A 55,680-nucleotide genomic window follows, 5' to 3' on the forward strand; every position below is an offset into this window, starting at 1 on the left:
GGCAATACGGGCGCCTTTCAATGGCTGGCTTTCACCGTATTCTGCCCGCAAGGCCATCAGCCCCGGCATTTCTGTTTCGGCGATATCCAGTTCTTTGCGGCCATATTCGGCCAACGAAATATCCTTAACGATATAGTCTGCGGGCATCGGTTGCTCCATTCCGACAAAGCTCATCCGCGCAGCGCATAACATCCACCGGCGGGCATGGCAACTTTGTCAACCTGACAACCGATCTATCCCACAGTGTTCTTGTATCCAATTCAGCTTGGTGTGCCCTGAGCCTCGATTTTTGGAATGGCTTCGAAGAAATCCGTGCCTGCGGCGACAACACAGGCGATCCCGTTGGCCTGAGTCAAAAGCACGGTATATGTACCTGTTTCCTTCGAAGACCAGACTTCCATGACGGATTGCGCGCCACTGGTCTTTTGCAATCCGCCAAATGTCAATTCTTCAGCGAATTTTTCTTTCAGGTTCGCGACGATGGTATCCCGCATCGCACAACTGGCGGCAAAGGCGGGTGGCGCGGTTGCTGCCATGCCGAATGCAAGGGTAAGGCCCAACAAGCGCTTGAACATGACGTTCTCCTTTCGATACACGTTTCGATCTGAGGAGGACGCGCCGGGAGGAATGCACGCCCCCCTCTGCACTTGATATCGTGATCCACACGCGCCAGTTCAAAGCACGTCCCTTCAAGAAGGTGTTGGCAGCATGTGATCAGGATGAAATACAGGCTACGCTGCAATTGTGGCATCACCACGGCAAGGCAAAAGGGGCATGGCAGAATGGCAACACAACCCAGAGCGTGGCAAAGAATGCTGTCGGGCCGCCGCCTGGATCTGTTGGATCCGACGCCCGTCGATATCGAGATCGAGGATATCGCCCACGGCCTCGCCTTCGTTGCACGCTGGAATGGTCAGACGGATGGCGATTTCGCCTATTCCGTGGCCGAGCATTCGCTGCTAGTGGAGGAACTTTTTGGCCGCATCGCGCCGAAGGCTCCGGTCAAATGGCGCTTGGCCGCGCTGCTGCACGATGCCCCTGAATACGTGATCGGCGACATGATCTCGCCTGTTAAATCCGCAGTTGGGCCGGATTATGGTGATCTCGACGAACGCCTCGCCGCAGCCATTCACATCCGGTTCGGCTTGCCCGCCGCCATCCCTGCAACGATCAAGAAACAGATCAAACGCGCTGACAAGATCAGTGCATGGATGGAAGCCACTCAGATCGCCGGTTTCTCGGAAGCTGAGGCAACGAGGTTTTTTGGGCGACCGGATAAGTCCGCGATGGACGGGTTGGAAATCAAGTTAAGACCACCGATTGAAGTGCGGGAGGCGTATACCGATCGGCATTCGGAGTTGTTGGGAAAACTCTAGTCGCTTGGTTTCTAAAAAGCATCTGCGGCAAATTCTGCCGCCTGAGTTACTTAGATGGACTTCCAAGCACGTCGATAATAAGCGAACAATCATCACGATTGGAAATGGGATTGCAGGGCAAACTCGAGTAGTCATCTTTTGACAGCTCAACTCCATCTCATATGATAAAAAACTCATCGTCTTCGTCACCGATTTCATTGAACACTATTCGGAAAAGCCATTCGCTTTGGCCTGTTTCAAACTCTTGCGCCAAGTAGCGGACGTTACCGCAATCCCTCGTCAGCAAGGCGGTCTGGCAATCGCCTTCAACGCAATGACCAACTGTTCGCGGATACTGAGCAAGGTTGGATTTCCCGCATCAATACATGCCGCGCTTACTTGGAAAACTGATCCGACCAATACCACAGTAAATAGAAGCGGAAGTTTCAACTCTCACCGAGGGCTACGCTTCGCCAAAATTCTCTGCAACGTCCGGCGGTGCATGTTCAAGCGGCGGGCGGTTTCGCTGACGTTCCGGTCGCACAGTTCGTAAACCCGCTGAATATGCTCCCACCGCACACGGTCCGCGCTCATTGGGTTTTCCGGCGGCGGCGGCAACTCGTCGCCCTTGGCAAGCAGCGCGTTGGTGATGTCGGTCGCATCGGCCGGTTTCGACAGATAATCCGTGGCACCGATCTTGACGGCCGCGACGGCGGTCGCGATGGCGCCGTATCCGGTCAGCACCACGACCCGGCAATCCGGGCGCTTTTCTCTCAGCACTTCAACGACATCCAGACCATTGCCATCCTCCAGCCGCAGGTCAACGACGGCAAATGCGGGCGGCCGAGCAGTTGCGATGGCGCGGCCTGCCGCAACCGACGCCGCGGTTTCAATTTCAAACCCGCGCTTCTCCATTGCTTTGGCCAAACGCCGCAGAAACGGTTCGTCATCATCTACCAGCAAAAGCGACTTGTCGGGTCCGATTTCAAGCTGGGAAGTGTCGGCCATGCTCTTTCTTTCTGCGATTATTCGGTCTTTGCCCTTTCGGCGAGTATTACCAGCCCCTCGGCAAAGGTCAAACGCCCTATCGCACTTACATGTTACCCAGAAAACAGCCGATCTTGTCGGCCATCTGCTCAGGAGTCTCATCGCGCTTGAAGAACTCGACAAAACCGTGCTCGGGTAAAACCAGGTAAGAGAAGGTCGAATGATCGACGAGATAGTATTCGTCGCTTCTGTCATGCGCCTTGTAATAGGTCTTGTAAGCCTTACTGGCTGCCTTGACCTGTTCCGGCGAACCCGTCAGGCCGATCATCCGCTCGTGCAGATTCAGGGCAAAATCGCCGACCACCTCTGGTGTGTCCCGGTCCGGGTCGATCGATATGAAGACCGGCGTCACTATTTGGCCGCGCTCTGAAAGAATGTCGACAGCCTCGGCGTTACGTGAGGTATCAAGCGGGCAGACGTCCGGGCAAAACGTATAGCCGAAATACAAAAGCGACGGTCCGGTTAACACATCCTTATCGGTCACGGTTTCGCCCTTGGCGTTGACCAGTTCGAACGGGCCGCCGATCGAACCTGCACCCCCGGCAATCTGGCTGGAGCGGCACTGAGCAAATTGATCATCCGATCCGCGCCCAAGCGTCAAAACCCAAGTGGCGCCCAGGACGACAAGTAAAATAGCGGCGGCAATGATGGCATAAAAACGGGTCATGGAGCGGTACCTGAGGTATGGGTTGTTGATCGTCTTGCGGCAGACACCTATCAAGGTATTCAGCCGTTGCAACAGGACATAATCAACCGATGCCGAATTCCAATATGAGCCTTTGGCGCGGACAAGAGCGCAGCAGCTGGATTCGCCTGCGAACGCTTATTCTGTTGCGCTGGGTGGCTATCGCCGGTCAGATCATTGCAATCACCGTCGCACAGCGGTTCTATGACCTCCAACTGGAACTGGGGCTTTGTTATTTTGCCATCGGAATCTCGGTCATGGGCAACCTGGTCGCGATTTTTCTGTTTCCCGAGAACAAACGGCTGTCAGAGTTCGAGAACTTTCTGATGGTATTGTTCGACCTGCTGCAACTGGCATTCCTTTTGTATCTCACGGGAGGTCTGCACAACCCGTTTGCATTGTTGTTGCTGGGTCCGGTGACCATTTCGGCCAACGTGATGAGCTTGCGTTCGACCATGATCATTGGCGCGGTGGCGGTCATTCTAGTGACGCTTTTGGCTATTTTTCACCTGCCCCTCAGAACCGACATGGGCTTTATCCTGCGAATTCCCGACATATTCGTGTTCGGCAACTGGGCCGCCATCGTTATCGCGATCGTGTTTCTGGGAGGATACTCCTATCGGATCAGTTCCGAGGTTCAATCCATGTCCGAGGCACTGGCAGCGACCCACATGGCGCTGGCGCGGGAACAAAAGCTGACCGATCTCGGCGGTGTTGTTGCCGCTGCAGCACACGAATTGGGAACACCGCTGGCAACCATCAAACTGGCGAGCTCTGAACTTATCGAAGAACTTGATGACCGGCCAGAGCTGCGCGAAGACGCGGTTCTAATCCGCGAACAGGCGGACAGATGCCGGGATATCCTTCGCAACATGGGGCGAGCGGGAAAGGATGATCTGCATCTGCGTCAGGCGCCTTTGTCGACGGTGATCCACGAATCCGCCGAACCGCATGTGAACCGTGGAAAGATCGTACATTTTCACGAAGGCCCAAGTGCTGGTGGCGATGTGCAGCAACCCTCGATCCTGCGCAAGCCCGAGATCATTCATGGGCTTCGAAACCTGATCCAGAATGCGGTGGATTTTGCACGCAAGAATGTCTGGGTCGAAGCGGAATGGACCGACAATTGGATCATCATCAACATCATGGATGACGGACGCGGTTATCCGCACCACATGATAGGTCGAATCGGTGATCCTTTCGTGCGCAAGCGCCGCGCGGAATCCGACCACAAGGAGCGCCCGGAATATGAAGGCATGGGTCTGGGATTGTTCATCGCGAAAACATTGCTGGAACGCAGTGGTGCCGAACTGAAATTCGCCAACGGCGCCGATCCGTATCAAACTCTCACCGACTTGTCCGACCGCCGCGGCGCCATCGTTAAGGTTATCTGGCCGAGAAACCTGATCGATGCACAAACCGGAGATCACCCGGTTCCGTCCGGGCACAATCAGCAGATCCCGATTTGAGTTAACGAACCATTAACCATTCCTGCCCAAGGATCACTCATGGTCGTACGGAATTTCGCAGCATTCACTCATGGTTGATTGGCTCCTGCTGGCAGGGCTTTGCACTGTGTCTTCGGTCCTTGCCGTCCTGTGGCTGGCACCGCGAAAGCGGTCCCGAAATATGGCCTATGGGCTTTTGTCGCCCGACATGCTGCACAATTCGGTTTTCCTCTTTGCGGGGAATGATCTGGTTACGCATTCCGACATCGCGCTGGCTGGGCACGAAGACGTCACGGACTGGGGTGGTCTGAGGCGATTGTTAAGACGCAATTTTCCCGCGTTTCCGGAAAGTCCCGAAGATGTCTGCGTCGCAGGTACGATCGTGGTTCCCGCAATCAACAGCATCTTGATGCAGGACGTTTTGTGCGAATGGATAGACGGGATCGTGCGCGTGCAAATCCGTGACCTGCCCGAGCAGCACGAAGGGCGCCAAGTGCAAGACAGCTCTAATACGCCTCTGCGGTTGACAATGGACAAGGCTCCCTATCCGGTCTGGCTGACAGATCACAAGAACACGGTAAGCTGGTGCAACACCGCCTATGTGTCGTTGGCCCGCAAGATTCGCGGCAAAGACACCGACCTGACCGCGCCTATGTTTCCAGACGCGGACGAGGATATGCAGCCCGGGAAGAAATACCGGTTCTCGCTGACGGCCGGTGATACCGAGAGAAAGCTGTGGTTCGACCTTTCGATCGTTCCCCATGACGAGGGAACTCTCTGTTATGCCGTCGATGTCAACGCAATCGTGGAGGCCGAGGTCGCCCAGCGCAAGTTCGTACAAACATTGGCAAAAACCTTTGCACAACTTTCGATCGGTTTAGCTATATTTGATCGCAACCGGCAACTGGCCCTGTTTAATCCAGCTTTGGTTGATCTGACCTCGTTGCCTGCGGATTTTTTGAGCTGCCGGCCAAAAATCTCTACTTTCTTCGACCGCTTGAGAAATCAAAACATGATGCCGGAACCCAAGAATTATGGCGGGTGGCGAAAGCAAATGAACGATCTTCTCGAAGCGGCCACTGATGGCAGTTTTCAGGAAACTTGGTCCTTGCCTTCTGGGTCGGTCTATTGCGTCAGCGGCCGGCCACATCCCGACGGCGCTGTTGCGTTCCTGTTCGAAGACATCACCGCCGAGATAACCCTGACGCGACAGTTTCGTGCCGAACTGGAACTGGTCCAGGCGATATTCGACAAGCTTGCTGACGCAATCGCTGTGTTCTCACCGGATGGGTCGTTAGCTTTTTCCAACTGCGCCTATTACCGCCTTTGGGGTACCGAACCGGACGCAGGATTAATCCAACAGAGCGTCCAGGAAATAACCCGAACTTGGCAAGATCAGTGCCTTGCCACACCGGTCTGGGGAGAGATCCGCAACTTCGTCACCGACAGCGACAAGCGTGCCGAGTGGTCGGCGTGCGTCAGTCTGCGGGATGGAACGCCGGTGTCTTGCACGGTCAGCCCCATTCAGAATGGCGCGACCATTGTTCGGTTTGCTGTTATGGCGGAACCGCCTGACATATCTGTACCGGAGCAAGCCTGCACCTGAACCTGCTTGCAGCGGGGTCCCGCCGACGCCATTGTGGCGCCATGACGCCTGCCCCGTACCAAATCACTCTTGCGACCGCGGACGACACTGCCGCGTTTGCCGCCCTGTTGGGGGCCGAACTGACGCGCGGCGACGTTTTGTTGCTGGCCGGCGAGATTGGCAGTGGCAAGACTCATTTCGCCCGCAGCCTCATCCAGTCACTGCTGATCGAAACTGAAGATGTCCCTTCGCCAACTTTCACCCTTGTTCAGACTTATGACACGCAGAAAGGTGAAATCTGGCACTCGGACTTGTATCGATTGACCGATATCGACGAGCTTGAGGAACTGGGATTGACCGACGCATTTGAAACCGCGATCTGCCTTGTCGAATGGCCGGAAAAACTGGGTCCGCTCGAACCTGCCGGCGCATTGAGGCTGCTGTTTGAAACGGACCCGGAAAACGAGGAAACCCGGCACCTGAGGGTCACATGGTCTGATCCGAAATGGAACCTGCTTTTGGAGATACTTGAATGACGAACAGAAAGGTTCTGGCCGAAACCTTCATTGCCCAGACCGATTGGGCAAACGCGACTTCTGCACCGCTGGCCGGGGATGCCTCCAACCGCGGATACAAACGCCTGACCGATCCCGAAACAGGTCGCACCGCGGTTCTTATGGATGCTCCTGCGGACATGGGAGAAGACGTCCGCCCATTCGTCTCAATTGCCAACCACCTGTTGTCCGTGGGGTTGAGCGCGCCCCAGATCTACGCCGAGGATTCCGAAAACGGCTTTCTTTTGCTCGAAGATCTGGGTGACGACCTGTTCGCGCGCGTTCTCGAACGAGAATCGGAGCTTGAACCCGAATTGTACGAGGCCGCGACGGATGTACTTGTACAATTGCATCAGGCGCCGCTGCCGCCGCTCGACAGCTATGACCCGACACTTATGACCGAACTTGCAGCGCTGGCTTTCACAAAATATGCCTTTGGCATCAACCAAGAGGTCAACCAGCATACCCTGGAACGGTTCGAAAACCGGTTTTCGGACATACTGCTGCGCGAGACGCAAGGCCCCAAGGTTCTTATTCAACGAGACTATCACGCCGAAAACCTGATCTGGCTGCCGGATCGTGAAGGTGTGCGTCGCGTTGGCTTGCTGGATTTCCAATGCGCCATGCTGGGCCATCCGGCGTACGATCTCGTGTCCCTGCTTCAGGATGTCCGCCGCAAAGTTTCTGCAGGTGTCGAGATGAAGATGATCAATCACTATGTCGAGGCCACCGGATCGAAAGATCATGATTTCCGAACTGCCTATGCCGTTTTGGGCGCGCAACGGAACCTCCGGATCCTTGGCGTGTTCGCCCGATTGGCAACCGAAAACGGCAAGCCGAGATATGTTGATCTCATTCCTGCGACATGGGCGCTCTTGATGCGCGATCTGGAGAACCCTGCGCTGGCTTCAGTCGCCGGTTTCCTGCGCGAAACGCTCCCGCCACCGACACCGGAAAACCTCGAAAAGTTGCGAAACAAATGACCTACGGCCCGGATGCAGCGATGCTATTTGCGGCAGGGTTCGGCACGCGCATGGGCGCGCTGACCAAGCACACACCCAAGCCGCTCATCAAGGTCGCAGGCCGCCCGCTGATCGATTACACGCTGGATCTGGTTCGGGCCGCGGGTCTGAACCGCATTGTGGCAAACTTGCACTATTTACCGGATCAGCTGGCTGCGCATTTGGTACCCCGTGGCGTTTTGTTGTCGCGAGAAGAGCCCGAGATTCTGGATACCGGTGGTGGTCTTCGGGCTGCGTTGCCATTTCTGGGTGCCAATCCAGTATTCACTCTGAACACCGACGCAATCTGGGCCGGCCCAAACCCGCTGGAAATGCTGCGCACCGCGTGGAACCCTGACATCATGGATGCGCTATTGATGTGTATACCGGTGGCACATGCGCTGGGGCATTCCGGCGCCGGAGATTTCATGGCTGACGCCGAGGGTCGCATTCGGCGCGGCCCTGGCCTTATCTATGGCGGCATACAGATCACCAAGACCGAAGGGTTGGCACAGTTCACGGAGTCTTCCTTTTCATTCAACAGGTTATGGAACGTGATGCAGCAGCAGAACCGCCTGTTTGCGCTCCGATATCCGGGTCGTTGGTGCGACGTCGGCCATCCTGTGGGCATTACCCTGGCCGAAGAGTTGCTCGCCGATGTTTGAAGCCAACGCCAGCCCGCGCGTATTTGCTGTCGCGCCCGGCGTGGATTTCCCAAAGGCGCTTGTGACCGGGCTGATGGCGCGCACCGCACATCTGCCACCCGAAACGCTGGCGCGGGCGCAAGTGGTCGTCAACACCCGCCGCATGGCGCGTCGCGTGCGCAACCTGTTCGACGCGGGTCCAGCCTGTCTGTTGCCACGCATGAGTTTGATCACTGATCTGGGCGAAAGCGCGGATCTGTCCCGATTACCGCCGGCAATCCCGCCGCTGCGACGCCGGTTGGAATTGACGCAACTGATCGGCAAGCTCTTGGACCAACAACCGAATCTAGCGGCCCGCGCCTCGCTTTACGATCTGGCCGACAGCCTTGCGACGCTGATCGACGAAATGCAGGGCGAAGGTGTATTGCCCCAAGCCATCCAACAGTTGGATGTCAGCGACATGTCCGGGCACTGGGCGCGGGCTCAGACTTTTATCTCGATCGCCGACCAGTTCATCACTTCCGGGGACGACGCGCAGGACGTTCAGGCGCGGCAACGGCGGGTTGTTGAAGACCTGATTGACCGTTGGCAGGCAGATCCGCCGCGCCATCCGATAGTACTGGCTGGATCGACCGGCTCGCGCGGGACCACGCTGATGCTGATGCAGGCTGTGGCTCGCTTGCCGCAAGGCGCTTTGGTTCTGCCCGGGTTCGACTTTGACCAACCAGATTACGTCTGGTCTGGTCTGGATGACGCGTTGTTGTCCGAAGATCACCCGCAATTCCGGTTTCGCAAATTGATGCGTGGATTGGGGATCGAACCGCACCAAATCACCCGTTGGACGGATGACGCGCCCCCATCGCCTGCCCGCAACCGTCTGGTTTCCTTGGCTTTGCGCCCTGCCCCGGTCACTGACGCCTGGATGGCCGAAGGCCCAGACTTGGTCGACCTGGTCCCCGCAACCGCCAACGTGACGCTGGTCGAGGCGCAATCTCCCCGTGCCGAAGCGCTGGCCATTGCCCTGCGTCTACGACAGGCGGCGGAAACCGGTCAGACGGCAGCGCTGATCACTCCCGACCGGATGCTGACACGACAGGTCAGCGCCGCGCTGGACCGCTGGGCCATTGTGCCTGACGACAGTGCCGGTTTACCACTTCAGCTTTCGCCTCCGGGACGGTTCTTGCGACATGTTGCCGGGCTGTTTGTCAATCGGCTGGATGGTGAAGCGCTTCTGACGTTGTTGAAGCATCCCCTGTGTCACGCCGGCGGTGAGCGTGGCGCGCACCTGTTGCACACCCGTGATCTTGAACTGGACCTGCGCCGCAATGGCCCGCCTTATCCTGACAGCGCCAGCCTTACCGGTTTCGCGATCCGCAAAGAAATGCCCGAAGGTTGGATGCAATGGCTGACCACGCATTTCTGCGATCAGCAAGTGACCGTTGAGCTGCCGCTGGCCGACTGGGTTCACCGCTTGCGCGGGTTGGCCGAGAAGATTTCGTCAGGAAGCACAGGTGAGGGGGGACCTCTCTGGGACATGAACGCCGGTCAAAAGGCGCTTGCTGTGATCACGTCGCTGGAGGACGAGGCCGCGCATGGTGGTACCATGGTCGCTCGCGATTTTGCCGATCTTCTTGGCGCGCTGCTAGCGGGCGAAGAGGTGCGCGACCGCGACGCGCCTCATTCCAGCATCATGATCTGGGGTACGCTTGAGGCGCGGGTGCAGGGGGCCGACCTGCTCATTCTCGGCGGCCTGAACGAAGGGAGCTGGCCCGAGGCCGCCACCCCTGACCCCTGGTTGAACCGTCAGATGCGCGACAAGGCGGGGTTGCTGCTGCCCGAACGGAGGATCGGCTTGTCGGCCCACGATTTCCAACAGGCCATCGCCGCACCCGAAGTCTGGTTGACCCGTGCCAGTCGCTCGGACGACGCCGAAACGGTGCCTTCGCGCTGGCTTAACCGACTGATCAACCTGTTACAGGGTTTGCCAGACGCGGATGGCCCCGACGCTCTGGACGCTATGCGTGCTCGCGGCCGTCAATGGTTGGATTGGGCGGCAAAGCTGGAAGAGGCACCGCGTCTGGATCCGGCCCCGCGCCCCTCTCCGCGGCCGCCCGTATCGACGCGCCCGACGCAGCTGTCGGTCACCGAAATCAAGAAGCTGATCCGGGATCCGTACGCGATCTATGCCCGTCACGTGCTGTCGCTGAAACCGCTCGATCCGCTGGTTCAGGCGCCGGATGCCTTGCTGCGAGGGATTGTGATCCACGAAATTCTCGAAGCATTCATCCGTGACAGCGTTCTGGATGGCGCGCTTTTGACACGTGATGCGTTTCTGAAACGCGCAGAAACCTTGCTGTTGGAACATGTAGCCTGGCCAACGGCGCGAAAGCTATGGCTGGCGCGTCTGGCGCGGATTGCCGACGCGTTTCTGGCCGCCGAGATCACCCGCCGCAGCGATGCCGGGCCTGTTGCGTTCGAGGCCAAGATGAAAAAACGCCTCGATCCATTGGATTTCACGCTCGTAGGGCGGGCCGATCGGGTTGATCAGACAGCGCGGGGGTCGTTACGGATATACGACTACAAGACCGGTATGCCCCCAACCGAAAACCAGCAATCGAAATTCGACAAACAGTTGCTGATCGAGGCCGCGCTGGCAGAAGAGGGCGGGTTTGAAGGGTTCGATCCGATGCCGGTGGCTCAGGCCGTTTTCATCGGCATGGGCGGGACGTACAAGGAAGTTCCGGCGCCCTTGGAAAAAGAACCGGCCGATAAGGTTCTTTCGGAACTCAAACAACTGATTTCCGCTTACTTAGAGCCTGATCAGGGATATTCCTCGCGCCGAATGCTGCACAAGGATTCCGACACTGGCGACTACGATCACCTGGCCCGTTTCGGTGAATGGGACCGAACCGCAAATCCCGTCCCGGAGGACCTGACATGACCCCTCGGAACGAAGCGACCGAGCGGCAGGTGCAGGCGGCGCGGCCCAATGCCTCGACCTGGTTGGCGGCCAACGCAGGGTCGGGCAAGACGCGGGTACTGACCGATCGTGTTGCGCGACTTTTGCTGAGCGACGTGCAACCCCAGCACATCCTGTGCCTGACCTATACCAAGGCAGCGGCCAGCGAGATGCAGAACCGGTTGTTCAAACGGCTGGGGAAATGGGCAATGCTGGACGACGACAAGCTTTTGTCAGAGCTGACAGAACTGGGTGTCGAGCATGCGATCGACCCTGCCCGTCTGGCACACGCCCGCACGCTGTTCGCCCGCGCCATCGAAACACCGGGTGGCCTGAAGATCCAGACCATCCACTCTTTCTGTGCCTCGCTCTTGCGCCGCTTTCCGCTTGAGGCAAGGGTCAGCCCTCAGTTTACCGAGATGGAAGATCGGGCCGCCGCCTTGCTGCGCGAAGAAATCGTCGAGGATTTTGCCGATGGCCCGCAAGCACCGCTGATCGACGCGGTTGCGCGTTTTGTCACCGATACCGGTTTTGACAAGCTGACACAGGCAATCACGACAAACCGTAACCTGTTTGCCGATCCTTGTACTTGGGACGATCTGCTGCGCTTGTTTGACCTACCCGAAAGCTTCAATGAGCAACGCCTGCTGGATCACGTGTACCTAGGCGGCGAAGTTGAATTAATTCGGTCGCTACTGCCTGCGCTGACCGAAAGTGGCGGCAACAACGCCAAGGCTGCGTCGAAACTTGCCGGATTCACAGACGCAACGCTGGCTGGGCTGCCTATTCTGGAAGACGTGCTGTTGACCGGCGCAGGCGCGAAAGAACCTTTCACGGCAAAGATAGGCGGCTTTCCCACAAAAGCCCTGCGGGAAGGAGCACTGACTGACGCGATGCCGGCGCTTGAGTCGCTGATGCTCCGGGTTGAGAACGCGCGAGAAAGGCGGCTGGCGTTGGTTGCGGCGCAGAAATCATTGGCCCTGCACAAATTCGCCACCGCGTTCCTGCCGGAATACGAGCGGCGCAAGCAGTTGCGTGGCTGGCTGGATTTCGACGACCTGATCCTGAAAGCACGGCAGTTGTTGAACGACCCCGCGGTCGCGGCCTGGGTGCTGTATCGTCTGGATGGCGGTATCGACCACATTCTTGTGGACGAAGCACAGGATACCAGCCCGGAACAATGGGACGTGGTCGAGAAACTGGCGCAGGAGTTTACCAGCGGAGAGGGCGCGCGCTCGGACGTGGAACGCACGATTTTCGTCGTCGGCGACAAGAAACAGTCGATCTATTCCTTTCAGGGCGCCGATCCGCAGGCCTTTGACCGGATGCAGGGTGCGTTTGGCCGAAAACTTTCAGAATCAGGCTCTAACCTGGAGAATCTGACGCTTGAATTCTCCTTCCGCTCATCCACGGCCATCCTGCAACTGGTGGATCTGGTGTTCGACAATCGCGCTGATGCCGGATTTCACAAAGACGCTCTGCATCGCGCGTTCAAGGCCGACTTGCCGGGGCGGGTGGACCTATGGCCGGTGGTCGAAAAGGTCGATGATGAAGAGGATGGCGATTGGACCGATCCGGTCGACCGGCCCAGCGCGCGGCATCATACGGTCGTACTTGCCGAGCAGGTGGCCCAGTCGATCAAGGCGATGATCGAGCGTGGTGAAACCATCCCCGAAGACGGTGACACACCCGGCACATTCGTTCGCCGCAAGGTGCGACCGGGCGATTTCCTGATCCTCGTGCAGCGCCGTTCGGACCTCTTTGCCGAGATCATTCGCGCCTGCAAATCCGCAGGCCTGCCGATTGCGGGCGCCGACCGTTTGAAAGTGGGCGCGGAACTGGCCGTAAAGGATCTGGCAGCGCTTTTGAGCTTTCTTGCCACGCCCGAGGACAGCCTGTCTCTGGCCACTGTGCTCAAATCACCGTTGTTTGGCTGGTCCGAGCAGCAGCTTTTCAATCTGGCGCATGCACGCAAGGAAAAATACCTCTGGGCCACACTGCGCCAACGCGAAAGCGAGTTTCCGGGAACGCTCGCGGTGCTCAATGATCTGCGGGGCCAGACCGATTTTCTCAGGCCCTACGATCTGATCGAGCGCATCCTCACGCGCCACGACGGGCGTCGAAAACTGCTGGGGCGGCTGGGGCCCGAGGCCGAGGACGGAATCAACGCGCTGCTCAGTCAGGCGCTGGCTTATGAACGGACGGATATCCCCAGCCTGACGGGTTTCCTTGTCTGGATGCAAACCGACGACCTGGAAATCAAGCGCCAGATGAGCGGAGTGGGTGACATGATCCGGGTGATGACGGTTCACGGTGCCAAGGGACTGGAGGCGCCGATCGTGATCTTGCCGGATACGGGTGCGCGCAGGGCGCCAACGGATGACGAAGTGATGCGGGCCGAGGGCACACCGCTTTGGAGGGTGTCTCGGGACGCTTCGCCAAGGATCGTCGCGCAGGCACGCGAAGAGGCGCAGGCTAAACAGATGGCCGAACGGTTGCGTCTTTTGTATGTGGCTCTAACACGGGCGGAAAAGTGGTTGATTGTTGCGGCGGCGGGCGATGTCGGCAAGGACGGGACTAGCTGGTACCAGATGGTCGAAGCGGCAATGGATCGGGCTGGCGCCACTATCGTCGAGGGTTCCGGGATCCGGCGGCTGTCACATGGCAATTGGGATGGGTTGCCCTTTGCGGATAATGTCGCTTCACCGGAGGAAGCCAAAATAGAATTGCCAGAGGTTTTCCGGCGTTCCGCGCCTTTGGTCGAAATGGCGTCGGAAACCATTAGCCCTTCGGATCTGGGCGGCGCAAAGGCGCTGCCGGGGGATCTGGGGCTGGATGAAGAGGCGGCCAAATTGCGGGGGACCCGGATCCATTTGCTGCTGGAGCATCTGCCGGGAATCGCCCCTGAAAATCAGGCCCGGCTATGCGCTCGTTTGTTGCCCGATATGCAAGAGGCCGAACGCGAGGAGTTGAGAGCCGAGGCCGCGGCGGTGCTGAACGCACCGCATCTTGCACCGGTATTCGCGCCGGACACACTGGCCGAAGTTCCGGTGACCGCAAAGCTGTTTTCGGGCCGGATGCATGGCGTTATCGACCGGCTGATCGTAACGGAAACCGACGTGCAGGCCATTGATTTCAAAACGAATGCGACAGTTCCGGATGCCCCGGAATCCTGCCCCGAAGGCCTATTGCGACAGATGGGGGCCTATGCCCAGGCGCTGGCGCAGATCTATCCCGGAAAGACGATCCGCACGGCAATCCTGTGGACCCGCACCCCCAGTCTGATGTGGTTGCCCCACGATCTTGTGAGTGATGCACTTGGGCGCACCAAGATATCTTGACCTCCCATAGTGGCGGACCTACTTTCATTTCCCAAGCGCATTCCATTCAGGAGACAGAATATGTCCACCGTAGCCGTCACTGACGATACCTTTGATGCCGAGGTCAAGAACTCGGATGTTCCCGTTGTCGTAGATTTCTGGGCCGAGTGGTGTGGTCCCTGCAAACAGATTGGCCCCGCTCTGGAAGAGCTGGCGGTTGAATATGGCGGCAAGGTGAAAATCGCCAAGGTCGATGTCGACAGCAACCCGAACTCGGCTGCTGCAATGGGTGTTCGCGGCATTCCGGCGCTGTTCATTTTCAAGGATGGTCAGGTCGTGTCGAACCGCGCCGGCGCTGCGCCGAAAGCGGCACTGCAGAGCTGGATCGACGAGTCGATCTGAGCCCGGCCAAAACCCGAATTAGGTGAAGCGCCCAACCGGGCGCTTCTTTTTTGTACGAATTGTACCGGGTTTTCAGGGGGCCTTGTCCATTTTGTACAATTCATTTGCGGGCTTTCACGTTGCAACGGCCGCCCGCATTCTCGTGTTATAGTCGCTTTCATCATGGCAACGCACGACAACAGACGCTGGTGGATACTTGGGGCGATGGGTGCCATCCTTGGGGTGGTGCTGCTGGATGAAACCGTCATCGGCGTCGCGTTGCCGACCATCCGGCGCGACCTTGGCCTGTCTCAATTGCATGCGCATTGGGTGGTCAATGTCTATCTGCTGATGCTTGCGGGTCTGGCCGCTGCTGCCGGGAAAATCGGGGATATCATCGGAGCGCGAGTTCTGCTGAACTCGGGGTTGCTGTTTTTCGGAGCGACGTCGATCCTTGCCGGGTTTGCCGAAAGTGGCAGCGCGTTGATCTTTGCGCGGGCTGCACAGGGCGTTGCGGCGGCAATGATCTTTCCGCTTTCGCTTGTTCTGGTCACGCATTCCTTTCCGAAAAAAGAGCGTGGTATGGCGTTGGGGCTGTATGGCACCATCGGCACCTGCTTCATGGCGCTGGGGCCGATGGTCGGGGGTCTGCTGACCGAATATCTGTCGTGGCGATGGATTTTCTGGATCAATCCTCCGATCGTGCTGGTCGTGTTTGCCATCGTCTGGGCGTTCTGGCACGACACGCCGAACGCGAAGGACACCCGCTTTGACCTGGTCGGGTTCCTGTTGTTGATTGCCGGCCTGGTGTTGTTGATCTTTGGCATCATGGAGGGGCCCGATCGCGGATGGTCACAGCCGGACACGCTGATCCCGCTTTTCCTTGGAGCGGTTTTGCTGGTTCAGTTCGTGCGTCACGAAAGGCGGGCCGAGTCCCCGCTGATTGCGGTCGAACTGTTTGCAAGCCCGAATTTTCTTGCGTCGAATCTGGTTATCTTCACCGCCCAGTTCGTGAAGATCGTGATGCTTGTTTTTGGGGCGATGTATTTCCAAACGGTCATGGGATTCTCGCCGTTCAAGGCGGGGGCCGCCTTGTTGCCCGCCGTGGTGCCGCAGATCATCGTGGCGACGGTTACGGGGAAGTTGGCGGACAAATACGGATCGCGGATGCCATCACTGGTTGGTGCGTCGGGGGCATCCATTTCCATGTCGGTTCTTGCCATCGGCCTTGCCCTGCAGGATTTCTTGCTGATCATGTCCGGGTTGTTTTTCTGGGGCATGGTCGTGACCTTTCTGTTCGTTCCACCCCGGCGGGCGGTCCTGCTTTCGGTGCCGGAACACATGCATGGGCAGGTGAGCGGTGTCACCATGACCTGTCAACTTATGGGCGGGACAATCGGGATCGCGGCATGCAGCACCGTTTATACGTCCACCGGTTCGATAACATCGGTGTTCACGGTGTCCGCCATGCTGGCGGCGGGCGTTTTCCTGTATGGATTGATCGCGCTGGATCGCGCCACACCGGCGACAGACGAACCGGAACCCGGATGAGCGTTTGAAACTGGACCGATCAAGCCGCAAGGTCTGGCCCCTTGAGGATGCCGTGCGGGCATGCATTGTGGCCCGGCAACAGAAGGCAGGAGCAGGCATGGCCAAGACACGGGTGCTGGTGGAATTCGGGATGGGTACATCGCTGAGGCGTGAGGACTATACCGAGGCGGCGAAACGCGCGCTGAAAGACGCGCTGTGGCACAACTCGGTCAACATGGCCGAACTGTTCGGCTTTGCGAAAGAGGCAATGATCATCGATGCCGAGATCGGCGTGCAGCGCCCCGATCTGGTCGATGTTGCGGTGCTGAAGGCGGTGTTTCCCTATGGCCAGCCCAGCATCACCGTGACCGAAGGCGGTCTGGATATCGACAAGCCGCATACTGACGGGCGCACCGTGATCGCAAATGCGGCGATTGTTGTCTCGTTTGACATGGAGCCTGCGGCATGACCGAAAGACGTATCATTCTGGAAATGGGAACCGGCAACGACCTGTATGGTCAGGACTATACCAAGGCCGCGCGCCGGGCGGTGCAGGACGCGCTGCATCATTCCTCGATCACGCTGTTTTCGAAGCTGGGCGTGGATCATGCCGAGATGCGGGTTCAGGTGACCATCGGTGTGCAGGAACCCGACAAGGTGGATTGCGACCTGGTTGCGTCCGACCTGCCACGGGGCCGGGCCGAGGTGCGGGCGGTCAAGGGTGGTCTGAATGTCAGGGATGCCGGGGCCGGAACATGCCACGTGGTTGCCACCGCCGCGGTCGAGGCGTTTCTGCCGGACATGGCGGGGAAGTATCGGCTGAGCTGATCGGGGCCGTGTGGTCGCGGTGCAGCAAATACGATCAGGTTGAGCTAAAATGGGAAAGATTCCCGCTTTTGATCGGCTGGTATCGGGTGACATTTTTGGGGAGGGCCAGTGCATGACAGATCGAGTTTCAAGCCACTACGACGGCGGCGGCGGTCTGGCCGGGAAGATCGCCCAAGGTTTGCGGCGGAACGGATTGGAGCCGCATGAATTGAGGCCGTCGGACCTTGAATCCGTCGATGAGTTTCATTTTCGCGGCCGGGCGGCAACTCTGGAGCTGATTGACCGCATGACTCTGACCGAAGAATCGAAGGTTCTGGATATCGGCTCGGGGCTTGGGGGGGTGTCACGCACGATTGCCGAGGTTGTCGGTTGTCCGGTGATCGGTATCGACCTGACTCCGGAATTTTGCGAGGCGGCAACCGAGCTGTCGCGCTGGGTTGGGCTGTCGGGCAATACCACGTTTCAGCAGGGCGATGCGCTGAACCTTGCGTTTGATGATCACGCGTTTGATGCCGTCGTGACCGTGCATGTCGCGATGAACATTGAAAACAAGATGCGGATGTACAAGGAGGCCCACCGGGTTCTGTCGGCGGGAGGGACATTCGCGGTTTATGACATTCTGCAGGGAGATGGCGGGGACATGCTGTATCCGGCGCCCTGGGCGCGGGACCCCTCGATCAGCCATCTGGCAACCCCGGACGAGATGGAAGCCCTGCTTGCCGGTGCCGGGTTTGAAATCGTGCAGGCGATCGATTCAACCAAAGAAAGCCTTGAGTGGCTGGAGGCCAGAACCGCGCAATCCGACATGGCAAAGCCGCTGCCTGTGACGACGGAGCTGTTGTTCGGGGCGGAGTTTCGGGACATGACGCGCAACCAGCTGCGCGGGCTGAAGGAGCGGCGGATGCTGACCGTCAGCTATATCTGCAAGGCGTGATCCGCGCCGGGCGATTGCAGGTTTGGATCTGGCGGATTGGCAAAAGAAAAAGCCGCCCGGTTGCGAGCGGCCATTCTAGCTGTATCCAATCATGATGCAGATCAGATCTTGGCGATGTCTGCACGGGTCAGACCGATGTCATCCAGCTGGGCGTCGGACAGTTTCGTCAGTTCCCGGCGGGTCTTACGGGTTTCGTTCCATTCGACGATGGTGTTTTTAACGTCGATCAGTGCGTCCACTACGTGGAGAACGGTGACTGCTCCGAGCGGCGCATGGATGTTTGCGGTGGTTGCCATTTGCGCGATCCTTCTAAGTGAAACAGCCGATCCTTCATCGGTTGTGATCCCCATCTAGGATCATGGATCGAGATTCACAAATGCCCGCTCGTCAGCCCCGAATTGCATTTTGTGCATATCTTTGACGCGCGTGCCATGACGGTTGCGCCCGATCGCCGACCGGCCCATATACTGCGGGCAAGAGATACGGAGGCATTCATGGCAGACAGCGACTTTCCCGGCTGGCACGGAACCACGATCATCGGCGTCAAGAAGGGCGGCGAAATCGTCGTTGCGGGGGACGGTCAGGTCAGCCTTGGGCAGACCGTGATCAAGGGCACCGCGCGCAAGGTGCGGCGGCTGAGCCCGGGCGGATTCGAGATTGTCGCTGGCTTTGCCGGGTCGACGGCGGATGCGTTCACGTTGCTGGAACGACTGGAGGCCAAGCTGGAGGCGACGCCGGGCCAGCTGGCGCGCGCCTCGGTCGAGCTGGCCAAGGACTGGCGCACCGACAAGTACCTGCAAAAGCTTGAGGCGATGCTGATCGTCACTGATGGCAAGGATCTGTTCGTGATCACCGGGGCCGGGGATGTTCTGGAGCCCGAGCATGACGTGGCCGCGATCGGGTCGGGCGGCAATTTCGCGCTGGCGGCTGCACGCGCGATGATGGACAGCGACAAGACAGCCGAGCAGGTCGCGCGCGAAGCGATGGCGATCGCCGCCGATATCTGCGTTTACACCAACGGCAATCTGACGGTCGAGACGATCTCGAAATAGGTGCTCAGGCCAGCAGCGCCTTGACGTCCTTGGTTTTCCATTGGCGGTACATGCCGATAAGGCCCAGCCCGGCGGCGACGATCACGATGTAGTAGGGCAGGCGGATATCGATGCTCATCAAACCGCCGCCGATCAGGGACATGACGCCACCGGCCAGACAGAAAACGGCGGTTCCGACGCCCATCACCCAGCCCTGATCGGACTCGCTGACGCTGGAGGACAAAAGCCCCAGGAAGGTCGGATACGACACGCCAAACAGGAAATAGAATCCAAAGACCGGAACATAGACCAGAATGGCGGACGGGATAAAGGCAAAGGCCAGCCCGCAGATCATCATGACCACCAGCGAGGTTCTGACGATGGCGTGCTTGCTGAACCTTTCCTGTGCCGGTTTCACCAGGAAGGTCGAGGAGAAGGCCAGCGCAAAGCCGATGACGACCATCGCCATGCTGCCGCCAAGCACGCCGTATCCGAAGGCGCTGGTCAGGAAATTGTCGACGAAGACGTAAAAGGTCACGTTCGCGATCATGAACAGCGAATAGACCGGCATGAGCTTCAGCAATAACGGGTGTTTTCCGATCGCCAGCAGGCTGTCGGTGATGTCGCGCGGGCGAAACACGAAGGGCGCGCGTTCGGCGCGGGTGTCCTTGAAGAAGGCAAGAACCAGAAAAATGGCGATCAGCACCAGAACGAAAGCGCCGTAAAACGGTGTCTTGAAAGTTGCAGCGCCGCCCAGAAGCGCCTTGTCGGACAGGATCGCACCGATGATCGGACCACCGACGAGGCCAAAGCTGACACCGGTCACGATATAGCCCATGTTGCGGTCACGGTCGGCGGCATCGGTGCTGCCGTCGATCATCGCGGCCTGCGCGATGGGCTGGTTTCCGGCGGTGAAGCCGGTGACACTGCGGCCGATGATCAGCAACAGCAGGCTGTTGAGATAAAGCGACAGGATGGTCAGGGCATAACCCAGCAATGCGCCGCCAAGACAGATGAGCAGCGCATTCTTGCGCCCGATGGAATCGGACACCTTGGAGACGTAGACAACACCAAGAAACCACGCGAGAAAGAAGCACCCGATGACGAGGCCGTAATAGAAATGGCGGCTGCCGGTGGGGGTGTCATGAGGCAGGAAGCTTGATGTCGGTTCCATGATCATCGAGTTGATGATCGGGAAGACAAGGCCCTGACCGATGAGATCGACAAACACAACAAACAACAAGGTAATCTTGGCAATGGTTGACATGCTGCCCCTCCGGTCTGAAGCCCTGATGGGCAGTGTAGCAGCACCGGTTGGTTTCACCTAGCGGTCAGGCCTGGCCGTTGCATGTGGCGGTGAATGGCCCGCAAAGATGCCGCCCGGCAAAGGGTCAACCATCCAGTTCGGAAAGCAGGCGCCTAAGCGCTGCCAAAGCTTGTTGTCGGGAATCCAGGCCCATCCGGCTGCGATCAACGGTAAAGTCGTAACCCTTGCCTTCGTGATGGAGGACATTCGAATTCGGTTCGTCAAGTTCGTGGAGCCCCCGCACTGCGTATATGCGTATGGGATGGCGAAAGCCCTTGACCGTGATCGGCTCGCGCTCTTCGACAGGCAGCCAATCTTTCACAAGGGAATAGGTTTCCGCGGCCAGCAGTATCCCGCCCGGATCGGCCTCGGCTTCCAGCCTTGCGGCCAGATTCACCTCGTATCCGATGATCGTGTGGTCCATTCGGTCGTCAGAGCCGAAATTGCCCACGGTGCAATATCCGGTATTGATGCCCATGCGGGCCTGAAATGGCCGGTCGATCAGGCCCCGTCGATGCCAGCCGGCCTGCAATTCAGCCAATCGGCGCTGCATGGCAATGGCCATTCTGACACAGGCCGATGCGTCCTCTTTGGCCCCGCGGCTTTCCGGATCGCCAAAATAGAACATCATTGCGTCGCCGATAAACTTGTCAAAATAGGCCCCGTGATCCTGCGCAACCAAGGACATCTCGGACAGGTATTCATTCAACAGGGCGGTCAGCTCTTCGGCTTCCAGCTGGTCGGTGATTTCGGAAAAATCGGCAATGTCGGAAAAGAAGATTGTCAGTTTCTTGCGGCGGGATTCGAGCACGACCTGTTGCCCTCCGTCCAGTATCGACTGGTAGAGCTGCGGCGGCATGTATTTGGAAAGCTGGCTCGACAGGTGTTGCAGCGCGGCGTTGGCCTGCTGCATCCGGTTCACCAGATGGGTGTTTTCGACGGCGATATTTGCCTGTGCGACAAAGGTTTGCAGTATGTCGAACTGCTGGGTCGTGAGCCCGCCTGTCGTCAGCCGAAGAACGGCCAGAGCACCGACTGTCGTGTCGCCCTGGGCAATCGGCATCATCGTGACGGCGCGATAGCCGGAGGCCAGAAAGTTGCCCGCACCCATCGGAAACATGTCCTGCGCATCGGCGACGTCGGCAATGTCGATGGCCTTGCCGTTCAGGATCACGTGGCCGTGGATTGTTTCGGGATGAAGCGGCGCCGGAAAGCGGCCGCGCCATGCCTCGACCCCCGCCTGATCGGGGCCGGCGATTGCAGCCGCTTTGACTTCGTTGCCGTCGCGAAGTGCGATGCTGATGGTGGCATCGGGAAAAAGTTTCAGACCGGCGCGGACTATGGCGTTGAAAACGGGCTGCGTATCGGTCGGCGAGCGGCTGATCACGTCAAGGATTTCCGACGTGGCGGCCTGACGATCAAGAGCGTCCTTCAGCTTTTTGTTCAGCGTGTCGTCTGCGAGGTCTGGCTTGATCAGGTTCTGCCTGTCGCCTTTGGAGTTGTCTGATGTCTCATGCCGCGGCATCGCGCCCCCCAGAATGAACACGGATCGAGTTTCAACCAGTGTATACGAGCATCGGGGGATTTCCCAATTTTCGGGAATGCGCGGCGACATCGCGGGCCGCATCAACCGGTATTCGTTGCCCGCCAAACGTTGAAGCAGCCAGGTATTCTGGTGCTGTCGGGCCGAATATTGTCCATTTCAGAACCGAAACCGGGCTTGGGCAAACTGACCGTTCCTGATTGACACCCATCATTCACGGAACAAGGCCGCGAGACGGGCAGAGCGCCGGGCCAGGACACTGTCGCACGCGGTGACGAGGACCAGCCTGCGCTGAAGCGTTGCTGGTGCCTTGAGCGTTTTCACTTCGGGGATGCGGTAGCGTTCCACGTCCGGAACGGGAAGCAGGGTAAAGCCAAGCCCGGCCGAAACACATTCCATGATGGCTTCGAGGTTATCCAGAACGATTGTCCTTGCATCGGTGGGACGCTTTTGTTCCAGCATGGCTTTGGCAATCAGCTTTCCGATCCCGGTATCGGGCATGAAGTGGAAGAAAGCGCTGTCGGACAAGAGACCGGGAAGCCCGTCTGCAAGCAGTGAGCCGTGGGCGGCAAAGACAAAGGGCTCTTGCCGCAGGACGTGTGATGACAACTGGTCGGGAAGCCCGTCGGCATCGGTTATGACGGCGGCATCCAACTGGCCCGAGACAACCTTGCCCTGCAATGTGGCAGACAACCCGGTTTCGAAATCGAACGCGGCGCGCGGTACGTCCCGATTGGCCATCCGCAGAAACCCCGGCAGCAATCGGACGGCTGCCGTGGTGACAAACCCGAGCCGGAACCGACCAACCAGATCGTCGCTGGGACGGCAGATTTCGATCAGCTTCTCTTCGTGCCGCAGGAGGGGCGTTGCTTCTTCGACGATGGCGCGGCCGATCGGGGTCAGGCGCGGCGGTCTTACCGAACGGTCGAACAGATCCACGCCCAGCGCCTCTTCCAGAGCTTTCATCTGCATGGAAAGGGCGGACAGCGTCATGCCGAGTTGTTCCGCTGCTTCGCTGAAGGAGCGAACCTGCGAGATCCTGGTTAGGCTTCTGAGGGATCGTGTGTGCATTATTTCAATATTCTTGTATTACTAGTCCACTTTTATACGATAGGAATGAAATAAAAGGTCTGTTAGATTGAGGCAATCACATTTCCGTGAACTTGATGCTCGTAGGAGCCGTTTCGATGACCCACCCGCTTGTTGCAACCGCCAGAGAACTGGCTTCGGAATTTGAACGCCGCGCGTCCCATTGGGACAGGACGCGCAGCTATTGCTGGAGCAACGTCTCGGCCCTGTCGGATGCCGGAATCATGGGCATGACGATCCCGACGGAACTGGGCGGCCAGGGCGCGAGTTTCCTTGACGTGGTCGAGGTGGTCGAGGAAATCGCGAAGGCCTGCACGCTGACGGCGCGCGTGGTGGTCGAGGCCAACATGGGCGGCATAAGCGCCGTCATGGCCTATGGTTCCGAAGAGCAGAAAGCGTTCTGCGCCCGGCATGTTCTGGCGGGCGACAAGCCGGCGATCTGCATCACGGAACCCGAAGCCGGCAGTGCGGCAACCGAGATGCGGACAACCGCGCAAAAACGTGGAGACACCTATGTTCTGAACGGGCGAAAGCACTGGATCACGGGCGGCGGCGTGTCGAAGCTTCACCTGATCTTTGCGCGCGTTCTGGATGAAGGCGGCGAGTATCTGGGTATTGGCGGGTTCATCGTGTTTGCCGATCCGATCAAAGCGGACCTGCCGAGGGGATTCCAGATCGTCGGTCGCGAACACACGCTTGGACTTTGCGGGATGCCCGAGGCAGAGTTGCGGTTTGACGATCTTGAGGTGCACGAAAAGTGGCTGTTGAAACCGCCCTCTGGTCTAAGGCGCGGGTTTTCGGATCTCATGAATGCCTATAATTCGCAAAGGGTCGGCGCCGGGACCATCGCGATGGGCGTTGCTGCTGGCGCCTTGGGTCGCGCAAAGCAATACCTTTTGCAGCGGGAGCAGTTCGGCCGCCCATTGGCCGAGTTCCAGGGGTTGCAATGGATGGTGGCCGACATGGATACGCAGATCCATGCCGCACGTCTTTTGCTGCATGACGCCGCGCGTTCCTGCGGCCCGGACGGGAACGGGTTTCCCGATATGGCAAAAGCGGCGCGGGCAAAACTTTTTGCCACGGAAATGGCAATCAAGGTGGTCAACGACGCGCTTCAGATGTTTGGCGCGCGGGGGTACAGCGACAGGGAGCCGTTGGAACGGATGTACCGGGATGTTCGCATGTTCACGATCGGTGGCGGAACCGCACAAATCCTGCGCAACCAGATCGCCAGCTCGGCCTTGGGCATCAAGTGCCCGCAAACCCGCGACGGATATCAAAGCGCAGGCATCACAGCTCAGGGTTTTGCCGCAGAATAGGTCGGCGGATTTTGACGCGTGGTTCACCCGGTATTCGTTGCCTGAAAGAAGTTAAGGCGGGCCGGTATGTTGACGCTGTCTGGGCCCTCGAAGGCGCGAAAATTCTCAAGCACCTGTGCCTGAATGACCTGAATGTCCTTTGGGCCGCCGTTGTATTTCTTCAGTATCCGGGCAGCGGGACCAATGTTGGAGGCCAGCGCGGCCACCTGCGCCACCGATCCCGGATAAGCCAATGTGATCTCGGCAACCTCGCCCGTTGCGTCCTCGAAACCCGCGCGTTTCAGGATGTCGAGCACGTGACCGATGTCCTGAAATCCAAGCGGCCCCGGTGCGTTCGGAACGGATGGATCGGGCGGGCCAAGCTGGCTGATCGCGGCCTGGCACGGGGCCTGAAACCAGGGGTTGTCTTTCATCGGTGCCCAGGCCGCGACCACCATCCGGCCACCTTTGCGCAGATGGGCGCGGATATTGGCGAAGGCCGATACCGGGTCGGAAAAGAACATGACCCCGAACCGGGACGTCACGATATCGAATGGCGCGCCGGGGATCGTATCGGATTGCGCATCCAGCAGGCTGTATTGCGATTTTACAGCTGTTCCACCCGCCTTGGATTTTGCGTGGGCCAGCAGCGGTTCGGAGATGTCCAGCGCCGTGATGGCGCCGCCGGGGGCGAGATGTCGCGAAAATGCTCTGGCGGTTGCGCCGGTTCCACAACCGATGTCGAGCGCACGTTCACCCGGTTTCGGACGCAGGCGGTGGATGAGTTCCCGGTTCACGTTGTCAAACACGGCGTCCAGTTCTTCTTCGAACCTTATCCATTTCAGGCCCGAAGCCGAGCTCCAGTAAACTGCCTGTTCCTTGTTGTCAGCCATCACGCACCTCAAACCCTGCACCTGAGCCAACATAACACAGGTTCGTTTTGCGTGAGCCGCCAATGAAAAGGGGCCGGGCCAAGGCCCGACCCCCCCAGGGCGTCATGATGTGAGTGGCGGCGCCCTTAGTGGATCGCGGCAACGCCCAGAGGAACACCGGCGACTTCGCACCAGATGTAGACCTCGTTGAACTTGGAGACATCCAAGGTCGGCGGCACGGCATAGCGCTGTTTGCCCGTGAGCTTGAGCAGCGCGCCCAGCTTGGTGTCGGGGTCGTAGTGACCGTCCTTGCCGAAGGCCACGCGCGGATCGGGGCCGCCATCAAGCGAGAAATCGCGACCCAGTTCGACGATATAGCGGTCGTCCTGCTTGATCAGTTTCACCGAACCGGATGTTTCGTGGTTGGAGCGGCCTTCGAACTTGCCCTTTGCTTCGGCGGCCAGGGCGGAGGTCGGGGCGGCAACGGTCAGTGCCACGCCGGATGCGGCGGCGGCCATAAGCAGTGAGCGGCGATTCATCATTGGATATTGTCTCCCTTGGTTTCTAGCAGGCTGATATTGCCTTGAGCGCAAATTGGATATTTCGTCGGCGGATGTAAGGGGCGGTCACCATTCGGTGAAAACCGGTGTTTTTCCGTGATCTGTTCGTGATCGGCTTGCGTTTCCGCGCCTCATGCTTAGGTTCCGGGGCGCAACAACCGGATTGAGAGCAGATGACCGACCTGACCCCGCGCGAGATTGTTTCGGAGCTTGACCGTTTCATCATCGGACAGAAGGACGCCAAGCGCGCCGTGGCGGTGGCGCTGCGCAGCCGCTGGCGGCGCAAGCAGTTGCCCGATGACCTGCGGGAAGAAGTGTATCCAAAGAACATCCTGATGATCGGACCCACCGGTGTTGGCAAGACCGAGATCAGCCGCCGACTGGCCAAGCTGGCGCGCGCGCCCTTCATCAAGGTCGAGGCGACCAAGTTCACCGAAGTGGGATATGTCGGCCGCGACGTGGAACAGATCGTGCGCGATCTGGCCGATGCCGCCATCCTGCAGACCCGCGAGCACATGCGCGAGGACGTCAAGGCCAGCGCCCACAAGGCCGCCGAAGAGCGGGTGATCTCGGCGATTACGGGCGAGGATGCGCGCGAGGGCACCCGCGAGATGTTCCGCAAGAAGCTGAAGGCCGGAGAGCTGGACGACACGGTGATCGAGCTTGAAGTCGCGGATCATTCAAACCCGATGCCGATGTTCGACATTCCCGGCCAGCCGGGCAGCCAGATGGGCATGATGAACCTGGGCGACATTTTCGGCAAAGCCTTTGGCGGCCGCACCACCAAGCGGCGCATGACCGTGGCCGAAAGTTACGAGGTGCTGATCGGGGAAGAGGCCGACAAGCTGCTGGATGACGAGGCGGTGACCCGCGCCGCGCTGGAGGCGGTCGAGCAGAACGGGATCGTGTTTCTGGATGAGATCGACAAGGTCTGCGCCCGCACGGATGTGCGCGGCGGCGATGTCAGCCGCGAGGGCGTGCAGCGCGATCTGCTGCCGTTGATCGAGGGTACCACGGTGTCGACCAAGCACGGCCCGGTCAAGACCGACCATATCCTGTTCATCGCCAGCGGTGCGTTTCACATCGCCAAGCCGTCGGACCTGTTGCCGGAACTGCAGGGCCGCCTGCCGATCCGGGTGGAGTTGCGGGCGCTGACCGAGGAGGATTTCGTGCGAATCCTGACCGAAACCGACAATGCACTGACCCGCCAGTACACCGCGCTGATGGGCACCGAGGAGGTCGATGTGTCTTTCACAGAGGATGGTATCGCGGCACTTGCCCGGATTGCGGCGGAGGTCAACCAGAGCGTCGAGAACATCGGCGCGCGGCGGCTTTACACGGTGATGGAGCGGGTGTTCGAGGAGCTGTCCTTTGCTGCGCCGGATCAGGCGGGAACGCAGGTCACCGTGGATGCGGAATTTGTTCAGAAGAATCTTGGCGAGTTGACCAAGTCGACCGATCTGAGCCGTTACGTCCTTTGATGCCGCAATGGGGGGCGCTGCCCCTCTTGCCCTGCGGGCAATTCACCCCGGGGTATTGAAGACCAGAAAGAAGCGCGACCCGGGGCGGGGGATGGACGTCGGTCATTTTTCGGCTAGCGTGGCGCGCAAGATTCGGGAAAGTGAGTCCTGTGCGGCGGCTGGCGATTTATCTGATAGTTCTGACCCTGTCGGCCTGTTCGGACCGAACCGTTTCGGTCATTGCGCCGGATGCGGTGGAGATCGGGGCGCCGCGCACCGTTTTCGCGACCTCGACACGGGCGCGGGAAAGAAACGGAACCTATGGGTTTCGCAGGGCCGAGCGGTTGCAATATCTGGAAATGACGGTGACGGTGCCCCCGTCACACAAGCCGGGGCAATTGGTTTATTCCTATGACGAGCCTGACGCGAGCACGCAATTCGTGCTGGCTGGCCTTGAAGAACTGGGCTCGCCCGCCGAGTTGGGCAGGCGCATCCTTGAAAAGCGGAATGGACCCGGCAGGGATGTGACCATTTTCGTGCACGGCTATAACGCCACCCAGACCGAAACGGCGTTTCGGGCGGCGCAGCTGGCGGAAGATATCGGGATGCCCGGATCGCTGCTGATCTATTCCTGGCCCAGCCGGGCAAGCGCGTTCGGATACGCCTATGACATCGACAGCATGCTGTTTGCGCGCGACGGTCTGGAAGAGACCATTCGCCAGCTCGACGCGCAAGGCGTCGGCAAGATCGGTATCGTCGCGCATTCGATGGGATCGGCATTGACGATGGAGATGATGCGACAGGCGGAGCTGAAGGAGCCGGGATGGGCGGCGCGCACGCTTGACGGTGTTGTCCTGATCTCTCCGGATCTGGATGTGGATGTGTTCAAATCGCAGATGGACCGGATACCCAACCCACCCAAACCGTTTGTGGTGATGGTGTCCAAGAAGGACAAGGCGCTGAACATCTCGGCGCGTCTGCGCGGCACCAACGACAGCAAGCGATTGGGCAATCTGGCGTCGGTCGATCAGCTGGCAGATTATCCGGTCGACATCATCGACACGACGGCCTTTAGCGACGATGCGGAGTCGTCTCATTTCGTGGCGGCGACCTCTCCGGCGCTGATATCCATCCTGAGTTCCGCGCGCCGGTTGAGCGATACGTTCGGTCCCGAGGAGGCAACGATCGGGTTCCTGACCCCGGCGGGAAAACGGCGGCGGGGGCAAGCGACAGAGACTGTCCTGGCCCCGGTGGATGACGGCGGATGAAACTTTCGTCGCTGTCAGGCTATCTTGCCGAGAATGCGCGGTGGCTGGCAGCCGGGGTTTTGCTGACCTTTCTGTCGAGTTTCGGGCAGACCTTTTTCATTTCGATCTTTGCCGGCGAGATCCGGGCCGAATTCGGCTTGAGCCACGGGCAATGGGGCGGGATCTATTCGCTGGGGACCATGGTGTCGGCGGCGGTCATGGTCTGGGCGGGGTCGCTGACGGATGTCTTTCGGGTGCGCGTATTGGGACCGGCGGTTCTGGCCGGGCTGGCCATGGCGGCGGTGGCAATGGCGCTGAATCCGGTGGCTGCGCTGTTGCCGGTGGTGATCTTTCTGCTGCGCCTTTTCGGGCAGGGGATGAGCAGCCATATCGCCATGGTCGCCATGGCGCGCTGGTTCACCACGACGCGAGGCCGGGCGATGGCCATTGCCACCACCGGGTTCGCGGTTGGCGAGGCGCTGTTGCCGCTGCTTTTTGTGGCGCTTATGGCGGTGATCGACTGGCGGTTCCTGTGGCTGGGCGCCGCGCTGGTTGCGCTGATGGGGGCGCCGATCCTGATCCGGCTGCTGGCGCAGGAGCGCACGCCGCAGAGCATGTCGGACAGCTATTCCGCCGCCGGGATGGAGGATCGTCACTGGACCCGGCGCGAGGCGCTGACGCATCCGCTGTTCTGGTTCATGGTTCCGGCGCTTTTGGGGCCGGGAGCGTTTGTTACGGCGTTCTTTTTCCACCAGGTGTACCTGGCCGAGATCAAGGGGTGGCTGCATATCGAGCTGGTGGCGCTGTTTCCCTTTTACACCGGGCTGTCACTGTTTTCGATGTTCGGGGCGGGTTGGGCGCTGGACAAATGGGGCACGGCGCGAATGATGCCCTTTTATCAGCTGCCAATGGCGCTGGCCTTTCTGATCCTTGCATCTGCCCAGAGCATTGGCGGGGCGTTGGTGGGCTTGTTCTTTCTGGCGCTGACGACGGGCGCGAATACCACGCTGCCGGGCGCGTTCTGGGCCGAGTTTTACGGCACCCGCCACATTGGTTCGATCAAGGCGGTGGCGGCGGCGGTGATGGTGCTGGGGTCGGCCATCGGACCGGGCGTGACCGGGGCGCTGATCGACCTTGGCATCGGGCTTGAGACGCAGTTTGTCGGGATCGCCGCCTATTTCGTCTTTGTCTGCGTCATCACCTGGGTCGGCATTCACCGCGCGGTGCGTTCGTTTTAGCGGCTACGGCGCAAATACACGTAGTAGGCGCCATCACCACCGTGGCTGATATGGGCCGGTGTTACCTGCATGACGGCCTGCGCCAGCGGCGGCAGTCGCAGCCATTGCGGCACCTGGTTGCGCAACACGCCGCGCGGCGTGGGAATGGGGCCGGGCTCATCCCGGTCCTTGCCTTTGCCGGTAATCACCAGCACCAGCCGCTTGCCCGACGCCTGAGCGCCGAGAATGAACCGGACCAGTGCCGGATGGGCGGCGTCGACGCGCATGCCATGCAGATCAAGGCGGCCCTCGGGCTTGAGCTTGCCACGCTTCATTCGGGCGAATGCCTTACGGTCCATCTGCAGCGGCGCGGCAGCCAGATCCTCGGTGATCGTAGGTTTCAGCGCGTGCCGCTGTGGTTTTGGCGTGGCGAACTGGCCCAGGTCGAAGGGTTCGACCCGCGCCGGGAGCGGTTTTGCGGGTTTCGGTTTGGGCAGGGTCCGGGGGTGGACCGAGTGCGGTATTTCGGGGTGCAGACGCTCTGTCTTTTTTGCGACCCTGCGCCAGAGCTCAATCTCTTCTGCCGTCAGTTTGCGCCGGGTCATCAGAAATCGTCCGGTAGCAGGGCATAGGCGCGCTGGATTGGCAGCAGAACCACCATCCGGCCCGGATCCTTGAGAGTACCGGCAGCCTTGCCAGCCTCGTCACCGGTGCCAAAGAAGATGTCCGCCCGCTGCGCGCCCTTGATGGCCGAGCCGGTATCCTGCGCAATCATGAGGCGGCGGATCGGGTCCTTGCCGTCCTTTTCCAGCCAGACGGGCGAACCCAGCGGTGTAAAGGCGGGATCGGCGGCAATGGTGCGCATCGCGGTGACCGACCGGTTCATCGCGCCGAGCGGGCCAAGGTGCGGCGCGACACGGTTCAGCTTGCGGAAAAACACATAAGACGGGTTGTGATACAGTAACTCGATGCCTTCAGCCGGGTTCTTTCTGACCCAGCTCTTGATCATCTGCGCGCTGACCTGATGAGCAGCAAAGATGCCGCGCTTTACCAGTTCCATTCCGATGGAGCGGTACGGGTGCCCGTTTGCGCCGCCATAGCCAATCCGCAGCGAGTTGCCATCGGGCAGGCGGATGCGGCCGGACCCCTGAATTTGCAGAAAGAACAGCTCGACCGGGTCATCGACCCATGCGATTTCCAGCCCGCGCCCTTCGAGGGCGCCGCTGGTCAAAAGCTCTCGGCGGCTGAGCCACGGAGAGGTTTCGCGCGCCTCGGGGGGCATCCGGTAGATCGGATAGCGGAACCTGTCGGTTCGGTGCAGCGAGCCGTCGAGTTCGGGTTCGAAATAGCCGGTGAACAGCGCGTCCTTACCGTCCCGGATCAGGATCGGGCGAAAGAACAATTCGAAGAAGGACCGCGCCGCATCGCCCTGATGCATCTGTGCAATCGAACACAGGGCCTGCCAGTCTGGATCGCCCAGATCCTCGCAAGTGTTGAGAAACACGGACAGGGCGGCGGCGTGATCGTCCTGCGCCCAGCCGTCAAGATCGTCGAAGGACAGGACGTCATATGTCGGCTCGGCCCCGGCACCGCTGGCCGCGGTCATGAGGGCACCCGCCAGAACAAATGACCGGAGGCCGGCAATCATGCGTCCGTGGCGACCAGCATCCAGTTCGGGTCGTCGCTGCCCATCACGCGGGCAAAGGTCCAGCTGTCCTTTTGCCGCTTGACGGTATTCGGGCTGCCTTCGACGATGTCACCGCCCTTGTCGCGCACGACCGAGGTCAGTTCGCCGACAAAGCGCATGGTGATTTCGGCGCGGTTGCTGTCCTTGTCGAATTTCGCATCCGACAGCGTGGTTTCGCGGACACCCACGAATTCGGCCTCGATCGTCAGGCCCTTGTCTTCGCGGTCGGCCACCACCGAGACGAAGGTGTCGAACACCTCTTCCGACAGGAAGGGCTGAATCTCGTCGAGATTGCCGCGCTCGAACCCCATGACGATCAGTTCGTAAGCGCCGCGCGCGCCCTGAACGAATTCGCTGACCGAAAACGAAGGTTCGACCCGTTTCATCGCTGCCAGTTGTTCCGCCTCTGGGCTGTCTTCGGGGACATGGTCGATGATGTCCTGATCAGGGCCGCCTTCGATCACTTCGAAATCACGGCGCGACTTGCCCGCAGGTTGGCGCGGCACAGGCGGTTTTTCAAAGCCTTCCCGCGTGCCCAGAACACTTCTGAGTCGCAAGATCAGGAAAACGGCGATGCCGGCCAGCACCAGAAGCTGGATCAGGGGTGAATTCATTTTGTCCTCATTTCGGAACAGAGACTTTGTGCACAGGGCCTTAAACCACTATGTAGGGGACACATGGCGGCAAGTCCACCACCCGCCATGTGGGAAAGGACGTGACAAATGTATCTGTTTTTGGTCTTTTTGCTGGTGCCAATCATCGAGATCGCCCTTTTTATCAAAGTCGGCGGTTGGATCGGGCTGTGGCCGACGCTGGCAATCGTGGTGCTGACGGCGATTATAGGTACCGCCCTTATCCGAGCACAGGGTCAGGAAATGATGGTACGCGCGCAAAACGCCTTTACGACAATGTCCGACCCAACAGAACCGATCATGCATGGGATCATGATCATCATCGCGGGCGCATTCCTGATGACGCCGGGGTTTTTTACTGATGCCATTGGTATTGCGCTGTTGATCCCGCCGGTCAGATCTTTGGTTTTCAACTATCTGCGCAAAGTCACTCAACCCTCACGAATACACCCTCAATCCCGGACGCATTTTCGTTCGAGAGGCGCGCGTTTCAATCGAGAAGACATAATTGACGGAGAGTTTACCGAGGTTCACCCACAAAACACCGCAAATGACCCAATTTCGCAGATTCGAGACAGCCGGCGGCATTGAGTCGATAACGGTTACTTGATAAGCAGCGGTGATCAAAAAAACCGGAGTACTTCAATGACCGAGAACAGTGCCGAGGGCGGCCAGCCCGAAGGCGTACAAGCCCCGCAAACCCCTCAGGTCCAGATGCGCGTTCTGGGACAGTTCATTCGCGACATGTCCTTTGAAAACGTGATGGCACAAAAGGGCGTGTCAGGCGAAGTGCAGCCCGAGATCCAGGTGCAGGTCAATCTGGATGCCAAGAAACGGCAGGCCGACCATCAGTACGAAGTGTCGATCAAGCTGAAGTTGACCTCGAAGGTCAAGGCGATGGACGAGGTTCTGTTCCTGTTCGAGATCGACTATTGTGGTCTGTTCCATGTCGAAGGCGTGCCGGAGGATCAGATGCATCCGTTCCTGCTGATTGAATGCCCGCGCATGCTGTTCCCGTTCCTGCGCCGGATTGTCAGCGACGTGACCCGCGACGGTGGTTATCCGCCGGTGAACCTCGACAATATCGACTTTGTGCAGCTTTATCGCAACGAGTTGCTGCGTCGCCAGGCCCAGGCGCAAAAGGCCGACGCCTGAGTTCGGATTGTGCGCCTGGCCTGCCGGTCAGGCGCGTTTCCACAGGGCGTTCTCGCCCAGTTTTTCCAGAAATGCCTCGTGGGCCTGTTGCTCGGCCTCGGTGATCCGTCCAGGCAGAGGGGTTGGACGGGCCGTCGGACGCCATGCCTCGGCATCGCCTGCGCGTGGGCCATTTGTGCCTGTGGCGGACAGGCCGAAATCGGGCTGCCGCCCGCCGATCAGTTCCAGATAAACCTCGGCCAGGATTTCCGAGTCAAGCAGCGCGCCGTGCAGGATTCGGTTCGAATTGTCAATATTGAACCGGCGGCACAGCGCATCCAGCGAGGCGGGCGAGCCGGGAAACCGTCGGCGGGCGATGGCGAGCGTATCAATGGCCTGCTCCCACGGGATGTGCGGCAGCCCTATCCAGCCCAGTTCGGCGTTGAGAAACTTCATGTCGAAGGCGGCGTTGTGGATCACCAGCTTTGCATCACCCACGAAATCGCGAAACCCTTGGCCAACCTTGGAAAAGATTGGCTTGTCGCGAAGCGTGATCTGCCCGGGTTCGGGGTTCTGCGGCGGTTCCAGAAGGTCGGGGCCGATGCCGTGAACGCCGAACGCCTCGGCAGGCATGGACCGTTCTGGATTGATATAGACGTGATAAGTCTCGCCGGTAGCGACGTGGTTCCACAACTCGATGGCACCGATTTCGACGATCCGGTCACCGCTTTCGGGATCGAACCCGGTGGTTTCGGTATCGAGTACAATTTCACGCATCTGCCAGCCCCGCCCGTATCTGCCTGACGACATCCTGCACCTGAGCGCGCGCGTGGTCCAGTGTGTCGGTGACGATGACGAAATCGGATCGCGCGCATTTTTCGTCATTGGGCATCTGTTTCATCCGTATCTGTTCGAATTGCGCCTCGGTCATGGTGCCGCGCTCCATTACCCGCTGTTTCTGCACCTCGGGCGGGACCGAGACGCAGGCCACGGCGTCCATCGCCGCGTCACCACCAGTTTCAAAAAGCAGGGGGATGTCGAAGACAACGATATCGGCCGTTGCCTGCGCGCGAAACTCTGACCGGTCGGTGGCCACGAAGGGGTGGACGATCTGTTCGATGATCTTCAGCGCGTCGGGGTTTTCGCCGATGATCCGTTTCAGGGCGGCTCGGCTGACTGCGCCGTTTTCGATGGCGTCGGGAAAGGCCCGGCGCATGGGTTCGACAGCCGCCCCGCCAGACGCATAGAGCCGGTGCACGGCTGCATCCGCATCCCACAGGGCACAGCCCTCGTCCGTGAACATCTGGGCCGTGGTGCTTTTGCCCATGCCGATGGAGCCGGTGAGGCCTAGCGCAAAACTCATGCCAGCGCCGCCGCCCGGGTGGCGGCATCGACCTGAGGCCGTTTTCCGAACCACTGTTCAAATCCGGGAACCGCCTGATGCAACAGCATGCCAAGCCCGTCGACAGTGGCGCACCCGGCCTGTTCCGCCGCTTCGAGCAAACGGGTTTTGAGCGGCGCATAGACGAGGTCGGTCACCAATGTACCGGGCCGCAGCCCATCCAGCGGCACGAGCAGGTCCGGTTGGCCGACCATGCCGAGCGACGTGGTGTTCACCACCAGCCCCGCGCCACCGATCACGTCACCGGACCTGTTCCAGTCTGTCACGCTAACGCGGTCACCGAAATCGGCTTGCAACTGTTCGGCACGGGCGCGGGTGCGGTTGGTAAGGATGAGTTGCGGTACTCCGGCCCCGAGCAAGGCCGATATGACCGCGCGGGCGGCCCCGCCAGCACCAAAGACAACCGCCGGGCCGCTTTCCGGGTTCCAATCCGGTGCACCGGCACGCAGGTTCGCCATGAAACCATAACCGTCGGTGTTGTCAGCATGAATGGTGCCATCCGCTTGAAAGACAAGCGTGTTTGCCGCGCCGATCTGGCGGGCGCGGTCGGTTACGTGATCGGCGATCCGCAACGCGGCCTCTTTATGCGGGACGGTCACGTTGGCGCCCACGAACCCGGCCTTGGGCAGGGTGCGCAACACCTGTTCCAGATCTTCCGGCGCCACGTCCATCGGGATGTAGTGACCGGGCAATCCGTAGGTTTTTAGCCAATGACAGTGCAATTTCGGCGAGCGGGAATGCGCGATGGGGTGTCCGATCACACCAGCCAGAGGTATCCGTGTCTTGGTCATCGGTCGATCAGCCCCCGCAAGGTCAGGAAATTGAGCAGCTCCAGCAGGGGCATACCCAAAACGTTAAAATAGTCGCCGTCAATGGCGGTGAAGAGGCGCACGCCTTCTTCTTCGAGTTTGTAGGCTCCGACAGCATGGCGGATGCTGTCCCAGTTCCGGGTTACGTAGCTTTCCAGATAGGCATCGGAACTGTCACGCATCCGCAACCGAACCTGACCGACATGCCGCCAGACCGGTTCGCGGTTCTGATAGATGACGGCGGCCGACAACAGCATGTGCCGCTGACCGCGCATTTCCCTGAGTTGAGCCAGCGCGTCATCGGGGCTTTCGGGCTTGGACAAGAGACGACCTTGGAAATCCAGCACCTGATCGCAGCCCAGAACCATCGCATCGGGGTTTTTGTCGCTGATCTTGCGCGTCTTCATCTCGGCCAGGGCATCGGCGATATCGCGAGGCGAAGCCTGTTCCGCCAGAAGGGCGCGTTTCATGGTATCTTCGTCAACGCGCGGCACATCCGCGATGAATGGCACGCCCGCGTTCCTGAGAAGCTGCGCGCGGATTTGAGAGCCGGAGGCAAGGACGATTGGGATAGTCATGTGGAAAACCCCGTGGGAAAAGCGATGAATTCGTTTGAATGGTTTGTATGGTTTTCCGGTTGACACGCAACCCCGGGATTTCCGGTTAAAAGATCCGGGATTCGCGCATTTTCTATCCAGCCGGGACAAGGATAACTCGGGACATCTGGACAACCGGGATATTCCGGAATTTTACGTGGTTTACCCTCAAGTGGATCACCAGAAGTTTTGCTATAAACATCTGTAATATAAACAAAATTTTTGTCTTTGTACTGAGCCTGTGGAAAACCGGAAAAGGCCCGATCCACTTGGGGAAAACCGTATGGGAAAACAAGTAATCCACGGATTTTCAACCTCCTTCAAAACCATCATCCTTTCTCTTTACATTCTTTTTTATTAGGGAGGGCCAAGCGAGCGGCGAGGACCCTGATGACCGATCTTCTTTACACGCTGTACCCCTGGGCCAAGTCCCTGCACATCATGGCAGTGATTTCCTGGATGGCAGGATTGTTCTATTTGCCACGGCTGTTCGTCTATCACGTGGAACAGGCACAGGACGTGGAAGGGGCACCCAGGATCTTCCTTGAGATGGAAGACAAGCTTTTGCGTGTTATCATGCGACCTGCGATGGTCGTGGCCTGGGTGGCTGGTCTGTTAATGGTGTTCACTCCGGGTGTTGTGGCCTGGGATTGGGCGTGGCCCTGGGCCAAGGGGGCTGCGGTGATCGCGATGACCTGGTTTCACCACTGGCTGATGGCGCGGCACAAGGATTTCGCAGAAGGGCGAAACAGGCTGACCGGGCGGCAGTACCGGATGATGAACGAGGTTCCGACTGTTCTGATGGTGGTGATCGTTCTGGCGGTGATCCTGAAATTCTGAAGCCGGTTTGACTCCGGCCCGGAAGTCACATATCTAGAGCGCAACACGCCCGTCCGGGCGGAGTGTCTTCCTGTTTGAAAATCATATCTGTGCCACGCTGATGGTGGCCAAGGGTCGTATAACCATGACAACCGAATCCCTGAACCTTGCCGATCTCAAGGCCAAGAGCCCCAAAGACCTGTTGTCGATGGCTGAAGAACTTGAGATCGAAAACGCCTCGACCATGCGTAAGGGCGAGATGATGTTCCAGATCCTGCGCGAGCGCGCCGATGAGGGCTGGGTCATCGGTGGCGATGGTGTGCTGGAAGTGCTGCAGGACGGGTTCGGCTTTCTACGCTCGCCCGAAGCGAACTATTTGCCGGGCCCGGACGACATCTATGTCTCTCCCGATATGATCCGCCAATACTCGTTGCGGACAGGTGACACGATCGAGGGAGATATCAAGGCGCCGGACGAAAACGAGCGTTATTTTGCGCTGACCAACGTCACCAAGATCAACTTTGAAGATCCCGACCGGGCAAAGCACAAGATCGCGTTTGACAACCTGACGCCGCTTTACCCCGATGAGCGACTGAAGATGGAGATCGAGGACCCGACGATCAAGGACAAGTCGGCCCGTGTGATCGATCTGGTCGCTCCGATCGGAAAAGGCCAGCGGTCGCTGATCGTGGCGCCGCCGCGGACCGGTAAGACAGTGATCCTGCAGAACATCGCGCATTCCATCGAACGCAATCACCCCGAATGCTATCTGATCGTGCTGCTGATCGACGAACGCCCCGAAGAGGTGACGGACATGCAACGTTCGGTGAAGGGCGAGGTTGTGTCCTCGACCTTTGACGAACCGGCGACGCGCCACGTGGCCGTATCGGAAATGGTGATCGAAAAAGCCAAGCGTTTGGTCGAGCATAAACGAGATGTTGTTATCCTTCTCGACTCTATCACAAGACTTGGTAGAGCTTTTAACACCGTGGTCCCATCCTCGGGTAAGGTTCTGACCGGTGGTGTTGACGCGAATGCGTTGCAACGACCCAAGCGGTTCTTTGGTGCGGCGCGGAATATCGAAGAGGGCGGTTCGCTGACCATCATCGCCACCGCGCTGATCGACACCGGCAGCCGGATGGACGAAGTGATCTTTGAAGAATTCAAGGGTACCGGCAACTCGGAAATCGTTCTGGACCGCAAGATCGCCGACAAGCGTGTGTTCCCGGCCATCGACATCCTCAAGTCGGGTACACGGAAAGAGGACCTGCTGGTCAACAAGGGCGATCTGGCCAAGACCTTTGTGTTGCGCCGTATCCTGAACCCGATGGGCACAACGGATGCGATCGAGTTCCTGTTGTCGAAGTTGAAACAGACCAAGACAAACTCGGACTTCTTCGATTCAATGAACACCTGATCCGGTCTCAGGACAGACGCGAGGCCTTCGAATGGACACGATATTCGCTTTGGCCAGCGCACAGGGTAAGGCCGGGGTGGCGGTCATCCGCCTGTCCGGGCCCTTGGCGCATGACGCGGCGCGGTTGCTGACGGGTGGCGACCTGCCGCCACGCGGAATGCGGACGCGTGTTCTGAATGCTTCGGATGGAGAGCGGCTGGACGAGGGGCTGGTGCTGACCTTTCAGGGGCCGGCCAGCTTTACTGGCGAGGACGTTGTCGAGTTCCAGATCCACGGCAGTACGGCCGCGGTGAATGCGGTGCTGCGTTGCCTTTCAGATATGGAGGGGCTGCGTCTGGCCGAGCCCGGAGAATTCACGCGCCGGGCGCTGGAGAACGGCAAACTGGACTTGTCGCAGGTCGAGGGGCTTGCCGATCTTATCGATGCCGAAACAGAGGCGCAGCGCAAACAGGCGCAGACGGTTCTGGCCGGAGAGCTTGGACAGTTGGCGGAACGCTGGCGACGCAATCTGATCCGGGCGGCGTCGTTGTTGGAAGCAGTGATCGACTTTGCCGACGAAGAGGTGCCGACCGATGTTACGCCTGAAGTGCGGGCGCTTGCATCTGGTGTGATTGCTGATCTGGAAAAAGAGGTTGCGGGCGTCAGAATCGCCGAGCGTATTCGAACCGGGTTCGAGGTGGCGATTGTTGGCCCGCCGAATGCAGGCAAATCCACACTGTTGAACGCACTGGCGGGGCGGGAGGCGGCGATCACCTCGGAATATGCGGGTACGACACGGGATGTGATCGAAGTTCGTATGGACTTGTCGGGTTTACCGGTGACGCTGTTGGACACAGCCGGATTGCGCGAAACAACCGATCACGTGGAAGGTTTGGGAATTGCTCTTGCCCGCCAACGGGCGGATTCGGCGGACTTACGGGTTTTCCTGACCGAGACGGTTGATGGGCTGGGTATTCCGTTTCAGGCCGGTGATATTCACGTCTTGCCCAAGGCGGATGTTCGTGGGGACGAAACAAAGGGCGTTTCGGGGAAAACCGGACAGGGTATCGACCGGCTGATATCCCAGATTTCGTATGTATTAGTAGATCGAACTACCAGTGCTGGTATAGCCACGCGGGAACGGCATCGGGTTGCAATGAAGAAGGCAGCGATAGCGCTGACTGAGGCGTTGGCTATACTGGACTCTGGCCCCGACCTTTATGATATAGCGGCTGAGGAACTGCGTACGGCAATCCGGGCCTTGGAATCACTTGTTGGTAGAATAGATGTCGAGAACTTGCTGGACGAGATTTTTGCAAGTTTCTGCCTTGGAAAGTAGGGAGTGTTTCACGTGAAACATTCACAGTTTGATGTCGCCGTCATCGGCGCTGGTCATGCCGGGACCGAAGCTGCCCATGCCGCGGCGCGGATGGGTGTGCGTACGGCTTTGATCACCTTGTCCGAGACGGATATCGGGGTGATGTCCTGTAACCCGGCGATTGGTGGGTTGGGTAAGGGCCATCTGGTTCGCGAGATCGATGCACTCGACGGTGTTATGGGGCGTGTTGCCGATCAGGCGGGCATTCAATTCCGGCTGCTCAACCGCCGCAAAGGTCCGGCAGTTCAAGGACCGCGCGCTCAGGCGGACCGCGCGTTGTACAGGGCCGCTATGCAGCGTGAGACATCAAGGCAGGAAAACCTTTCGGTCATCACCGGCGAAGCCGTTGATTTTCTGATGGAGCAAGGGCGGGTTAAAGGTGTCATTCTGGCAGATGGATCGGAAATACCTGCGAAATGCGTAATCCTCACGTCTGGCACGTTCCTGCGAGGCATCATTCATATTGGCGATGTTTCGCGCCCTGGTGGCAGGATGGGGGACCGCCCTTCGGTCAAGCTGGCAGAGCGACTGGATTGTTTTGAGCTGCCGTTGGCGCGTTTGAAAACCGGGACACCGCCGCGCCTGGATGGCCGGACGATTGACTGGTCCATCCTTGAGCGCCAGGACGGAGATGATGAACCGACGCTGTTTTCGTTCCTGTCGAAATCGGTAACGGCGCCACAAATCGCCTGTGGGATCACACACACCAACGCGCGGACCCATGAGATCATAGAAAAAAACCTGTCTCGCTCGGCCATGTATGGTGGGCATATCGAGGGTGTCGGCCCAAGATACTGCCCGTCGATCGAGGACAAGATCGTGCGGTTTGCGGACAAGGACTCGCACCAGGTCTTCCTTGAACCCGAAGGGGTAAATGATCACACCATTTACCCGAATGGCATTTCGACATCGTTGCCCGAAGAAGTTCAGGTGGCTTATGTGCGGTCGATAAAAGGCCTTGAGAATGCGGAGATCCTGCAGCCAGGTTATGCCATCGAGTATGATTATGTCGATCCACGGGTTTTGAGCCCGCGTCTTTCCCTTTCACATGTGCAGGGGTTGTACCTTGCCGGGCAGATCAATGGCACCACCGGATACGAAGAGGCCGCTGCACAGGGTTTGGTCGCTGGGTTGAATGCGGCGCTGGAGGTTCGGGGCGAGGAGCCGCTGAATTTCACCCGAGCAAACAGCTATATTGGGGTCATGATAGACGACCTTACTACCCGTGGTGTTGCTGAGCCGTATCGGATGTTCACTTCGCGCGCCGAATTCCGGCTGTCCCTGCGCGCGGACAATGCCGATCAGCGCCTTACGCCGATTGGGATCGCGACGGGATGTGTGGGGGAAACCCGCAGGCTGGCGTTTGAGGATAAGCTGGAGAAGCTGGAAACAACGAAGGGACAGTTGACCGAGACAACCTTTACCCCTCGGGAAATCCGGGGTGCGGGGATCGACGTCAATCAGGACGGCAACCGCCGGGACGGCATGGCGATCCTGGCCTTTCCGAATGTCGGGTTTGACGACCTGTTGCCCTTGATAGGTGGGCTGAGAGATGTACCGGAAGAGATCCGACGGCAGATAGAACGCGATGCGCTTTATGCGAACTATATCGTGCGTCAGCAGCGCGATGTCGAAGCCATGAAGCGGGATGAAGCGCATGAAATTCCGGATGGGTTCGATTATTCTGCGCTGGATGGTCTGTCGAATGAATTGAAACAAAAGCTTGCTGCGGCCCGTCCAGTCAATATTGCCCAAGCCTCTCGGGTCGAAGGGGTGACACCCGCCGCGCTGACGCTGATTTTGGCACGCCTGAGGCGTGATCTGAAAGTTCGCGGCGCATGAACGGGATTACGCCGGAGTTAGCGGACAAGCTGAATGTTTCACGTGAAACAATGGAGCGGTTGGAAATCTTTTCCAACCTGTTGAAACGCTGGAATCCGAAAATCAACCTGGTGTCAAAGAACAGCCTGAGCGAGCTTTGGGACAGGCACATTCTGGATTCAGTGCAGGTCTTTCGTTGCGTCGATGTGCAGGGACATTGGGTGGATCTTGGCAGCGGTGGTGGGTTTCCTGGTATGATTTGTGCGATCTTGGCCAAAGAATCGTCCCCTGAAACAAGGTTTACGTTTGTCGAAAGCGATCAACGCAAATCAGCATTTTTGCGCAATGCAGCGCGTGAATGCGGAGCCAGTTGCACCGTGCTTAGCCGAAGAATCGAAGCGATTGACCCGTTGAACGCAGATATCCTGTCGGCGCGAGCGCTTGCCGACCTAAAAACGCTTTTGTCGTTTTGCAACAGGCATCTGCGGCAAGACGGAACGGCACTGTTACCGAAAGGCGAGAATTGGAAAAAAGAAGTTTCCGACGCCCGCAAAGAATGGAAATTTGAAGCGGAGCCGATTACTAGTATTACTGAGCCTCAGGCAGTTATCCTGAAAATCAAAGGAGTCTCACGTGGTTGATCTGTATCGTCCAGCAGGCCCTCGGATCATTGCGGTAGCAAATCAGAAGGGTGGGGTAGGAAAGACCACAACGGCAATCAATCTGGCAGCAGGTCTGACCGAGATCGGGTGTCGTGTTCTGGTGGTCGACCTTGATCCTCAGGGGAATGCGTCAACGGGGTTGGGCGTCGATAGCCGCGACTGGACCACCTACGATCTGTTGATAGACGAGGCCCCACTGGAAACAGTCATTCAGGAAACGACGATTCAGGGGCTTTATATCGTACCGGCAACGGTGGATCTGAGCTCTGCCGATATCGAGCTGATTTCGAATGAAAAACGCAGTTTTTTGTTACATGACGCCTTGCGGCAGACCGCGATGGATCGGTTCGGGTTCGACTATGTCCTGATCGATTGCCCACCGTCGCTGAACTTGCTGACCGTGAATGCGATGATTGCGGCGAATTCCGTTCTGGTGCCGCTACAGAGCGAATTCTTTGCGCTGGAGGGGTTGTCACAGTTGATGCTGACGATTCGAGAGGTCCGCCAAACTGCGAATCCGGAGCTCAGAATCGAAGGTGTTGTGTTGACCATGTATGACAACCGCAACAACTTGTCCCGCCAAGTGGAAAAGGACGCGCGTGACAATCTGGGGGATATGGTATTTAAAACCAAGATACCCAGAAATGTTCGGGTCAGCGAAGCGCCATCATATGCGCTTCCGGTGTTGCAATATGACTCTGGCTCTCTGGGGGCTATGGCATATCGGCATCTGGCTCGGGAAATGGTGAGCAAACACAAAAAGGTCGCCGCATAGCGAGCAGAGAAGGAGGGTCAGATGAACGTCAAGAAAAGCAAGCCCCGGGGCTTGGGGCGTGGATTGTCTGCCCTGATGGCGGATGTGTCGCATGACGGCGCTGGTCATTCCTCGACCGAGCCGCGTCGCCCCGACATGCGGGTGCCGATCGAAAAGGTAAGGGCCAATCCCAATCAGCCCCGCCGGACGTTTTCACAGGAGCAGTTGAACGAACTTGCGGCCTCGATCAAGGAGAAGGGCATTATCCAACCCATGATCGTGCGGCCAGCCGGCGACGGTGGGTACGAGATTGTTGCCGGAGAGCGTCGCTGGCGCGCTGCACAGCTGGCGCAATTGCACGAAGTTCCTGTTATCGTTAGAGAATTTGACGATACTGAGGTTCTGGAAGTCGCCATTATCGAGAATATCCAGCGGGCCGACCTGAATGCGGTGGAAGAAGCCGCCGGGTATCGGCAGTTGATGGAGAAATTTGGTCATACGCAGGAGAAGATGGCCGAAGCGCTGGGTAAAAGCCGCAGCCACATTGCCAACCTCTTGCGGTTGCTGTCGCTGCCAATGGATGTTCAGACGCTGGTGATCGAAGGAAAGCTTTCGGCTGGTCATGCGCGGGCGCTGATCACGGCAGAAAACCCATCCGAGTTGGCGCGGATCGTTGTGCGGGACGGATTGTCGGTGCGGGCCACTGAAGCATTGGTCAAGAAACAGCAGCAAGGAGACAGGCAACCCGGTGAGTCCCGCGCAAAAGGTCCGGATTCCGATAAGGATGCGGATACGCGTGCATTGGAAAAAGACCTGTCGGCGATTCTGGCGATGAAGGTGGTGATCAACCACAAAGCCGGAACTGAAACGGGGCAGGTCGTTCTGACCTATGAAAATCTGGATCAGCTGGACGATCTATGCGCCAAGCTCAGCCGCTAGGCCGGGTCCAGATAAAGATCAGGACCGCACCCAGAACCACGGCCTGAATGATCAGGACGTGGGAGGGAACGCCAAGAACAAACGACAGCAAAAAGACGGCGGCGATCGACAGGGTCGCCGCCTTTTTTGCGCGCGTTTTGATTGCACCGGAGGTTTGCCAGTCGACGATCAGGGGGCCAAAGCTGCGATGTGTCAGCAGCCAGGTGTGCAGACGCGAGGAGGAGCGAGCAAAGAAGAATGCAGCGAGCAGCAGGAAGGGAACGGTCGGTAGCAGCGGAAGGAACACGCCGATCATGGCGAGCGCGACGCAGGTCAATCCCAAGAAGGCCCAGATGTAGTGCATCGCTCAGTCCACCAGAAGCTCGCGGATGACCGCGTTCAGAACCGCCCGCCCGTCACGAGTTGCGCGCAGGCGATTTCCTTCTGTTTCGATCATTCCGATTTCGGTCAGATGGGATATCGTTTCGAAAGGCATAGTTTTGCCTGACAACAGTTGATAACGATCAACATATAGGCCGTCGGACACCCGCAACCCCATCATGAGGTATTCGTTTGCTTGTTCCTGTGTGGTCAGTTCCGTTCTGGCGCTTTCGCCGTTGCCCGCCGCAGCCGCATTCAGCCAGGCGGAGGGGTTCAAGGCGGTTTCGGTTGCGAATTTGCGCCCGCCCAATGTGAGGCGGCCATGCGCGCCCGGGCCGATGCCAACGTAATCGCCGTAGCGCCAATAGATCAGGTTGTGCCGCGATTGAGCGCCGTCGCGGGCGTGGTTGGATATTTCGTAAGCGGGCATGCCATGCGCCTCGCAGACTTGTTGCGTGGCAAGATACATGTCGGCGGCGCTGTCATCCTCGGGCAGGCCGCGCAATTTTCCGACTGCATAGCGGTCGCCGAATGCGGTGCCTTCCTCGATGGTCAGTTGATAAAGCGACAGGTGATCGATAGCCATCGACAAGGCTTCAGTGAGCTCGGCGCGCCACCCTTCAAGCGTCTGGTGCTGGCGGGCATAGATAAGGTCAAAGCTGACGCGGTCAAAGCAATTGCGGGCGATGTCAAAAGCCGCGCGCGCTTCGGCGACGGTATGTATACGGCCAAGGCGGCGGAGATCTTCGTCATTCAGCGCCTGAATTCCCATCGACACACGGTTGACCCCTGCATCGCGATAGGCGGCAAAGCGGCCCGCGTCGACCGAACCGGGATTGGCCTCGAGCGTGATTTCCATGTCGTTGGATGGCCGCCACAGGGCACGCGCCTTGTTTATGACAGCCGCGACTGTGGCGGGGTCCATCAGGGATGGGGTGCCGCCGCCAAAGAAGATGGTGTCGAGCACCCTGTTCGGGGTTTCCGCGGCGGAGCGTTCGAGCTCGCTCAGATAGGCGTTAAGCCATTGGTTTTGATTGATTTCACGTGAAACGTGGCTATTGAAATCGCAATAGGGGCACTTGGCCTCGCAAAACGGCCAATGCACATAGAGCCCAAAGCCCCCGTTGCGCCAATCATCCGCCAAAACAACCCTGCACGAATTTCTCCACCGCTTTTGCCCGGTGGCTGATCTTGTTCTTTTCCCAACGGTCCATCTCGGCAAAGGTCTGATCATAGCCGTCGGGCACGAACATGGGGTCATAGCCGAAGCCTTCGGCTCCGCGAATGGGCCAGACGAGGTGGCCCGGAGCGATGCCCTCGAACACTTCGTCATGACCATCGGGCCAGGCCAGCACCAGGGTGCAGCGAAACTGGGCGGTGCGAGGATGGGGGGCGTTGCGCTTCTCAAGCTCGGTATGGGCGCGGGCCATGGCCATCAGGAAATCGCGCCCATTTTCGGTTTCGGCCCAATCGGCGGTATAGACACCTGGTGCGCCGTCCAGCCCGTCAATGGTGATGCCGGAATCGTCCGACAGCGCCGGCAGGCCAGTGGCTTGGGCAGCGGCATGGGCCTTGATCCGGGCGTTTCCGACGAATGTATCCTCGGTTTCTTCCGGCTCCGGCAGGTTCATCTCGCCCGCGCCCACAACCTTGACCCCAAATGGGGTGAGGAGATGCGCCATCTCCTCCAGCTTGCCCTTGTTGTGGGTTGCCACCAGCAGTGTGTCGCCGTCGAAGTGCCGTATCATGCGGTGGCGGCCTTTTGGGCGGCAACCAGTTCACCGACGCCTTTTTCCGCCAGATCCAGCAATTGGTTCATCTGATCGCGGGAATAAACCGAACCTTCGGCACTCATCTGTACCTCGATCAGCTTACCCGAACCGGTCATGATGAAATTGCCGTCAACGCCCGCTTCGCTGTCTTCGGGATAGTCGAGGTCAAGCACAGGTTGGCCGGCATAGATACCGCAGGATACGGCGGCGACCGGGTCGATCAGCGGATCCGAGATTACATCGCCTGTCTTCATCAGCTTGTTAACCGCAAGGCGGAGCGCGACCCAGCCACCGGTAATCGAGGCGCAGCGGGTTCCGCCATCGGCCTGAATGACGTCGCAGTCGACGGTGATCTGACGTTCGCCAAGGGCCACACGGTCGACACCGGCACGCAGGGCCCGGCCGATCAACCGCTGGATTTCAACGGTCCGACCGCCTTGCTTGCCCGACGCGGCCTCGCGCCGCATCCGGGTGTTGGTCGCGCGTGGCAGCATGCCGTATTCGGCGGTGACCCAGCCCAGCCCCGAGCCCTTGATAAAAGGCGGCACACGATCTTCGATGGTTGCGGTGCACAGAACATGGGTGTCACCCATTCTGATCAGGCAAGAGCCTTCGGCATGTTTGGTGAATCCCGTCTCGATTGAAACCGGGCGCATTTCGCTTAAATCTCGTCCTGAGGGTCGCATGAGAAATCCTTTGTTTGCTGGTCTCGGGATACCGCCCGCACGTATGGCGATGCAACCCCGATTGACCTTTCCCGAACCTGCGATTTAATGGCGACCCAGTAAGAGGCGCTGATGAGTGAAGCAAACAAAATCCTGAACGAGATGAACGAACGGTCGCGCGAGGTTTTCCGGTTGATCGTGGAAAGCTATCTTGACAGTGGCGAGCCCGTTGGCAGCCGTACCCTGACCCGGACGTTAAGCGAAAAGGTCAGCGCCGCTACGGTTCGCAACGTGATGCAGGATCTGGAGTATCTGGGCCTGTTGAACAGCCCCCATATCAGCGCAGGCCGCGTACCGACGCAAATGGGGCTGCGCATGTTCGTTGATGGATTGCTGGAAGTTGGCGATCTGGGAGCGGACGACCGGCAGAAGCTGGACGCCACCCTGGGCGATAATGCGGGCGATGTCAGCGGCATGCTGGACAGGGTCGGATCGGCCTTGTCGAACGTGACGCACGGTGCATCTTTGGTGCTGACGCCCAAGCATGAGGCCGAGATCAAGCATATCGAATTCGTGTCGCTGGCGCATGATCGGGCGTTGGTGGTGCTGGTGTTTTCAGACGGGCATGTAGAGAACCGGTTGTTCTCGCCGCCGCCGGGACAGACGCCCAGTTCGATGCGAGAGGCGGCCAATTTCCTCAATGCCTTGATCGAGGGGCGGACGCTGACCGAGGTCCGTCGGATGATGCAGAGCGACATCGCCGCGCGGCGTCAGGAAATCGACGCGCTGGCGCGCGAACTCGTCGAGAGCGGCCTTGCCCTTTGGGATGGAGATGGCGAAGATTCGGCCCGCCTGATCGTGCGGGGACGAGCGAATCTGTTGGACGGTACCGGTCAGGAGGCAGAGCTGGAGCGTATCCGGAGCTTGTTTGATGATCTGGAACGCAAGCGCGACATTGCCGAATTCCTGGAATTGACCGAAACTGGCGAGGGTGTGCGCATTTTTATCGGTTCGGAGAACAAACTTTTCTCACTTTCGGGTTCCTCTTTGGTGGTGTCTCCATATATGAACGCTGATCGAAAGATCATCGGCGCGGTGGGAGTGATTGGCCCGACGCGCCTGAATTACGGACGGATCGTGCCGATCGTGGATTATACGGCACAACTGGTTGGAAAGCTGATTTCCGACCGGAGCTAGAGGTGGAAAGATGGCAGAGCCGAAGAACGAAGAGTTTCTGGACGATATTGCGACCGCAGAGGCCGAAGAACTGGCCGAGGAGTTGGCGGAAATCAGCGAAGAGGCGCTGGAGCTGGACGCGCTGCGCGCCGAGCGGGATGAACTGAAGGACAAGTTCATGCGCGCGCTGGCGGATGCGGAAAACGCCCGTAAACGGGGCGAAAAAGCGCGGCGGGATGCCGAGAATTATGGCGGATCAAAGCTGGCGCGCGACATGTTGCCGGTCTACGACAACATGAAACGTGCACTGGAAGCGGCAACCGAAGAGCAGCGGGACGTTTCGGCGGCACTGATCGAAGGCGTGGAACTGACCATGCGCGCGCTGCGCGACGTGTTCCAGAAACATGGGATTCAAGTGATTTCGCCCGAGGTTGGGGATCGGTTCGACCCACAGATGCACGAAGCGATGTTCGAGGCACCTTTGCCGGGTACCAAGGCGGGTGACATCATTCAGGTGTCAGCCGAGGGCTTTATGCTGCATGACCGTTTGCTGCGCCCGGCGCAGGTTGGCGTGTCGTCGATGCCAGCAAGCTGATCGGCTTCGCCGGCGCGCGACCAAGCCTCCGGCGAGAGTATTCTTCAAAAGATGAAGGGGCGGTCAGGTGTTGGCCGCCTCTTTCAATTTGTAAATCAGGTCCAGCGCCTCGCGCGGGGAGAGTTCGTCGGGCAGGACATTCTTGAGAATGTCAGTGACAGGCGAGGATTTCGGCATTGGCGACGGCGGTGGCGGTGCAGCGGAGAAGAGAGGCAGATCGTCGATCAGCGCTTTTTGCCTGCCGCCTTCACGTTCGGATTTCTCCAACTGGTCGAGTACGACGCGGGCGCGTTCGACGACCGAGGGCGGCAGGCCTGCAAGCTGGGCGACCTGTACACCATAGGACCGGTCGGCAGCGCCTTTGCGGACCTCGTGCAGGAAAATGACCTCGCCTTCCCATTCGCGCACCGCGACGGTGGCATTGTCGACGCCTTCGAGGCTGCCGGCCAAGGCTGTCAGTTCGTGATAGTGGGTGGCAAACAGGGCGCGGCATTTGTTGGATGCGTGCAGGTGTTCCAGCGTGGCCCAGGCAATGGAGAGGCCGTCATAAGTGGCTGTGCCTCGGCCAATCTCATCGAGGATGACCAGCGCGCGGTCGTCGGCCTGATTGAGGATGGCGGCAGTTTCGACCATCTCGACCATGAAAGTCGAGCGCCCCCGTGCCAGATCATCGGATGCACCGACCCGGCTGAAAAGTTGACTGACAAGCCCGACATGGGCGGTGTCGGCCGGCACGTAGCTGCCCATTTGCGCCAGCAGGGCAATGAGCGCGTTCTGGCGCAGGAAAGTTGATTTACCGGCCATGTTCGGGCCGGTCAAAAGCCAGATTGCGGCGCCATTCTCGGCCGACAGATCGCAGTCGTTGGCGATGAAGGCGTCCCCGCCTTGTTGGCGCAGGGCGTGTTCGACCACAGGGTGACGGCCGCCTTTTATGTCAAAGGCGCGGGATGTGTCGACGGTGGGGCGGCACCAGTTTTCCCCGCGCGCTAGGTCGGCCAGCGCGGCGGTCAGGTCAAGCTCGGCCAGGCCGCGTGCCGCCTGGTTCAGTCGTGCCGCCTGATCGAGAATGGCGTCAGAAAGCCCTGAATAGAGCCGCTTTTCGATCTCCAGCGCCAGATTGCCCGCATTCAGGATGCGGGTTTCGATTTCGCTGAGCTCGACCGTGGTGAAGCGCACCTGATTGGCGGTTGTCTGGCGATGGATGTAGGTAGTGTTGAGGGGAGCGCCGAGCATCTTTGAGGCGTGGGTTGCTGTGGTTTCGATGAAATAGCCCAGCACATTGTTGTGTTTGATCTTCAGCGAGGCGATGCCGGTGTGATCGATGTATTTCTGCTGAAACCCGGCGATGACGGAACGGCCCTGGTCGCGCAAAGTACGGGCCTCGTCCAGTTCCGAGTCATGGCCAGCGGCGATGAAACCGCCATCGCGGGCCAGCAGCGGGGGTTCAGCGACAAGCGCGGCGTCCAGAAGCCCGAGCAGGTCATCAAAACCGGTCAGGCTATGAACTGCATCGGACAGAATCGAAGGCAAGTCGTCAGCGGCGCAGAGGCCAGCGATTTGTTCCGCCTGTGAAAGCCCGTTACGGATGGCCGCCAGATCGCGCGGTCCGCCCCGATCAAGCGACAGCCGCGACAGGGCGCGGTCCAGATCCGGGGTTTTGCGCAATGCTTCGCGCAGATCCGAGGCCAGAAGGGTCTCTTCGACGCAAAAACCTACCGCATCGTGACGGGCGTGAATGATATCGGGCGATCGGGACGGGCTGGACAGGCGTTGTTCCAGCAGTCGCGCGCCGCCCGCCGTCACCGTGCGGTCAATGACCGACAACAGAGAGCCGGCGCGGCCACCGGACAACGAACGGGTGATTTCCAGATTGCGGCGGGTGGCGGCGTCGATCTGAACTACGCGGTCCTGGGCCTCTTTCTGGGGCACCTGCAATAGCGGCAGTTTGCCTTTTTGTGTGATGTCCAGATAGTCGACCAGAGCGCCCATCGCTGCGACCTCGGCGCGGTCGAATGTACCGAACGCGTCCAGCGCGCCCACGGCGAACAGGGTACAGATACGCTTTTCACCAGTTGTGCTGTCGAAACTTGCGCGCCCGATCGGGGTGATCGGAACGCCTAGGTCACGGGTGGTTTCGACCAGCTTTCCATCCATTCCGTCAGCGACGATCAGTTCGGAAGGGGCCAGCCGCGCAAGTTCGGGGCTGAGCCGAACGGGTGAAAGGGGCATCACGTGGAACGCACCTGTCGATATATCCGCCCAGGCCAGGGCGGCCTGGTCACGAACCTCGGCATAGGCGGCCAGAAAGTTGTGTCGGCGCGCTTCGAGCAGCGCGTCTTCGGTCAGGGTTCCGGGGGTGACAAGGCGCACGACATCGCGCTTTACCACTGATTTAGAGCCTCTTTTCTTAGCCTCGGCCGGACTTTCCATCTGTTCGCAGACGGCAACGCGAAAGCCCTTGCGGATCAGTGTCAGCAGGTATCCTTCGGCAGAATGAACCGGAACCCCGCACATCGGAATGTCCTGGTCATTGTGCTTGCCGCGTTTGGTCAGCGCGATATCCAGCGCCTCGGCGGCATTCATGGCGTCTTCAAAGAACATCTCGTAGAAATCGCCCATCCGGTAAAACAGCAGGGCATCGGCGTGGGCCTCTTTGATTGCGAGATATTGCGCCATCATTGGCGTGACGTTGGACAAGACTGACATCTCCCGGCGTGTTCCGGGGGGACCTTACAAATCCGTAAACTGCGACGAAAGGCGAAAACGCATTGTCGTTGAGGCGGGCGCTTGCCTGCTGTAAGAGGCGGAAAAGCCCAACAGCGCGGAAAACGACATATCTCATGCCCAAAGCGAAGATCACCCCCGAAGAGGCGCTTGCCTTTCACCTGGAACCGACCCCCGGCAAATGGGAGGTGCAGGCCACAGTTCCAATGACCACGCAGCGAGACCTGTCACTGGCCTATAGCCCTGGCGTGGCAGTGCCGTGCGAAGCCATCGCGGCCAACCCCGAGACGGCCTATGACTATACCAACAAGGGCAATCTTGTGGCGGTGATTTCGAACGGGACGGCGGTTCTGGGTCTTGGCAATCTGGGGGCGCTGGGCTCGAAACCGGTGATGGAGGGCAAATCGGTCCTGTTCAAACGGTTCGCTGACGTGAATTCGATCGATATCGAGCTGGACACCGAAGACCCGGATGAATTCTGCCGTGCGGTGCGCCTGATGGGGCCGACCTTTGGCGGGATCAATCTGGAAGACATCAAGGCGCCCGAGTGCTTCATCATCGAACAACGCCTGAAGGAAGAGATGGATATCCCGGTCTTCCATGATGACCAGCACGGGACGGCGGTGATCTGTGCGGCGGGCCTGATCAACGCGCTGCATATCTCGGGCAAGAAGATCGAGGATGTGAAGATTGTCCTGAACGGTGCCGGTGCTGCCGGGATTGCCTGTATCGAGCTGCTCAAGGCGATGGGTGCGCGGCATGAGAATTGTATCGTCTGTGATACCAAGGGTGTGATCTATCAGGGTCGGACCGAAGGCATGAATCAGTGGAAATCTGCGCATGCGATCGTGACCGAGTTACGCACACTGGAAGATGCGATGAAGGGCGCGGACGTGTTCCTGGGTGTGTCGGTCAAGGGCGCGGTCACGCAGGAGATGGTTGCCAGCATGGCTGACAACCCGGTCATCTTTGCGATGGCCAACCCCGACCCCGAGATCACGCCGGAAGAGGCACACGAAGTCCGCGTGGACGCGATCGTGGCCACCGGGCGCAGCGACTATCCCAATCAGGTCAACAACGTTCTTGGCTTTCCGTACCTGTTTCGTGGCGCGCTGGATATCCACGCCCGGGCCATCAATGACGAGATGAAGATTGCCTGTGCTCACGCCCTGGCCCGTCTGGCGCGCGAGGATGTGCCGGACGAAGTGGCGATGGCCTATGGCCGGAACCTGACATTCGGGCGCGATTACATTATCCCGACGCCGTTTGACCCGCGCCTTATCCACCGGATTCCGCCCGCCGTGGCCCGTGCCGGAATGGATACGGGCGCCGCACGGCGGCCGATCATCGACATGGATGCCTATGAACTGGGCTTGAAATCGCGAATGGACCCAACGGCCAGCATCCTGCGCGGCATCAACGCACGGGCGCGTCAGGCGCAAAGCCGGATGATCTTTGCCGAAGGGGACGATCCACGGGTGCTGCGCGCCGCTGTCACCTATCAGCGGTCGGGCTTTGGCAAAGCGCTGGTCGTTGGCCGACCGGACGACGTCAAGCAGAAGCTGGAGGTTGCGGGCCTTGGCGACGCGGTGCGCGAGATCGAGGTGGTCAATGCGGCGAATACAACGCATCTGGAGGCCTACAAGGCGTTCCTGTACAAGCGCCTGCAGCGCAAGGGTTTTGACGGCAAGGACATCCATCGTCTGGCGGCGCGGGATCGGCACGTGTTTTCGGCCCTGATGCTGGCGCACGGCCATGGCGACGGGCTGGTGACCGGGGCAACGCGGAAATCAGCGCATGTTCTGGATCAGATCAACCATGTGTTTGATGCCGACGCCGCTCATGGCGCGGCTGGCATTACTGCTCTGATGCACAAGGGTCGTATCGTTCTGATCGGTGACACACTGGTGCATGAATGGCCATCCGAAGAGGATCTGGCAACCATTGCCGAGCGGGCCGCCGACGTTGCCCGCCACATGGGGATGGAGCCGCGTGTCGCCTTTGTCAGTTTCTCGACCTTTGGCTATCCGGTCTCGGAACGTACCGAGAAGCTGTACAAAGCGCCCCGGGTGCTGGAGGCGCGCGGGGTCGATTTCGAGTTCGAGGGTGAAATGACCGTCGATGTGGCGCTGAATGCCAGATCGCAAGAGGCCTATCCCTTTTCGCGCCTGACCGGGCCTGCGAATATCCTGATAGTGCCGGCCCGACACTCGGCTTCGATTTCGACCAAATTGATGCAGGAAATGGCGGGTGCAACGGTGATCGGGCCGATCCTGACCGGGATCGACAAGCCGATCCAGATCTGTTCGACCGTGTCGACAGCCAACGACATTCTGAACATGGCCGTTCTGGCCTCGGCCAAGATCGGGTAGACCGTGGCAATCTGGAACCTCGGCTCGATCAATGCGGACATGGTTTATGCCGTGCCGCACCTGCCGCAACCGGGTGAAACACTGGCGGCAACGGATTTGTCGCGGTTTCTGGGTGGCAAGGGGGCCAACATGTCGGTTGCGGCGGCGCGGGCCGGGGGTGAAGTTCGGCATATCGGTGCGGTCGGGCCTGAAGGGCGCTGGGCGATTGACCGGCTGTCGGGTTATGGCGTCGATACCCGTCACGTCGCACAGGTGGAAGTGGCGACCGGCCATGCCATTATCGCGGTCGAACAGTCGGGTGAAAACCTGATCGTGCTGTTTCCCGGTGCGAACCGCGAGATCACCTTGGCGCAATTGGAACAGGCGCTGGACCACGCGCAGAAGGGTGATCTGCTGGTATTGCAGAACGAAACCAACATGCAGGTTGAGGCTGCGAAGATGGGGCGCGACCTGGGGTTGCAGGTTTGTTACGCGGCGGCGCCATTCGATGCAGAGGCGGTCAGGGCCGTACTGCCTCATATCGATTTTCTGATTCTGAACGAGGTCGAGGCAGAGCAGTTGCAGACCGCGACCGGACTGGCACCGCAACAACTGCCGGTGGCGCAGGTGGTCGTGACACTTGGGTCAAGGGGCGCGCGGTACTTTGACACTAACAAAGGTGAATCGCAGGGTTTTCCGGCCTTCAAAGTGCAGCCAGTGGATACAACCGGGGCCGGCGATACCTTTACCGGCTATGTGCTGGCCGGGATGGACGCGGGGTTGCCGATGGCGGAGGCGATTTCCCAAGCGATGCGTGCCGCAGCCATCATGGTCACGCGGCACGGCACGGCGGACGTCATCCCCGGTCTGGAGGAAGTCCGGAATACGAAGCTGGATTAACTTCCTGCAAATGGCGCGGCGTCGCCCCAAAGTTCCTTGACCCGTTGATCGCGTCCGCAAGCTTTGCGATAGGCCTTGTAGGCGCTTGCCTGACGCTTGGGGCCGAACCGGGTCAGAACCAATTTGGTGCCTTTGTAGTAGTCCTGATGATAGGCCTCGGCCGGATAGAAGGTCGAACTGTTCAGGATCGGGGTCACGATTTCTTGGCCAAGGGCTGCCTGTGCATCGGCCCTGGCTTGTTCGGCAATGGCCTTTTCGTCCGTGTTAGAGACGAAAACGGCGGTTCTGTAGCTTTCGCCGCGATCACAGAACTGACCGCCGGCATCGGTTGGATCAATCGAGCGGAAAAACAGGCTTAGCAATGTGTCGCGCGACACTTGAGCCGGGTCGAACGTGATCTGCACCGCCTCGTAATGGCCGGTGCCCCCGGCGGAGACCTGTTTGTAGGTCGGGTCATCGATTTTTCCGCCGGTATATCCCGACACCGCCTCGATCACGCCGGGGACGTGTTCGAAATCGGATTCCACGCACCAGAAACAGCCACCGGCCACCGTCAGAGTCCGGGTCTCGGCGGCAACGGCGGGCAGGCAGCGCAACGCGGCGGCGATCAGGATCAAAGTGAACAGGGCAAAGGCTTTGAAATCACGGGTCAAGGTCATGGCGGATCTCCTTTGCAATCAGGCTGCATCCGCTTTGCGCACAAAACAATCCGCTGACATGTGTTCTCACACACAGGTGAAGCGTTGTTTACCCCTTGGCCTCGCGGGCCCTCGCGACTAGCTTGCCGCCAATTGGGAGAGAAGAACAAAGAGGTATCGTCGTGAAGATCGCGATGTGGTCGGGGCCGCGCAACTTGTCGACGGCAATGATGTACAGTTTCGGAGCTCGCACCGATTGCGCGGTGATCGACGAGCCGTTTTACGCGGCCTATCTTGCGATGACCGGGCTGAACCATCCGATGCGCGAAGAGATTCTGGCGGCGCAATCGCGGGACCCGGCTGAGGTAGCTGCAAGGCTGGCCGGGACAAACCCTGGCGCGCGCCCGTTCTGGTATCAGAAGCACATGACCCAGCACATGATCCCCGGAATTCCGCGCGACTGGATGAGGGGCGTGAGAAACGTGTTCCTGATCCGTCACCCGTCGCGGGTGATCGCAAGCTACGGTGCCAAACGCGAAAATCCGACGTTGGACGATATCGGGTTCTGGCAGCAGG

The 55,680-nt window shown here is 59.2% G+C and carries 56 protein-coding genes (1 of these 56 only partly in view); 32 read left to right on the forward strand and 24 right to left on the reverse strand.

Annotated elements, in window-relative coordinates:
- Both ACR0LZ_RS11825 and ACR0LZ_RS11830 read right to left on the reverse strand, forming a co-directional pair.
- Positions 1-147: adenosylhomocysteinase (locus ACR0LZ_RS11825; RefSeq protein WP_480750195.1), on the reverse strand; the 147-nt coding region annotated here is incomplete at its 3' end.
- Between the two features lie 113 nt (positions 148-260).
- Complete coding sequence (locus tag ACR0LZ_RS11830) at positions 261-575, reverse strand: hypothetical protein (RefSeq protein ID WP_480750012.1); 315 nt, start codon at positions 573-575, stop codon at positions 261-263.
- Positions 576-782: 207 nt separating this feature from the next.
- Here ACR0LZ_RS11830 and ACR0LZ_RS11835 point away from each other — a divergent pair, with 207 nt between their 5' ends.
- Positions 783-1,376 (forward strand): HD domain-containing protein, encoded by a 594-nt coding sequence (locus tag ACR0LZ_RS11835; protein WP_480750013.1) that lies wholly within the window; start codon positions 783-785, stop codon positions 1,374-1,376.
- Between the two features lie 432 nt (positions 1,377-1,808).
- Here the strand turns inward: ACR0LZ_RS11835 and ACR0LZ_RS11840 are convergent, their stop codons facing one another.
- Together ACR0LZ_RS11840 and ACR0LZ_RS11845 are read right to left on the reverse strand one after the other, a co-directional pair.
- A complete protein-coding gene (locus tag ACR0LZ_RS11840; RefSeq protein WP_480750014.1) occupies positions 1,809-2,363 on the reverse strand; it encodes an ActR/PrrA/RegA family redox response regulator transcription factor in 555 nt (184 codons plus the stop codon).
- Between the two features lie 85 nt (positions 2,364-2,448).
- Positions 2,449-3,069, reverse strand: a complete 621-nt coding sequence (locus ACR0LZ_RS11845; RefSeq protein WP_480750015.1) for an SCO family protein — start codon at positions 3,067-3,069, stop codon at positions 2,449-2,451.
- An 89-nt stretch (positions 3,070-3,158) separates the two neighbouring features.
- Here ACR0LZ_RS11845 and regB point away from each other — a divergent pair, with 89 nt between their 5' ends.
- The 12 genes from regB to ACR0LZ_RS11905 all read left to right on the forward strand — a co-directional run bounded on the left by regB (position 3,159) and on the right by ACR0LZ_RS11905 (position 18,271).
- Positions 3,159-4,556, forward strand: coding sequence for a sensor histidine kinase RegB (gene regB / locus ACR0LZ_RS11850; protein ID WP_480750016.1), 1,398 nt, complete (start codon positions 3,159-3,161; stop codon positions 4,554-4,556).
- Between the two features lie 70 nt (positions 4,557-4,626).
- Positions 4,627-6,141, forward strand: a complete 1,515-nt coding sequence (locus tag ACR0LZ_RS11855) for a PAS-domain containing protein (protein WP_480750017.1) — start codon at positions 4,627-4,629, stop codon at positions 6,139-6,141.
- Positions 6,142-6,182: 41 nt separating this feature from the next.
- The gene (gene tsaE, locus ACR0LZ_RS11860) at positions 6,183-6,656 is read left to right on the forward strand and encodes a tRNA (adenosine(37)-N6)-threonylcarbamoyltransferase complex ATPase subunit type 1 TsaE (protein WP_480750018.1); all 474 of its coding nucleotides are present in this window, start codon (positions 6,183-6,185) and stop codon (positions 6,654-6,656) included.
- On the forward strand, positions 6,653-7,657 hold the full coding sequence (locus ACR0LZ_RS11865; protein WP_480750019.1) for an aminoglycoside phosphotransferase family protein: 1,005 nt from the start codon (positions 6,653-6,655) through the stop codon (positions 7,655-7,657). The genes tsaE and ACR0LZ_RS11865 overlap by 4 nt, the downstream gene beginning before the upstream one ends.
- Positions 7,654-8,340, forward strand: a complete 687-nt coding sequence (locus tag ACR0LZ_RS11870; RefSeq protein WP_480750020.1) for a nucleotidyltransferase family protein — start codon at positions 7,654-7,656, stop codon at positions 8,338-8,340. The genes ACR0LZ_RS11865 and ACR0LZ_RS11870 overlap by 4 nt, the downstream gene beginning before the upstream one ends.
- Positions 8,333-11,260, forward strand: coding sequence for a double-strand break repair protein AddB (addB, locus tag ACR0LZ_RS11875; RefSeq protein WP_480750021.1), 2,928 nt, complete (start codon positions 8,333-8,335; stop codon positions 11,258-11,260). The genes ACR0LZ_RS11870 and addB overlap by 8 nt, the downstream gene beginning before the upstream one ends.
- Positions 11,257-14,619: a double-strand break repair helicase AddA gene (gene addA, locus ACR0LZ_RS11880; RefSeq protein ID WP_480750022.1), complete on the forward strand. Its 3,363-nt coding sequence runs from the start codon at positions 11,257-11,259 to the stop codon at positions 14,617-14,619. Before addB ends, addA begins: the two co-directional genes overlap by 4 nt.
- Positions 14,620-14,679: 60 nt before the next feature.
- Positions 14,680-15,000, forward strand: coding sequence for a thioredoxin (gene trxA, locus ACR0LZ_RS11885; protein ID WP_480750023.1), 321 nt, complete (start codon positions 14,680-14,682; stop codon positions 14,998-15,000).
- A 162-nt stretch (positions 15,001-15,162) separates the two neighbouring features.
- A complete protein-coding gene (locus ACR0LZ_RS11890; RefSeq protein WP_480750024.1) occupies positions 15,163-16,530 on the forward strand; it encodes an MFS transporter in 1,368 nt (455 codons plus the stop codon).
- Between the two features lie 97 nt (positions 16,531-16,627).
- Positions 16,628-16,978 carry a Lin0512 family protein gene (locus ACR0LZ_RS11895; protein WP_480750025.1) on the forward strand — a complete coding sequence of 117 codons (351 nt, stop codon included), beginning with the start codon at positions 16,628-16,630 and terminating at the stop codon, positions 16,976-16,978.
- Complete coding sequence (locus ACR0LZ_RS11900; RefSeq protein WP_480750026.1) at positions 16,975-17,337, forward strand: Lin0512 family protein; 363 nt, start codon at positions 16,975-16,977, stop codon at positions 17,335-17,337. Before ACR0LZ_RS11895 ends, ACR0LZ_RS11900 begins: the two co-directional genes overlap by 4 nt.
- A gap of 112 nt (positions 17,338-17,449) precedes the next feature.
- Entirely contained in the window at positions 17,450-18,271 is an 822-nt protein-coding gene (locus tag ACR0LZ_RS11905; RefSeq protein WP_480750027.1) for a class I SAM-dependent methyltransferase, read from the forward strand.
- Positions 18,272-18,372: 101 nt separating this feature from the next.
- Here ACR0LZ_RS11905 and ACR0LZ_RS11910 read toward each other — a convergent pair whose 3' ends face one another.
- Entirely contained in the window at positions 18,373-18,567 is a 195-nt protein-coding gene (locus ACR0LZ_RS11910; protein WP_480750028.1) for a DUF1127 domain-containing protein, read from the reverse strand.
- Between the two features lie 198 nt (positions 18,568-18,765).
- Here ACR0LZ_RS11910 and hslV point away from each other — a divergent pair, with 198 nt between their 5' ends.
- The gene (gene hslV, locus ACR0LZ_RS11915; RefSeq protein ID WP_480750029.1) at positions 18,766-19,323 is read left to right on the forward strand and encodes an ATP-dependent protease subunit HslV; all 558 of its coding nucleotides are present in this window, start codon (positions 18,766-18,768) and stop codon (positions 19,321-19,323) included.
- A gap of 4 nt (positions 19,324-19,327) precedes the next feature.
- Here the strand turns inward: hslV and ACR0LZ_RS11920 are convergent, their stop codons facing one another.
- The 3 genes from ACR0LZ_RS11920 to ACR0LZ_RS11930 all read right to left on the reverse strand — a co-directional run bounded on the left by ACR0LZ_RS11920 (position 19,328) and on the right by ACR0LZ_RS11930 (position 23,222).
- A complete protein-coding gene (locus tag ACR0LZ_RS11920; protein ID WP_480750030.1) occupies positions 19,328-20,569 on the reverse strand; it encodes an MFS transporter in 1,242 nt (413 codons plus the stop codon).
- A 124-nt stretch (positions 20,570-20,693) separates the two neighbouring features.
- Positions 20,694-22,133: an adenylate/guanylate cyclase domain-containing protein gene (locus tag ACR0LZ_RS11925; RefSeq protein ID WP_480750031.1), complete on the reverse strand. Its 1,440-nt coding sequence runs from the start codon at positions 22,131-22,133 to the stop codon at positions 20,694-20,696.
- Positions 22,134-22,361: 228 nt separating this feature from the next.
- A complete protein-coding gene (locus ACR0LZ_RS11930; protein WP_480750032.1) occupies positions 22,362-23,222 on the reverse strand; it encodes a LysR family transcriptional regulator in 861 nt (286 codons plus the stop codon).
- Between the two features lie 116 nt (positions 23,223-23,338).
- On the opposite strand from ACR0LZ_RS11930, the gene acdA reads away from it, so the two are divergent.
- Entirely contained in the window at positions 23,339-24,559 is a 1,221-nt protein-coding gene (acdA, locus tag ACR0LZ_RS11935) for a 3-sulfinopropanoyl-CoA desulfinase (RefSeq protein WP_480750033.1), read from the forward strand.
- Between the two features lie 23 nt (positions 24,560-24,582).
- Here acdA and ACR0LZ_RS11940 read toward each other — a convergent pair whose 3' ends face one another.
- Entirely contained in the window at positions 24,583-25,431 is an 849-nt protein-coding gene (locus ACR0LZ_RS11940; RefSeq protein WP_480750034.1) for a class I SAM-dependent methyltransferase, read from the reverse strand.
- Positions 25,432-25,556: 125 nt separating this feature from the next.
- Positions 25,557-25,952 (reverse strand): DM13 domain-containing protein, encoded by a 396-nt coding sequence (locus ACR0LZ_RS11945; RefSeq protein WP_480750035.1) that lies wholly within the window; start codon positions 25,950-25,952, stop codon positions 25,557-25,559.
- Positions 25,953-26,143: 191 nt separating this feature from the next.
- On the opposite strand from ACR0LZ_RS11945, the gene hslU reads away from it, so the two are divergent.
- The 3 genes from hslU to ACR0LZ_RS11960 all read left to right on the forward strand — a co-directional run bounded on the left by hslU (position 26,144) and on the right by ACR0LZ_RS11960 (position 29,915).
- Positions 26,144-27,451 carry an ATP-dependent protease ATPase subunit HslU gene (hslU, locus tag ACR0LZ_RS11950; protein WP_480750036.1) on the forward strand — a complete coding sequence of 436 codons (1,308 nt, stop codon included), beginning with the start codon at positions 26,144-26,146 and terminating at the stop codon, positions 27,449-27,451.
- A gap of 140 nt (positions 27,452-27,591) precedes the next feature.
- Positions 27,592-28,698: an alpha/beta hydrolase gene (locus ACR0LZ_RS11955; protein ID WP_480750037.1), complete on the forward strand. Its 1,107-nt coding sequence runs from the start codon at positions 27,592-27,594 to the stop codon at positions 28,696-28,698.
- Positions 28,695-29,915, forward strand: coding sequence for an MFS transporter (locus tag ACR0LZ_RS11960; RefSeq protein ID WP_480750038.1), 1,221 nt, complete (start codon positions 28,695-28,697; stop codon positions 29,913-29,915). Before ACR0LZ_RS11955 ends, ACR0LZ_RS11960 begins: the two co-directional genes overlap by 4 nt.
- Here ACR0LZ_RS11960 and ACR0LZ_RS11965 read toward each other — a convergent pair.
- Genes ACR0LZ_RS11965 through ACR0LZ_RS11975 form a run of 3 tightly spaced genes read right to left on the reverse strand, consistent with a single transcriptional unit; the run spans position 29,912 to position 32,195 of the window.
- Positions 29,912-30,499 carry a Smr/MutS family protein gene (locus ACR0LZ_RS11965; RefSeq protein WP_480750039.1) on the reverse strand — a complete coding sequence of 196 codons (588 nt, stop codon included), beginning with the start codon at positions 30,497-30,499 and terminating at the stop codon, positions 29,912-29,914. The genes ACR0LZ_RS11960 and ACR0LZ_RS11965 overlap by 4 nt on opposite strands.
- Positions 30,499-31,542, reverse strand: a complete 1,044-nt coding sequence (gene mltA, locus ACR0LZ_RS11970) for a murein transglycosylase A (protein WP_480750040.1) — start codon at positions 31,540-31,542, stop codon at positions 30,499-30,501. The genes ACR0LZ_RS11965 and mltA overlap by 1 nt, the downstream gene beginning before the upstream one ends.
- A complete protein-coding gene (locus ACR0LZ_RS11975; RefSeq protein WP_480750041.1) occupies positions 31,539-32,195 on the reverse strand; it encodes a Tim44/TimA family putative adaptor protein in 657 nt (218 codons plus the stop codon). The genes mltA and ACR0LZ_RS11975 overlap by 4 nt, the downstream gene beginning before the upstream one ends.
- Before the next feature lie 108 nt (positions 32,196-32,303).
- On the opposite strand from ACR0LZ_RS11975, the gene ACR0LZ_RS11980 reads away from it, so the two are divergent.
- Entirely contained in the window at positions 32,304-32,804 is a 501-nt protein-coding gene (locus ACR0LZ_RS11980; protein WP_480750042.1) for an FxsA family protein, read from the forward strand.
- 54 nt (positions 32,805-32,858) lie between these two features.
- Positions 32,859-33,368: a protein-export chaperone SecB gene (gene secB, locus ACR0LZ_RS11985; RefSeq protein WP_480750043.1), complete on the forward strand. Its 510-nt coding sequence runs from the start codon at positions 32,859-32,861 to the stop codon at positions 33,366-33,368.
- Between the two features lie 27 nt (positions 33,369-33,395).
- Here secB and dnaQ read toward each other — a convergent pair whose 3' ends face one another.
- The 5 genes from dnaQ to ACR0LZ_RS12010 are packed head-to-tail and all read right to left on the reverse strand — an operon-like array spanning position 33,396 to position 36,468.
- Positions 33,396-34,124 (reverse strand): DNA polymerase III subunit epsilon, encoded by a 729-nt coding sequence (gene dnaQ / locus ACR0LZ_RS11990; protein ID WP_480750044.1) that lies wholly within the window; start codon positions 34,122-34,124, stop codon positions 33,396-33,398.
- A complete protein-coding gene (coaE, locus tag ACR0LZ_RS11995) occupies positions 34,117-34,710 on the reverse strand; it encodes a dephospho-CoA kinase (RefSeq protein ID WP_480750045.1) in 594 nt (197 codons plus the stop codon). Before coaE ends, dnaQ begins: the two co-directional genes overlap by 8 nt.
- A complete protein-coding gene (locus ACR0LZ_RS12000) occupies positions 34,707-35,540 on the reverse strand; it encodes a shikimate dehydrogenase (RefSeq protein ID WP_480750046.1) in 834 nt (277 codons plus the stop codon). Before ACR0LZ_RS12000 ends, coaE begins: the two co-directional genes overlap by 4 nt.
- Entirely contained in the window at positions 35,537-36,136 is a 600-nt protein-coding gene (locus tag ACR0LZ_RS12005) for a Maf family protein (RefSeq protein ID WP_480750047.1), read from the reverse strand. The genes ACR0LZ_RS12000 and ACR0LZ_RS12005 overlap by 4 nt, the downstream gene beginning before the upstream one ends.
- A complete protein-coding gene (locus ACR0LZ_RS12010) occupies positions 36,133-36,468 on the reverse strand; it encodes a hypothetical protein (protein ID WP_480750048.1) in 336 nt (111 codons plus the stop codon). The genes ACR0LZ_RS12005 and ACR0LZ_RS12010 overlap by 4 nt, the downstream gene beginning before the upstream one ends.
- A gap of 76 nt (positions 36,469-36,544) precedes the next feature.
- Between ACR0LZ_RS12010 and hemJ the strand changes: the two genes are divergently transcribed.
- From hemJ to ACR0LZ_RS12045, 7 genes are all read left to right on the forward strand, one after another.
- Entirely contained in the window at positions 36,545-36,994 is a 450-nt protein-coding gene (gene hemJ / locus ACR0LZ_RS12015) for a protoporphyrinogen oxidase HemJ (RefSeq protein WP_480750049.1), read from the forward strand.
- Between the two features lie 124 nt (positions 36,995-37,118).
- Positions 37,119-38,390: a transcription termination factor Rho gene (rho, locus tag ACR0LZ_RS12020; RefSeq protein ID WP_480750050.1), complete on the forward strand. Its 1,272-nt coding sequence runs from the start codon at positions 37,119-37,121 to the stop codon at positions 38,388-38,390.
- 31 nt (positions 38,391-38,421) lie between these two features.
- Positions 38,422-39,708: a tRNA uridine-5-carboxymethylaminomethyl(34) synthesis GTPase MnmE gene (mnmE, locus tag ACR0LZ_RS12025; RefSeq protein ID WP_480750051.1), complete on the forward strand. Its 1,287-nt coding sequence runs from the start codon at positions 38,422-38,424 to the stop codon at positions 39,706-39,708.
- A 12-nt stretch (positions 39,709-39,720) separates the two neighbouring features.
- Entirely contained in the window at positions 39,721-41,589 is a 1,869-nt protein-coding gene (mnmG, locus tag ACR0LZ_RS12030) for a tRNA uridine-5-carboxymethylaminomethyl(34) synthesis enzyme MnmG (protein ID WP_480750052.1), read from the forward strand.
- Entirely contained in the window at positions 41,586-42,209 is a 624-nt protein-coding gene (gene rsmG, locus ACR0LZ_RS12035) for a 16S rRNA (guanine(527)-N(7))-methyltransferase RsmG (RefSeq protein ID WP_480750053.1), read from the forward strand. Before mnmG ends, rsmG begins: the two co-directional genes overlap by 4 nt.
- The gene (locus ACR0LZ_RS12040) at positions 42,202-43,005 is read left to right on the forward strand and encodes a ParA family protein (RefSeq protein ID WP_480750054.1); all 804 of its coding nucleotides are present in this window, start codon (positions 42,202-42,204) and stop codon (positions 43,003-43,005) included. The genes rsmG and ACR0LZ_RS12040 overlap by 8 nt, the downstream gene beginning before the upstream one ends.
- Positions 43,006-43,026: 21 nt before the next feature.
- Positions 43,027-43,923, forward strand: a complete 897-nt coding sequence (locus ACR0LZ_RS12045; protein WP_480750055.1) for a ParB/RepB/Spo0J family partition protein — start codon at positions 43,027-43,029, stop codon at positions 43,921-43,923.
- On the opposite strand, the gene ACR0LZ_RS12050 is transcribed toward ACR0LZ_RS12045, so the two are convergent.
- Genes ACR0LZ_RS12050 through rph form a run of 4 tightly spaced genes read right to left on the reverse strand, consistent with a single transcriptional unit; the run spans position 43,913 to position 46,741 of the window.
- On the reverse strand, positions 43,913-44,266 hold the full coding sequence (locus ACR0LZ_RS12050) for a YbaN family protein (RefSeq protein ID WP_480750056.1): 354 nt from the start codon (positions 44,264-44,266) through the stop codon (positions 43,913-43,915). The genes ACR0LZ_RS12045 and ACR0LZ_RS12050 overlap by 11 nt on opposite strands.
- Before the next feature lie 3 nt (positions 44,267-44,269).
- On the reverse strand, positions 44,270-45,427 hold the full coding sequence (hemW, locus tag ACR0LZ_RS12055; RefSeq protein ID WP_480750057.1) for a radical SAM family heme chaperone HemW: 1,158 nt from the start codon (positions 45,425-45,427) through the stop codon (positions 44,270-44,272).
- Positions 45,417-46,031: an RdgB/HAM1 family non-canonical purine NTP pyrophosphatase gene (gene rdgB, locus ACR0LZ_RS12060; RefSeq protein WP_480750058.1), complete on the reverse strand. Its 615-nt coding sequence runs from the start codon at positions 46,029-46,031 to the stop codon at positions 45,417-45,419. Before rdgB ends, hemW begins: the two co-directional genes overlap by 11 nt.
- Positions 46,028-46,741 carry a ribonuclease PH gene (gene rph, locus ACR0LZ_RS12065; protein ID WP_480750059.1) on the reverse strand — a complete coding sequence of 238 codons (714 nt, stop codon included), beginning with the start codon at positions 46,739-46,741 and terminating at the stop codon, positions 46,028-46,030. The genes rdgB and rph overlap by 4 nt, the downstream gene beginning before the upstream one ends.
- A 111-nt stretch (positions 46,742-46,852) precedes the next feature.
- On the opposite strand from rph, the gene hrcA reads away from it, so the two are divergent.
- Complete coding sequence (gene hrcA, locus ACR0LZ_RS12070) at positions 46,853-47,917, forward strand: heat-inducible transcriptional repressor HrcA (protein WP_480750060.1); 1,065 nt, start codon at positions 46,853-46,855, stop codon at positions 47,915-47,917.
- A 10-nt stretch (positions 47,918-47,927) separates the two neighbouring features.
- On the forward strand, positions 47,928-48,491 hold the full coding sequence (locus tag ACR0LZ_RS12075; RefSeq protein ID WP_480750061.1) for a nucleotide exchange factor GrpE: 564 nt from the start codon (positions 47,928-47,930) through the stop codon (positions 48,489-48,491).
- A 63-nt stretch (positions 48,492-48,554) separates the two neighbouring features.
- Here the strand turns inward: ACR0LZ_RS12075 and mutS are convergent, their stop codons facing one another.
- Entirely contained in the window at positions 48,555-51,170 is a 2,616-nt protein-coding gene (gene mutS, locus ACR0LZ_RS12080; protein WP_480750196.1) for a DNA mismatch repair protein MutS, read from the reverse strand.
- A gap of 161 nt (positions 51,171-51,331) precedes the next feature.
- Here mutS and ACR0LZ_RS12085 point away from each other — a divergent pair, with 161 nt between their 5' ends.
- Together ACR0LZ_RS12085 and ACR0LZ_RS12090 are read left to right on the forward strand one after the other, a co-directional pair.
- Positions 51,332-53,587 (forward strand): NADP-dependent malic enzyme, encoded by a 2,256-nt coding sequence (locus ACR0LZ_RS12085; protein ID WP_480750062.1) that lies wholly within the window; start codon positions 51,332-51,334, stop codon positions 53,585-53,587.
- A gap of 3 nt (positions 53,588-53,590) precedes the next feature.
- The gene (locus ACR0LZ_RS12090) at positions 53,591-54,466 is read left to right on the forward strand and encodes a ribokinase (RefSeq protein WP_480750063.1); all 876 of its coding nucleotides are present in this window, start codon (positions 53,591-53,593) and stop codon (positions 54,464-54,466) included.
- Here ACR0LZ_RS12090 and msrA read toward each other — a convergent pair.
- Positions 54,463-55,125 carry a peptide-methionine (S)-S-oxide reductase MsrA gene (gene msrA / locus ACR0LZ_RS12095; protein ID WP_480750064.1) on the reverse strand — a complete coding sequence of 221 codons (663 nt, stop codon included), beginning with the start codon at positions 55,123-55,125 and terminating at the stop codon, positions 54,463-54,465. The genes ACR0LZ_RS12090 and msrA overlap by 4 nt on opposite strands.
- Positions 55,126-55,286: 161 nt before the next feature.
- Here msrA and ACR0LZ_RS12100 point away from each other — a divergent pair, with 161 nt between their 5' ends.
- Positions 55,287-55,680: the 5' portion of a sulfotransferase-like domain-containing protein gene (locus ACR0LZ_RS12100; protein WP_480750065.1), read on the forward strand. Its footprint extends 320 nt past the window's final position; the window shows 394 of its 714 coding nt (coding positions 1-394); the start codon lies at positions 55,287-55,289; the stop codon falls past the right edge of the window.

The organism is Ruegeria sp. CI1 (genome assembly GCF_056536925.1).

Coding starts and splice junctions, on each gene's coding strand:
- ACR0LZ_RS11830 (WP_480750012.1), bottom strand. CDS start 575: ATGTTCAAGCGCTTGTTGGGCCTTACCCTTGCATTCGGCATGGCAGCA.
- ACR0LZ_RS11835 (WP_480750013.1), top strand. CDS start 783: ATGGCAACACAACCCAGAGCGTGGCAAAGAATGCTGTCGGGCCGCCGC.
- ACR0LZ_RS11840 (WP_480750014.1), bottom strand. CDS start 2,363: ATGGCCGACACTTCCCAGCTTGAAATCGGACCCGACAAGTCGCTTTTG.
- ACR0LZ_RS11845 (WP_480750015.1), bottom strand. CDS start 3,069: ATGACCCGTTTTTATGCCATCATTGCCGCCGCTATTTTACTTGTCGTC.
- regB (WP_480750016.1), top strand. CDS start 3,159: ATGCCGAATTCCAATATGAGCCTTTGGCGCGGACAAGAGCGCAGCAGC.
- ACR0LZ_RS11855 (WP_480750017.1), top strand. CDS start 4,627: ATGGTTGATTGGCTCCTGCTGGCAGGGCTTTGCACTGTGTCTTCGGTC.
- tsaE (WP_480750018.1), top strand. CDS start 6,183: ATGACGCCTGCCCCGTACCAAATCACTCTTGCGACCGCGGACGACACT.
- ACR0LZ_RS11865 (WP_480750019.1), top strand. CDS start 6,653: ATGACGAACAGAAAGGTTCTGGCCGAAACCTTCATTGCCCAGACCGAT.
- ACR0LZ_RS11870 (WP_480750020.1), top strand. CDS start 7,654: ATGACCTACGGCCCGGATGCAGCGATGCTATTTGCGGCAGGGTTCGGC.
- addB (WP_480750021.1), top strand. CDS start 8,333: ATGTTTGAAGCCAACGCCAGCCCGCGCGTATTTGCTGTCGCGCCCGGC.
- addA (WP_480750022.1), top strand. CDS start 11,257: ATGACCCCTCGGAACGAAGCGACCGAGCGGCAGGTGCAGGCGGCGCGG.
- trxA (WP_480750023.1), top strand. CDS start 14,680: ATGTCCACCGTAGCCGTCACTGACGATACCTTTGATGCCGAGGTCAAG.
- ACR0LZ_RS11890 (WP_480750024.1), top strand. CDS start 15,163: ATGGCAACGCACGACAACAGACGCTGGTGGATACTTGGGGCGATGGGT.
- ACR0LZ_RS11895 (WP_480750025.1), top strand. CDS start 16,628: ATGGCCAAGACACGGGTGCTGGTGGAATTCGGGATGGGTACATCGCTG.
- ACR0LZ_RS11900 (WP_480750026.1), top strand. CDS start 16,975: ATGACCGAAAGACGTATCATTCTGGAAATGGGAACCGGCAACGACCTG.
- ACR0LZ_RS11905 (WP_480750027.1), top strand. CDS start 17,450: ATGACAGATCGAGTTTCAAGCCACTACGACGGCGGCGGCGGTCTGGCC.
- ACR0LZ_RS11910 (WP_480750028.1), bottom strand. CDS start 18,567: ATGGCAACCACCGCAAACATCCATGCGCCGCTCGGAGCAGTCACCGTT.
- hslV (WP_480750029.1), top strand. CDS start 18,766: ATGGCAGACAGCGACTTTCCCGGCTGGCACGGAACCACGATCATCGGC.
- ACR0LZ_RS11920 (WP_480750030.1), bottom strand. CDS start 20,569: ATGTCAACCATTGCCAAGATTACCTTGTTGTTTGTTGTGTTTGTCGAT.
- ACR0LZ_RS11925 (WP_480750031.1), bottom strand. CDS start 22,133: ATGCCGCGGCATGAGACATCAGACAACTCCAAAGGCGACAGGCAGAAC.
- ACR0LZ_RS11930 (WP_480750032.1), bottom strand. CDS start 23,222: ATGCACACACGATCCCTCAGAAGCCTAACCAGGATCTCGCAGGTTCGC.
- acdA (WP_480750033.1), top strand. CDS start 23,339: ATGACCCACCCGCTTGTTGCAACCGCCAGAGAACTGGCTTCGGAATTT.
- ACR0LZ_RS11940 (WP_480750034.1), bottom strand. CDS start 25,431: ATGGCTGACAACAAGGAACAGGCAGTTTACTGGAGCTCGGCTTCGGGC.
- ACR0LZ_RS11945 (WP_480750035.1), bottom strand. CDS start 25,952: ATGATGAATCGCCGCTCACTGCTTATGGCCGCCGCCGCATCCGGCGTG.
- hslU (WP_480750036.1), top strand. CDS start 26,144: ATGACCGACCTGACCCCGCGCGAGATTGTTTCGGAGCTTGACCGTTTC.
- ACR0LZ_RS11960 (WP_480750038.1), top strand. CDS start 28,695: ATGAAACTTTCGTCGCTGTCAGGCTATCTTGCCGAGAATGCGCGGTGG.
- ACR0LZ_RS11965 (WP_480750039.1), bottom strand. CDS start 30,499: ATGACCCGGCGCAAACTGACGGCAGAAGAGATTGAGCTCTGGCGCAGG.
- mltA (WP_480750040.1), bottom strand. CDS start 31,542: ATGATTGCCGGCCTCCGGTCATTTGTTCTGGCGGGTGCCCTCATGACC.
- ACR0LZ_RS11975 (WP_480750041.1), bottom strand. CDS start 32,195: ATGAATTCACCCCTGATCCAGCTTCTGGTGCTGGCCGGCATCGCCGTT.
- ACR0LZ_RS11980 (WP_480750042.1), top strand. CDS start 32,304: ATGTATCTGTTTTTGGTCTTTTTGCTGGTGCCAATCATCGAGATCGCC.
- secB (WP_480750043.1), top strand. CDS start 32,859: ATGACCGAGAACAGTGCCGAGGGCGGCCAGCCCGAAGGCGTACAAGCC.
- dnaQ (WP_480750044.1), bottom strand. CDS start 34,124: ATGCGTGAAATTGTACTCGATACCGAAACCACCGGGTTCGATCCCGAA.
- coaE (WP_480750045.1), bottom strand. CDS start 34,710: ATGAGTTTTGCGCTAGGCCTCACCGGCTCCATCGGCATGGGCAAAAGC.
- ACR0LZ_RS12000 (WP_480750046.1), bottom strand. CDS start 35,540: ATGACCAAGACACGGATACCTCTGGCTGGTGTGATCGGACACCCCATC.
- ACR0LZ_RS12005 (WP_480750047.1), bottom strand. CDS start 36,136: ATGACTATCCCAATCGTCCTTGCCTCCGGCTCTCAAATCCGCGCGCAG.
- hemJ (WP_480750049.1), top strand. CDS start 36,545: ATGACCGATCTTCTTTACACGCTGTACCCCTGGGCCAAGTCCCTGCAC.
- rho (WP_480750050.1), top strand. CDS start 37,119: ATGACAACCGAATCCCTGAACCTTGCCGATCTCAAGGCCAAGAGCCCC.
- mnmE (WP_480750051.1), top strand. CDS start 38,422: ATGGACACGATATTCGCTTTGGCCAGCGCACAGGGTAAGGCCGGGGTG.
- rsmG (WP_480750053.1), top strand. CDS start 41,586: ATGAACGGGATTACGCCGGAGTTAGCGGACAAGCTGAATGTTTCACGT.
- ACR0LZ_RS12045 (WP_480750055.1), top strand. CDS start 43,027: ATGAACGTCAAGAAAAGCAAGCCCCGGGGCTTGGGGCGTGGATTGTCT.
- ACR0LZ_RS12050 (WP_480750056.1), bottom strand. CDS start 44,266: ATGCACTACATCTGGGCCTTCTTGGGATTGACCTGCGTCGCGCTCGCC.
- rdgB (WP_480750058.1), bottom strand. CDS start 46,031: ATGATACGGCACTTCGACGGCGACACACTGCTGGTGGCAACCCACAAC.
- rph (WP_480750059.1), bottom strand. CDS start 46,741: ATGCGACCCTCAGGACGAGATTTAAGCGAAATGCGCCCGGTTTCAATC.
- hrcA (WP_480750060.1), top strand. CDS start 46,853: ATGAGTGAAGCAAACAAAATCCTGAACGAGATGAACGAACGGTCGCGC.
- ACR0LZ_RS12075 (WP_480750061.1), top strand. CDS start 47,928: ATGGCAGAGCCGAAGAACGAAGAGTTTCTGGACGATATTGCGACCGCA.
- mutS (WP_480750196.1), bottom strand. CDS start 51,170: ATGATGGCGCAATATCTCGCAATCAAAGAGGCCCACGCCGATGCCCTG.
- ACR0LZ_RS12085 (WP_480750062.1), top strand. CDS start 51,332: ATGCCCAAAGCGAAGATCACCCCCGAAGAGGCGCTTGCCTTTCACCTG.
- msrA (WP_480750064.1), bottom strand. CDS start 55,125: ATGACCTTGACCCGTGATTTCAAAGCCTTTGCCCTGTTCACTTTGATC.